Origin of the sequence: Lachnoclostridium sp. An169 (genome assembly GCF_002160525.1) — a bacterium.
In the GTDB taxonomy this organism is placed as follows: Bacteria; Bacillota; Clostridia; order Lachnospirales; family Lachnospiraceae; genus Mediterraneibacter; species Mediterraneibacter cottocaccae.
This window is the reverse complement of record NZ_NFKT01000025.1, coordinates 1-57,671: the sequence shown is the minus strand read 5'-3', so window position 1 is coordinate 57,671 and position 57,671 is coordinate 1. Positions and strand designations below refer to the sequence as shown.

The 57,671-nt window shown below is 49.6% G+C and carries 51 protein-coding genes and 3 pseudogenes (1 of these 54 running past the window's edge); 2 read left to right on the top strand and 52 right to left on the bottom strand.

Translation table 11 applies throughout. The features are described from left to right. From B5F07_RS15900 to B5F07_RS15840, 13 genes and pseudogenes are all read right to left on the bottom strand, one after another. A pseudogene (locus tag B5F07_RS15900) lies at positions 1–593 on the bottom strand (AAA family ATPase) (its annotated part extends 413 nt beyond the left edge of the window); the annotation flags it as partial. A 72-nt stretch (positions 594–665) separates the two neighbouring features. Further along, the gene (locus B5F07_RS15895) at positions 666–2,633 is read right to left on the bottom strand and encodes a glycoside hydrolase family 3 N-terminal domain-containing protein (RefSeq protein WP_242972559.1); all 1,968 of its coding nucleotides are present in this window, start codon (positions 2,631–2,633) and stop codon (positions 666–668) included. Between the two features lie 294 nt (positions 2,634–2,927). Beyond that, on the bottom strand, positions 2,928–5,405 hold the full coding sequence (locus tag B5F07_RS15890; RefSeq protein WP_162613153.1) for a glycoside hydrolase family 2 protein: 2,478 nt from the start codon (positions 5,403–5,405) through the stop codon (positions 2,928–2,930). Positions 5,406–5,537: 132 nt separating this feature from the next. Continuing rightward, positions 5,538–6,752: a helix-turn-helix domain-containing protein gene (locus B5F07_RS15885; protein ID WP_087162239.1), complete on the bottom strand. Its 1,215-nt coding sequence runs from the start codon at positions 6,750–6,752 to the stop codon at positions 5,538–5,540. Positions 6,753–6,765: 13 nt separating this feature from the next. Then, positions 6,766–7,401: a hypothetical protein gene (locus B5F07_RS15880; RefSeq protein ID WP_087162238.1), complete on the bottom strand. Its 636-nt coding sequence runs from the start codon at positions 7,399–7,401 to the stop codon at positions 6,766–6,768. Between the two features lie 137 nt (positions 7,402–7,538). Next, positions 7,539–7,946, bottom strand: coding sequence for a DUF6198 family protein (locus B5F07_RS15875; protein ID WP_242972558.1), 408 nt, complete (start codon positions 7,944–7,946; stop codon positions 7,539–7,541). A 91-nt stretch (positions 7,947–8,037) separates the two neighbouring features. Beyond that, positions 8,038–9,174, bottom strand: coding sequence for a hypothetical protein (locus tag B5F07_RS15870; RefSeq protein ID WP_087162237.1), 1,137 nt, complete (start codon positions 9,172–9,174; stop codon positions 8,038–8,040). Between the two features lie 127 nt (positions 9,175–9,301). Beyond that, a complete protein-coding gene (locus B5F07_RS15865; protein WP_087162236.1) occupies positions 9,302–10,840 on the bottom strand; it encodes an ABC transporter substrate-binding protein in 1,539 nt (512 codons plus the stop codon). Beyond that, complete coding sequence (locus B5F07_RS15860) at positions 10,837–11,613, bottom strand: response regulator transcription factor (RefSeq protein ID WP_087162235.1); 777 nt, start codon at positions 11,611–11,613, stop codon at positions 10,837–10,839. The genes B5F07_RS15865 and B5F07_RS15860 overlap by 4 nt, the downstream gene beginning before the upstream one ends. Beyond that, on the bottom strand, positions 11,610–13,313 hold the full coding sequence (locus B5F07_RS15855; RefSeq protein WP_087162234.1) for a sensor histidine kinase: 1,704 nt from the start codon (positions 13,311–13,313) through the stop codon (positions 11,610–11,612). The genes B5F07_RS15860 and B5F07_RS15855 overlap by 4 nt, the downstream gene beginning before the upstream one ends. A gap of 163 nt (positions 13,314–13,476) precedes the next feature. Further along, positions 13,477–14,409: a carbohydrate ABC transporter permease gene (locus B5F07_RS15850; protein ID WP_087162233.1), complete on the bottom strand. Its 933-nt coding sequence runs from the start codon at positions 14,407–14,409 to the stop codon at positions 13,477–13,479. 13 nt (positions 14,410–14,422) lie between these two features. Then, positions 14,423–15,373, bottom strand: a complete 951-nt coding sequence (locus tag B5F07_RS15845) for an ABC transporter permease (protein WP_087162232.1) — start codon at positions 15,371–15,373, stop codon at positions 14,423–14,425. A 75-nt stretch (positions 15,374–15,448) separates the two neighbouring features. Then, the gene (locus B5F07_RS15840; protein ID WP_162613152.1) at positions 15,449–17,233 is read right to left on the bottom strand and encodes an extracellular solute-binding protein; all 1,785 of its coding nucleotides are present in this window, start codon (positions 17,231–17,233) and stop codon (positions 15,449–15,451) included. A gap of 290 nt (positions 17,234–17,523) precedes the next feature. Between B5F07_RS15840 and B5F07_RS15835 the strand changes: the two genes are divergently transcribed. Then, entirely contained in the window at positions 17,524–20,304 is a 2,781-nt protein-coding gene (locus B5F07_RS15835) for an alpha-L-rhamnosidase (protein ID WP_087162230.1), read from the top strand. A gap of 152 nt (positions 20,305–20,456) precedes the next feature. Here the strand turns inward: B5F07_RS15835 and B5F07_RS15830 are convergent, their stop codons facing one another. From B5F07_RS15830 to B5F07_RS15700, 30 genes and pseudogenes are all read right to left on the bottom strand, one after another. Continuing rightward, positions 20,457–21,092, bottom strand: a complete 636-nt coding sequence (locus tag B5F07_RS15830) for a YesL family protein (RefSeq protein WP_087162229.1) — start codon at positions 21,090–21,092, stop codon at positions 20,457–20,459. Between the two features lie 116 nt (positions 21,093–21,208). After that, positions 21,209–23,254, bottom strand: coding sequence for a beta-galactosidase (locus B5F07_RS15825; protein ID WP_087162228.1), 2,046 nt, complete (start codon positions 23,252–23,254; stop codon positions 21,209–21,211). 33 nt (positions 23,255–23,287) lie between these two features. Then, positions 23,288–26,080 carry a glycoside hydrolase family 3 protein gene (locus B5F07_RS15820; RefSeq protein ID WP_087162227.1) on the bottom strand — a complete coding sequence of 931 codons (2,793 nt, stop codon included), beginning with the start codon at positions 26,078–26,080 and terminating at the stop codon, positions 23,288–23,290. Between the two features lie 467 nt (positions 26,081–26,547). Then, positions 26,548–27,720: an iron-containing alcohol dehydrogenase gene (locus B5F07_RS15815; RefSeq protein WP_087162226.1), complete on the bottom strand. Its 1,173-nt coding sequence runs from the start codon at positions 27,718–27,720 to the stop codon at positions 26,548–26,550. Positions 27,721–27,856: 136 nt separating this feature from the next. After that, entirely contained in the window at positions 27,857–28,006 is a 150-nt protein-coding gene (locus B5F07_RS22655; RefSeq protein WP_162613151.1) for a hypothetical protein, read from the bottom strand. A gap of 271 nt (positions 28,007–28,277) precedes the next feature. Further along, entirely contained in the window at positions 28,278–29,057 is a 780-nt protein-coding gene (locus B5F07_RS15810) for a protein-ADP-ribose hydrolase (RefSeq protein ID WP_087162225.1), read from the bottom strand. After that, positions 29,047–29,967 carry an SIR2 family NAD-dependent protein deacylase gene (locus tag B5F07_RS15805; RefSeq protein WP_087162258.1) on the bottom strand — a complete coding sequence of 307 codons (921 nt, stop codon included), beginning with the start codon at positions 29,965–29,967 and terminating at the stop codon, positions 29,047–29,049. The genes B5F07_RS15810 and B5F07_RS15805 overlap by 11 nt, the downstream gene beginning before the upstream one ends. A gap of 275 nt (positions 29,968–30,242) precedes the next feature. Beyond that, a pseudogene (locus B5F07_RS23160) lies at positions 30,243–30,362 on the bottom strand (arsenate reductase ArsC); the annotation flags it as partial. 2 nt (positions 30,363–30,364) lie between these two features. Then, positions 30,365–31,444, bottom strand: coding sequence for an FAD:protein FMN transferase (locus B5F07_RS15795; protein ID WP_242972557.1), 1,080 nt, complete (start codon positions 31,442–31,444; stop codon positions 30,365–30,367). Further along, positions 31,422–32,423: a DUF362 domain-containing protein gene (locus B5F07_RS15790; RefSeq protein ID WP_087162224.1), complete on the bottom strand. Its 1,002-nt coding sequence runs from the start codon at positions 32,421–32,423 to the stop codon at positions 31,422–31,424. The genes B5F07_RS15795 and B5F07_RS15790 overlap by 23 nt, the downstream gene beginning before the upstream one ends. Positions 32,424–32,559: 136 nt before the next feature. Next, positions 32,560–33,108: an SDR family NAD(P)-dependent oxidoreductase gene (locus B5F07_RS15785; protein WP_087162223.1), complete on the bottom strand. Its 549-nt coding sequence runs from the start codon at positions 33,106–33,108 to the stop codon at positions 32,560–32,562. 36 nt (positions 33,109–33,144) lie between these two features. Beyond that, positions 33,145–34,173 carry an NAD-dependent epimerase/dehydratase family protein gene (locus B5F07_RS15780; RefSeq protein WP_087162222.1) on the bottom strand — a complete coding sequence of 343 codons (1,029 nt, stop codon included), beginning with the start codon at positions 34,171–34,173 and terminating at the stop codon, positions 33,145–33,147. Positions 34,174–34,324: 151 nt separating this feature from the next. After that, a complete protein-coding gene (locus B5F07_RS15775; protein ID WP_087162221.1) occupies positions 34,325–34,972 on the bottom strand; it encodes a flavin reductase family protein in 648 nt (215 codons plus the stop codon). A 39-nt stretch (positions 34,973–35,011) separates the two neighbouring features. Beyond that, complete coding sequence (locus tag B5F07_RS23715) at positions 35,012–35,134, bottom strand: GNAT family N-acetyltransferase (protein WP_442911416.1); 123 nt, start codon at positions 35,132–35,134, stop codon at positions 35,012–35,014. Between the two features lie 85 nt (positions 35,135–35,219). Continuing rightward, complete coding sequence (locus B5F07_RS15770) at positions 35,220–36,023, bottom strand: nucleotidyl transferase AbiEii/AbiGii toxin family protein (RefSeq protein ID WP_087162220.1); 804 nt, start codon at positions 36,021–36,023, stop codon at positions 35,220–35,222. Then, entirely contained in the window at positions 36,023–36,562 is a 540-nt protein-coding gene (locus B5F07_RS15765) for a type IV toxin-antitoxin system AbiEi family antitoxin domain-containing protein (RefSeq protein ID WP_087162219.1), read from the bottom strand. The genes B5F07_RS15770 and B5F07_RS15765 overlap by 1 nt, the downstream gene beginning before the upstream one ends. A 237-nt stretch (positions 36,563–36,799) precedes the next feature. Beyond that, positions 36,800–36,880, bottom strand: a pseudogene (locus tag B5F07_RS23580) (transglutaminase); the annotation flags it as partial. Between the two features lie 5 nt (positions 36,881–36,885). Beyond that, positions 36,886–37,509, bottom strand: a complete 624-nt coding sequence (locus B5F07_RS15760; RefSeq protein WP_087162218.1) for a DNA alkylation repair protein — start codon at positions 37,507–37,509, stop codon at positions 36,886–36,888. After that, a complete protein-coding gene (locus B5F07_RS15755; protein ID WP_242972556.1) occupies positions 37,496–38,317 on the bottom strand; it encodes a CPBP family intramembrane glutamic endopeptidase in 822 nt (273 codons plus the stop codon). The genes B5F07_RS15760 and B5F07_RS15755 overlap by 14 nt, the downstream gene beginning before the upstream one ends. Positions 38,318–38,412: 95 nt before the next feature. Continuing rightward, on the bottom strand, positions 38,413–38,784 hold the full coding sequence (locus tag B5F07_RS15750) for a hypothetical protein (RefSeq protein WP_087162216.1): 372 nt from the start codon (positions 38,782–38,784) through the stop codon (positions 38,413–38,415). A 42-nt stretch (positions 38,785–38,826) separates the two neighbouring features. Beyond that, positions 38,827–39,288 (bottom strand): zinc ribbon domain-containing protein, encoded by a 462-nt coding sequence (locus B5F07_RS15745; protein ID WP_087162215.1) that lies wholly within the window; start codon positions 39,286–39,288, stop codon positions 38,827–38,829. Position 39,289: 1 nt separating this feature from the next. After that, complete coding sequence (locus tag B5F07_RS15740) at positions 39,290–39,793, bottom strand: zinc-ribbon domain-containing protein (RefSeq protein WP_087162214.1); 504 nt, start codon at positions 39,791–39,793, stop codon at positions 39,290–39,292. Between the two features lie 275 nt (positions 39,794–40,068). Beyond that, positions 40,069–41,127, bottom strand: a complete 1,059-nt coding sequence (locus B5F07_RS15735) for a HAMP domain-containing sensor histidine kinase (RefSeq protein WP_242972555.1) — start codon at positions 41,125–41,127, stop codon at positions 40,069–40,071. Then, positions 41,124–41,795, bottom strand: coding sequence for a response regulator transcription factor (locus B5F07_RS15730; protein ID WP_087162213.1), 672 nt, complete (start codon positions 41,793–41,795; stop codon positions 41,124–41,126). Before B5F07_RS15730 ends, B5F07_RS15735 begins: the two co-directional genes overlap by 4 nt. A 60-nt stretch (positions 41,796–41,855) precedes the next feature. Further along, positions 41,856–42,512: a helix-turn-helix domain-containing protein gene (locus tag B5F07_RS15725; protein ID WP_087162212.1), complete on the bottom strand. Its 657-nt coding sequence runs from the start codon at positions 42,510–42,512 to the stop codon at positions 41,856–41,858. 218 nt (positions 42,513–42,730) lie between these two features. Continuing rightward, positions 42,731–43,351 carry a winged helix-turn-helix domain-containing protein gene (locus B5F07_RS15720; RefSeq protein ID WP_087162211.1) on the bottom strand — a complete coding sequence of 207 codons (621 nt, stop codon included), beginning with the start codon at positions 43,349–43,351 and terminating at the stop codon, positions 42,731–42,733. 155 nt (positions 43,352–43,506) lie between these two features. Beyond that, positions 43,507–44,877 carry a DUF4340 domain-containing protein gene (locus tag B5F07_RS15715; RefSeq protein ID WP_087162210.1) on the bottom strand — a complete coding sequence of 457 codons (1,371 nt, stop codon included), beginning with the start codon at positions 44,875–44,877 and terminating at the stop codon, positions 43,507–43,509. Continuing rightward, positions 44,874–46,334, bottom strand: coding sequence for a GldG family protein (locus B5F07_RS15710; protein ID WP_087162209.1), 1,461 nt, complete (start codon positions 46,332–46,334; stop codon positions 44,874–44,876). The genes B5F07_RS15715 and B5F07_RS15710 overlap by 4 nt, the downstream gene beginning before the upstream one ends. After that, the gene (locus tag B5F07_RS15705) at positions 46,334–47,197 is read right to left on the bottom strand and encodes an ABC transporter permease (protein WP_087162208.1); all 864 of its coding nucleotides are present in this window, start codon (positions 47,195–47,197) and stop codon (positions 46,334–46,336) included. The genes B5F07_RS15710 and B5F07_RS15705 overlap by 1 nt, the downstream gene beginning before the upstream one ends. Next, positions 47,194–48,174 carry an ABC transporter ATP-binding protein gene (locus B5F07_RS15700; RefSeq protein ID WP_087162207.1) on the bottom strand — a complete coding sequence of 327 codons (981 nt, stop codon included), beginning with the start codon at positions 48,172–48,174 and terminating at the stop codon, positions 47,194–47,196. Before B5F07_RS15700 ends, B5F07_RS15705 begins: the two co-directional genes overlap by 4 nt. Positions 48,175–48,416: 242 nt before the next feature. Here B5F07_RS15700 and B5F07_RS15695 point away from each other — a divergent pair, with 242 nt between their 5' ends. Beyond that, a complete protein-coding gene (locus B5F07_RS15695; RefSeq protein WP_087162206.1) occupies positions 48,417–49,142 on the top strand; it encodes a DUF554 domain-containing protein in 726 nt (241 codons plus the stop codon). Positions 49,143–49,172: 30 nt separating this feature from the next. On the opposite strand, the gene B5F07_RS15690 is transcribed toward B5F07_RS15695, so the two are convergent. The 9 genes from B5F07_RS15690 to B5F07_RS15655 form a co-directional block, all read right to left on the bottom strand. Continuing rightward, complete coding sequence (locus B5F07_RS15690) at positions 49,173–49,463, bottom strand: helix-turn-helix domain-containing protein (protein WP_087162205.1); 291 nt, start codon at positions 49,461–49,463, stop codon at positions 49,173–49,175. Further along, the gene (locus B5F07_RS23420; protein WP_330397853.1) at positions 49,456–49,545 is read right to left on the bottom strand and encodes a hypothetical protein; all 90 of its coding nucleotides are present in this window, start codon (positions 49,543–49,545) and stop codon (positions 49,456–49,458) included. The genes B5F07_RS15690 and B5F07_RS23420 overlap by 8 nt, the downstream gene beginning before the upstream one ends. An 11-nt stretch (positions 49,546–49,556) precedes the next feature. Then, a complete protein-coding gene (locus B5F07_RS23415; protein ID WP_330397849.1) occupies positions 49,557–49,766 on the bottom strand; it encodes a hypothetical protein in 210 nt (69 codons plus the stop codon). 139 nt (positions 49,767–49,905) lie between these two features. Beyond that, complete coding sequence (gene queA, locus B5F07_RS15680; RefSeq protein ID WP_087162204.1) at positions 49,906–50,931, bottom strand: tRNA preQ1(34) S-adenosylmethionine ribosyltransferase-isomerase QueA; 1,026 nt, start codon at positions 50,929–50,931, stop codon at positions 49,906–49,908. 9 nt (positions 50,932–50,940) lie between these two features. After that, the gene (gene pheT / locus B5F07_RS15675) at positions 50,941–53,385 is read right to left on the bottom strand and encodes a phenylalanine--tRNA ligase subunit beta (RefSeq protein WP_087162203.1); all 2,445 of its coding nucleotides are present in this window, start codon (positions 53,383–53,385) and stop codon (positions 50,941–50,943) included. Positions 53,386–53,396: 11 nt separating this feature from the next. After that, the gene (gene pheS / locus B5F07_RS15670; protein WP_087162202.1) at positions 53,397–54,434 is read right to left on the bottom strand and encodes a phenylalanine--tRNA ligase subunit alpha; all 1,038 of its coding nucleotides are present in this window, start codon (positions 54,432–54,434) and stop codon (positions 53,397–53,399) included. Positions 54,435–54,761: 327 nt separating this feature from the next. Continuing rightward, positions 54,762–55,646 carry an ABC transporter ATP-binding protein gene (locus B5F07_RS15665; protein ID WP_087162201.1) on the bottom strand — a complete coding sequence of 295 codons (885 nt, stop codon included), beginning with the start codon at positions 55,644–55,646 and terminating at the stop codon, positions 54,762–54,764. Between the two features lie 5 nt (positions 55,647–55,651). Beyond that, entirely contained in the window at positions 55,652–56,395 is a 744-nt protein-coding gene (locus B5F07_RS15660; protein WP_242972554.1) for a hypothetical protein, read from the bottom strand. Continuing rightward, positions 56,392–57,456, bottom strand: coding sequence for an ABC transporter permease (locus B5F07_RS15655; protein ID WP_087162200.1), 1,065 nt, complete (start codon positions 57,454–57,456; stop codon positions 56,392–56,394). Before B5F07_RS15655 ends, B5F07_RS15660 begins: the two co-directional genes overlap by 4 nt. Positions 57,457–57,671: the final 215 nt, after the last annotated feature.

Genomic DNA, 57,671 nt, shown 5'->3' with positions numbered 1-57,671 from the left:
TCCTTTCTTATCTCTTCCCCGGCCACGAGACGTTCAATCTCCCGCTTTGTTGTCCCGTTATCAGACTGTTCAATAAAGACTCTCACAGCATCATTGCTGCTGGTATTGATCCAGTAATTCTGCGGCAGTGCATTTGGATCACTGCGCAGGGTATCACAGTAATTCAGCACATCCCAGGGACAGTACACGTCTATATTTCCAAACCGGTATCCATCGTACCATTCTTTCACCACGTCATAGTGATCGGATAACCCGTAATAGCGCAGAAGACTCCGCACCTCTCCGTCAGTAAAACCGAAATATTCGTCAAACTCCACGTCTGAAACAGAACGGATTTTCGGATTGTTCAATCCGGTAAAAATACTTTCCTTTGAAATTCTCATGCATCCGGTAAGGACTGCAAACTTAAGGCTCCTGTTTGTTTTCAGTGCCTGTTCAAACAGGTTGCGAATCAGAAAGACCATCCGGTCATAGTAACCGTTTTCAAACGCCTTTGCAAGAGGAACGTCATATTCGTCAATGAGAAGAATGACGGATTTTTCATGATGTTTCTCCAGTAACCGGGTCAGGTCCCGGAGACTTCCATTACAATACGCATCATTTCAGTCTTGCAGATTTACACTGTAGCTTTTTCTATTATAAGCGAAAATACTTATAAAGTAAATTTATTTATCTGCCGGCTGTGAAGCATTTTTCTTCGCCGCATTGATCGCGCCGATCATCTGATACACCGCTTCCTCCGGGAATGCTCCGCCGCTCATGCCTGCGATCTTGATCATCGGCATGGTCATCGCCATTGCCGCTCCTTCTGCGGCTGCCGTTGCCCCTGCCGGAGACTGTGCCGGCTGTCCGTCCTCCGCTTTGCCCTCTCCGGCTTCCGCGCCCTGCGCTCCGCCGAATGCGCCTCCCATAGCCGCCCCCATGATCTGCACAGCTACCGGATCTGCCAGGATCTCTTCCAGAGAAGAATAGACGGTAAGCTCGTCATTTTTCTGTACGGTGGAGACGACCTGAATCTCTCCGCTCAGCCGGATATCCGTACTGGACGCACCCACAGAGATCTCATACGAGCCTGTCGGGGCATACCAGTCATGTATCTCTTCATCGTAATATGCAAAGCTTCTCTTATCCAGTGTGAATTCCACCGTCCTGGTTTCGCCCGGCTCCAGCGATATTTTCCGGAAACCTTTAAGTTCCTTCACCGGACGCGGAACCGGAGCATCTTTTTCTCCCACATAGAGCTGAATAATCTCTTTACCCGGCACTTTTCCGATGTTGGTCACATCTGCTCTCACCTTTACCGTCTCCGTATCCTTTACCGGGTCTTTCCCGATCTGAAGGTTTCCATAAGAGAATTCCGTATAGGAGAGACCGAAACCGAATGGGAATGCTACGGGCATCTGTTTCTTCTCATAGTAGCGATATCCTACGAACACACCTTCCTCATAGACCGCCTTTTTCTTCTGCGGATAGGTCAGGGAACAGGGTGTGTCGCTCATTTTAAGGGGCCATGTCTCGCTCAGTTTTCCACAGGGATTCACCGTTCCACAGAGTACATCCGTCAGCGCCTGTGCAACTGCCTGCCCTCCGGTATACGGAACAAGGAGGGCATCCACATATTCTGTCCATCCTGTCGTCACCGGCGCGCCGCAGAACAGAACTGCGATAACCGGCCTGCCTGTCCTGGAAAGTTCTTTCAGGAGATGGATCTGATTCGCCGGTATATCCATTTTCGTGCGGTCGTATCCCTCGCTCTCCCAGCCGTCCGGAAGACCGATGCAGACTACCGCCCTGTCAGCCTCCTTCACCGCAGCTACAGCATCCGCCTCCATTGCCGGATCCACATCTTCCGCAGTCAGGGAGAATCCTTCCCGGCGGTTCTCCACACATTTTTTCACCAATGTAAGGACTCTTTCCACCGCCTTGTCCAGATCTTCTTCTGCGAGCCTGCCCTCTTCCACCGCGCGGACGATCTCGTCGATTTTCGCCTCGCTTAAGTATGGCATACGCAGATCAAACCCTTCCGGGATTCCGCTGACATGGTCGTTTACCGCGCCCCAGTCAGACATCACAACGCCCTCATACCCCCACTCATCCCGGAGGATCTCGTGGAGCAGATGATGGTTCTCGCAGCAGAAAGATCCGTTCACCTTGTTGTAAGCGCCCATGATGGTCCACGGCTTCGCCTCTTTCACCGCCGTCTCGAAAGCTGCCAGATAGATCTCCCTCAGCGTTCTCTCATCGACTACGGCATCCACGCTCATGCGGTAATTCTCCTGATTATTCACGGCGAAATGCTTCAGGCTGGTACCCACACCCATACTCTGCACACCATTGATATGGCTTTTTGCCATATGCCCCGCCAGATAGGGATCCTCGGAGAAATACTCGAAGTTCCTGCCGCACAGAGGGCTTCTCTTGATGTTATTTCCGGGTCCGAGCAGAACGCCTACTTCCTCCGCCTGGCACTCCTCGCCCAATGCTTTTCCGATCCTGCCGATCAGTTCTTCATCCCAGCTGTTGCAGACGCAGGCTGCGGACGGAAAGCAGGTGGCAGGCACGCTGTCATTGATTCCAAGCATATCGCTCTCCCCGCTCTGCTTTCTCAGACCGTGGGGACCGTCCGTCACCATAACGGACGGTACGCCCTTGTCCGGGATTCCCTTTGTATGCCAGAAATCCTCTCCTGAAAGCAGGGATGCTTTTTCACGCAGTGTCAGTGTTTTTTAAATTTCTTCCACATTTTTCATAGACTCTGTCCTCTCTTTCTTCCGAATAATTTAATCCTAAACGGAAAGGACAGATTTGTATTATGCATTTGTACGTTTTTTTATATATTTGTTTTTTTATGTGGGACTCTTACCTTCCGCCGCCTCTTCAAAAAGCCGCTCCCGCTTCTCCCGGCTGATCTGCGGCACCATCCGCCGCTATTCTGACAGAAGAATAACCTCTGTGTCTTCCAGTCCGTCACAGGAAAAACGGATCCGGATCTCCCCTTTCTCTTCCGTGCTGCGCACCACTGCCATAAGCCGCCCCAGATATGTCGTGTGGGACGCCTGGTTATATTTTTCCGCATTTTTATGGCAAGCGCTGCCGAATCCCTGGATCACCCCGCAGCCCTCCGCCTGCACGGAAACCTTCCTCTCCGGCAGAAGTTTCCGGTTGCCTTCAGAGTCTGTAACTTCAACCTCGATAAAGCAGAAATCTTCCCCTCCTTCTTTCAGCACCGTCTTATCCGGCACCGCCCGCAGCACCGTTTCTTTCCCGGCCGTCTTTACTTCCGTCCGGTACAGTTCTTTTCCGTCCCCGTCATACCCGATACCGGTCAGGATTCCCGGCTCATAGACACAGGGGATTTTGGCAAAATAATCGGTCACTTTCTCTCTTCCCAGTGTCTTCCCGTTGATCTGCAGCTCCACACTGTCGGCGTCCGTATAGAAGTCCACCCAGGTTTTCTCCCCTTCACAGCCTTCATAAGTCCAGCCGTCCACTGTGTCCGTCCATTTGTAGCTGCCGAATTCCGGACGGATTCCCTTATGCACCGGCGGCTGTGACGCCAGATACAGACCGTGCTTCTCCGGATTCCAGGCAAACTCATACCGGTGGATGGCAGGAAGGATATGCCCGGAAAGATCGATCACGCCGCCGTAGTTGGAGATCCACGGGTACGCCTTCGTATCCTCATCCCCATAACGGATATTACAGCAGTTGACCTCGCCGAGATGGTCCTGGAGCGTCCAGATGAAATCGCCGATCAGAAACGGATGGTTCCGGGCATAGCGCATGGTATCCACGATCCTGTCTCCTCTCGTCTCCGTCCCCAGGAGAACCCGCTCCGGATGAAGCTCGTGCAGCTTTTCATAGCGGTCCTCGTAGTAGTTATAGCCCGCCACATCGAGGAATGGATAGAGATTCTTCGTGGCGTCCTCGTCCGCCTTCACAAAAGTCGGCGGATAGGGATCCCCTTTCTCACTGTCGGGAAGGTTCTCCGCTGCGCCCATAAAAATCCGGATGTAATGTTTCCCGTCCGCTTCCTTATTCTCCGGGCTCTTTGCCATCCACTCATCTTCATCTTCCGTCAGGTACGGAGTGCCGTCCAGATATTCCCTGAGCCAGTGTACACTCGGACAAAGCGTCGTCAGCCGGCTGGTATCGATCCGGCGTATCTCCTCAACAATCGCCTTCCCGACGCGGACGCCCTTGACTCCTCCCGCCTCCGGGATCTCATTTCCGATGGAATACAGAATCACGCAGGGATGGTTATATGCATCCTGCACCATCAGACGGGTGTCCTCCCGGAACGTCTCCAGGAAAGTCTCCCTGTGGGGATTGAGCACCTTCGGACGGTACCAGTAGTCGAAGGCCTCGTCCATCACATAAAGCCCCACCTCGTCGCATGCCTTCATCAGGCTTCTCGACATGGGATGATGGGCGGAACGGATAGTATTAAATCCTGACTCTTTGATCCGCTTCGCGCGGTGCAGCTCTGTGGCGTCGTTGTTAATTACGCCGATCACGCCGTTGTCGTTGTGGATGCAGCCTCCCCGCAGGAAAGTCGGGACGCCGTTGATCAGTAGCCCTCTCTCCGGGTCTTTGTCAATGGTGCGGATTCCGAATGTCTCCTCCGCAGTGTCCACTGCCTGCCCGTCCTTTTTCAGCGTCACTGACGCACAGTAGAGTTCCGGCGTCTCGGCGCTCCATAGCGCCGCATTCTCCAGGGTGAACTCCAGGGAAGCATGTCCGCCGGATACCGCAGCAGATGCGGCAGCAGCCGTTCCCGTACCTGCCGCCGCTGCATGTGCCGCCACATTTTCTGCGTCCGCCGCCACTGCTCCGTCTTCCTTCCCTTTTTTAGAGATCTCCACATATACCTCGCCTTCTCCTTCAACCTCCACATCCACGCGGATCTTCGCCGGATGAATGGAAAGCGTGGTAACTTTCACACCGTAAAGACGAATGTGATCTTTCTCTCCCACATACAGGTTCACCGGACGGTAGATGCCCCCTCCGGTATACCAACGGGCGTATCCCTCCTTCGGCACATCGGCGATGACCTCCACTGTGTTCTCTTCTCCGAAGCGGAGCCGCTCTGTAAGAGGAATCTGGAGCGGGGTATACCCATACGCCTTCTCAAAGATCTTCTCTCCGTTTAACAGCACCGTACTCATACAGTAAACCGTCTCAAACTCCAGAATCACAGTTTTATCCCGGTACTCCTCCGGCACGAAAAATGTTTTCGTATACCGGTATCTGCTTCCCTGAAACCCGGCAGTCAGGAAATAATTCCGCATCTGCGGATTCCGCTCTGTGTTGATCATGGCGTCATGGGGCAGAGTGACCTGTTCCTTCCGTCCGGAAGCCTCATCCTCAAAGAGCCATCCGGTATTAAAACTGTTTTTCTTCATTTTCCTCATTCTCCTTCTCACTGAATTCTGTAAGATCAGTATAATAGAAAATCCGGAAATCTTATAGAATATATCTCAGGAAAAACAGCACAATCCTCATCATTTTCTCCGGTTATGCGAATAATTGTCCGGTTATTCTGCTTTTTTCCTCTCAAACGCCTTTCTGTGTTCCCTCGGAGTCTCGCCTTTCACCTTTTTAAACAGCCGGGTAAAATAATTCTCATCGTATATCCCCACTCTTGCCGCCACCTCATGGACAGGAAGCTTTGTCGTCTCAAGCAGGTGCAGCGCCCGGTCAACTCTTCTTTCATTCAGCCATCCGATCACCGTTTTTCCCGTCTCTTTTTTAAACTGTGCGGACAGGTAGCCGCTGCTGACCGATAGAACCTCTGCCAGTGTTCCCACAGAAAGGGGCTCCCGGAAATGAAAATCCATGTAATTCACTGCCCGCTCAACCAGTTCGGAATATCCTTTCAGAGAGTATCTCCGCACAAGGCGGCAGTACTCTTCCGCCATCTCCATGGCCGTCGCCTCCAGGCACCCTGATGTCAGGCTGTTCTCGATCTGCTTTGCAAACCGGTTGGAAACCGCATCAATATGAAAAGGATGGACATGCGCCTTCTGCACAGCCTTCCGGTATAGCACGTTCAGCGTAAGAACCATATTTTTCTCGTTCCGGATATCATCTGCGCTCCGTCTGGGAATATGGTATTTTTTCAGTTCTCTCTGCAGAGAGATGACACGATCCAGATCCCCCTGCTCTACTGCGTCCAGCAGCTCATCTTCATAATGGTACCGCTCTTCTGTCATCCGCGCGCTCAGACCGTCGTCCTCATCCCCGATCTTCAGTTCCAGCGTCTCTTCCGTCTCCCGGAACTGAACTTCCAGAGGCCGGATCTCCATATCTTCCCCCTGGAAATAAGAAAAAAAAGGCCGGAGGACAGCCTCCATATTCTCCATTGCCGCAAGTCTTGCATAGTAGTCCTGCAGGACCGGGACGTGATACAGCTCCAGATGATTCTCCCGGATCACTTCGTCCGGATCTGCCTTCCACCGGCCGTCAAGATAAGGACCTGCCAGAATCAGTACTCTCTGTCCTTCCCACTTGACGCCTCCGAATATCACGTAGGACACTCCGAAAGAATCCCGAAAGGGATACAGCCCTTTCTCCCGGCATCTTACATCCATTTGCAGAAGGAGGTCCCTGTAACTGTAGTCCCGGTAAAGCTGCTCTCTTAATCCCTTGTCAAAGGCAAAATCATCCGTATACGGCTCATGGTACACCGTGACGTCGATTCCCAGCGAGCGCATCAGTGCCTTTAAAAATTCGTGTTCCCGTATCCGCATCTTCCGACTCCCTTTATGCTCTCGAACAGGTCTGAAAAACCTTCGACATTCTGTACAGATATATAAGCCTGAACACACTGATGACGAGCGCGGCAATCAGCGACACTGCCACTGCCGCGATAAGAATGAGCAGTCCGACAGCCGGGATCACCGCGCCAAGAAAAATCCCGCCGATCATCACCAGAAAGAACCTGACATACCATTTCCACAATCTTTGCCACTTATCGGAAAGATCCCAGTCTGCTTCCTGTAAAACTTCCGAATGACCCGCACATTCATAATATGTTCCCAACAGAGTTGCCGCCAAAACTCCTAAATTGATCATTCCGGCCAGCACTGCCATGGCGTTTTCCCCTGCGGAGAGAGGAATCTGTACTGCGCTGCCTGCCGCGTTGATAAACCAGCAGACTGCCGCAATACGGTAGCGAGGGCTTTCCGAGACCAGACGAAGCAGCAATATTCCATAGATGACAGAGACGACCGCCTCAAGGATCGCTCCGGAAACGTAAAACGGAGCCATTTCCGTTTTTCCTATCAGCGATATAAATAATTCCACTATATTCCACACGATCAGAACCCAGAACAATCTCCGGGTACATCCTGCAAGCAGCGCTGCATTTACACTTAAATTTTTCTGTGATTCAGCCATAATCTTTCCTCCTCCCAAAATCAATTTTCCGTACAATAATTATTTCGAGTTATCAAAATATCTCTCTTTCATTATACTTCTTTTGATTTTGTTTGAAAACAGATATATGCACGGTCGTGATAAATACACCGGCGTTTCTATTCCTCCACTCCGGCCATCTTCTTCATCCTGTCATATGTAAAGTGATTAAACACGGCAATCGCCCTGCCCACGCCGATTACAGCCAGAACAGTCCCGATGCCGACTCCGCGGAGCTCCCCGGCAAAGATCAGGCTGACCGCCACAGCAAAGGTAATATTGACAAGATCAAAGCAGTTCTTGGCAAATCCGGTACTCTTATGGATACAGTCAGCGATTGCCTGGACGATTCCGTCCCCGGGGTTCGGAATGATTCTCATATTCAGCGACATGGCAGCGCCGATCCCGGTGAGGATAATGGCGGTAAGGAGCAGAACCACTCTCAGCGTCATGGGGCTGTCGGGAAATAGATAGTTCCATAGAAGATAACGCGGTATAAAACTGTTTTTTTCATACTGTCCCTCCAAAAAAATATCGATCCCGGAACGGGGAGATCCTGTTCCGGAACCGATACTATTTTAGGACAATCTGTAACAAAAGTAAAGTCCGTGAAAGTTTTTACTCTGTCATTGCAAATGCCAGTGTTGCATTGATATCTCCGATCGGTGTTCCTGTATAGGAAACAACAATAGACGGAAGATTGTCGATTACCTCAGATGTCAGGTTGCCTGCTGTGTCAAGGTGAACAGTCGCTGTTCCCTCTGCGCTGACCTCATATGTTCCCTGATCCAGCGGCATGTCTACGCCGTAAGCGCTGATGATTACCTCACATGTTGAATCGCCATAGCAGTTCAGTTTGATATCCACATCTGCACCGGTGTTATTCTCTGCAGCCGGGATCACTGCTGCGAAGCAGTAGGAAACAGCTTTCTGTGTATCTACATTCAGCGTAACAGCCGTTCCGCCGTCCGGTGTGTATGTAGCTGTTGTTCCGTCATCGGAAAGTACCAGAGTTGCTGCTGTATCTCCCTCGTCATCCGGAGTCAGCGTGAATGTCTTGCCATCATCTGACATCGTCCAGGTTCCTTCAACAAGGACATCCATCAGATCCTCATACGTTCCATTGTGGTTCAGTTTCACAGTACATGTCTCATCATCCGGAGATACGGCTGAGAGATAAGCTACTCCAACCTCTCCCTTATATCCGGAATCCGCCTGTCCGTACTTGCCGTCCATTCCTTCCGGGTCTTTCTGGTACGCCACGTTTTCCGCGCCGGTTCCTGCCACGCCGGTTGTATCGTTGTAGATATACTCTCCGTCATATGCGCAGCTTCCGAGATCCGCACCGTCAAATCCTTTGAAAGTGATCGTATAGTCCGCGCTGCCATCTGTCAGCTTGCCACCTTCCTGATCCTCTCTTGTCATGTAAACACTGTAATCACAGGGTGTTTCCGTGATCTCATATGTACCTGCCACCGTAATCTGGTTGGACGCAAATCCGGCATAGAATACCTGTCCGATAGATGACTCCTCATAGAGATGGATGTAGTTTACCCATGTTCCCATCCCCTCTACTTCATAGCTGTACTGATAGTATCCTGCCGGATCGGACGGATCTGCCTCAGCCTCAGCTTTCTTGTCATCCTCCGCACCTGCTTTGTCATCTCCTCCGGTCTGCCCCTGTGAGCATCCTGCAAGCATGGATACTGCCAGTGCTCCGCAGAAGAACAGCGCTGCTACTTTCCTTTTTTTCATGTTACAACCTCCTCCTATCTTTCATTTGGTCTCTCCAATGAAGATAGGTTAATTGTCCCACGAAATGCGATTTTTTGATTTCAGAAATCCGATATATTTCTGCCGGAATCCGACACTTTTTCCACTTTCAGTTTTCCAGCCATTCATCGAGCTGCGCCTGTTTTTCTTCAATAATACTGTCAATCCCCGCTTCGCTCAGACTCTGAAGAAATTCCGGGTAAGCATCCGACAGATCCACGCTGCCGCTTTCCAGAACCGGCGCATAGTTTCTCACAACGTTCCGGACCGCTTCTGACTGCTGGCTGATCCGTGATGTTGTAAAGACAAATCCATCATAGCGGCTGTCCGCTTCCGCTGCCCCCGCATTGTACTCTGCGGCAGCCTGCAGGACATCTTCCGTGCCGAAGGGCTGAATTTCCCGAAGATCCCCGATCTGCGCCGCCGGGTTGTAAAAGCCGATCTCTTGGTCCCCCTCATCAGTCTGAATCCACATTCTCTCTCCCGAATCAGAAAGCTCATAGTGTTCGCCTTCGATTCCGTAATTCAGCAGGCTGATAATCTCCGGATCCGAGTACATAAGATTCAGGAATTCCATAGCCTCCTCCGGATAGTTTCCCGTGACGGGAACCGTCCAGTACCCGTTCTCCGAATAATCGGTTCTCTGAACGGTATCTGTCATTTTCAGGCAGACATAATCCGTCTCATGACCGAGCAGGCGATCCATTGTCCCCGGATAACTGGATGCCGGGTACATAAGAATTCTCCCCTCCTCCAGAAGCGGGAGTACAGACGCATCATAAGTAACTGCATCCGGGAATGCATATTCCGCCTCAAACCACCTTCTCATATAAGTAAGGAAATCCTCATACTCCTCTATCGCAAACAAGTTAATTACCGTATCATTTTCCCCCTGTACCACACCGGTAATCAGACTGCTCTCCAGACTGTCCCCGCAGGGAATAAAATATTTTGCGGTGGAACTGCGCTGCCTTGCAGTAATCTGTCCCAGAGGGTAACTGTCCGGATAAATCCGCTTCAGGCTGCCGAGAATCCGGTCAATTTCGCCGAAAGTATAGATATGATTTTCATCATAGGAAATTCCCGCTTCCTCGAGAACCGCTTCCGATATCCAGAGGCCATATCCCTCTGCCTCCTGTCCTGTCAGGTTGGCGATACCATATGTCCGCCCCTGCTGCCGGGCTCCCTTTGTCAGCATGCCTCCCAGTTCTTCTTCCGCTGAGACGATATCCTCCCCGTTCCATTTCAGATAAGAATTCAGGGGCTGAAGGAATCCTCTGTCTATGTAAGACGAGATATCCTGGTCCCGGACCAGCATCAGATCAATGGTGTCCCCCCGCGCAAGCCAGAGCATATAGCTGTCCTGTGCCTCTGTCATATCCACGGGAATCAACTCTACCACCGCACCGATCTTCTCTGCTGCAATCTCATTGACGGCATCCGCAATTCTGTCCAGGTCACCAATCTGCGACAGATTACTGTCCACAGGATATGTCATGCGGAGAACACAGACACTGCCGTTTCCCCCTGTCCGTAAACTTTCCTCTCCGCCGTCTCCCGGATCGCCGGAGGATACCGCTTCAAGGCACAGGATTCCGGCAAAGGCAAGCAGGCATCCGCCCTGTATCAGACGTTTCCAAACTCTCACTTTTTCTCCCGCTCCTCTCTCTGGAATTTCCTGGGCGTCATGCCATAGATTTTCTTAAACTGTTCCGTAAAATGAGAGTAGCTGCTGAACCCGATCCGTCCTGCCACCATGGTGATCGTCAGATCCGAACTGCGCAGCAGTTCCCGGGCAAGGTCCATTCTCTTTTCCAGAATATAATCGGATACGGTCTTCCCATACTCCTTTTTAAACATTCTGGTCAGATGATCTGCACTTAAAAACACCATCCCTGCCAGAGCCTTGACCGACAGGTCTTCATCCAGATGGGTATCAATATAGTGGGCCACTTTTTCCACCGCATTGCCCGTACTTTCTGCTCCGCCCTCTCCCATCCGGTCAATATAGCGTTGGCCGTACTCCGTCATCAGCGTCTGCTGACGCTTCTCATTGATGGTTCGGACAGCACGTTCCAGAACTTCCGAGAGGATCTCATAACGCACCGGCTTAAGGACATATTCCAGACAATGCAGGCGGATCGCCTGCTGTGCATAGGCAAATTCGTCATGACAGCTCAACACGATTGTCTCCGTATCCGGAGAATTCTCTGTAATCCACCCCATCAGCTCGATCCCGCTCTGATCCGGCATCTCGATGTCACAGACTGCAAGATCAATCTTTTCTTTCGAAAGGACGTCCACCGCCTCTGTGTAACTTCCCGCAGTAAACACCTCCTGGAACCCCAGTTTTTTCAGATCAATGCCCCTCTGAATGCCTGCGATGGCGATCGGTTCATCGTCTACAATCAACAGCTTCATACCTGCTCCTCCTCTTTTTCTATGTAAGGCACTTCAATCCATATCTGAGTACCTGCCCCCGGACTGCTTGTAATGCGGATATTACCTTTTCCCCGGTACCGGTAATCAATCCATTTCCTGCAGTTCTGGATTCCGATATGCTCATTCCCCATGGCATCCACGTAATTCTGTCCGCTTAAGATACATTTCATCACCGCCGGGTCGATCCCCCGTCCGGTATCCGTAACCGAGATGTACAGCCACTGTTCCTGTCTGCGGATATTGATGAGAATCTCTGTTACTTTTCCCGGAATCAGAGCATATTTCACAGCATTTTCCACAAAGTTCTCAATCAGCAGAGGGGGAATCAATCCGTATTCCGCTTCCGGCTCCATAGTATACACACAGTTAAACCGGTTCGGGAAACGGATCTTCTGGATTCCCAGATAACTCTTTACAAAGTTCATCTCTTCCTTTACCGTGACCATATCACGGGTCTCCTTGAGCACATAGCGGAAATAGTCCGTCATGCAAAGGGAAAACTCCTGAATGCTGTGATAATCCTCAATCTGCGCCATGCTGTAGATCAGGTTCAGGGAATTCATCAGCATATGCGGATTCATTCGAAGCTTCAGATTGTCCAGTGTCATATCATAGAGCTGGCGTTCCCGCTTCTTTCCATTTTCAATCTCTTCCGCCATGCGGTTAAAATTCCAGTACATTTTCCGGAATTCTATGGCAGTTCCTTCCGGTGCCCCGGCTATCCTGTATTTTTCATCCGAATCGTGCCCCAGTGCCGTCATTGCCTGATTCATCACACGGATCGGATCTGTCACCCACTTTTTCACCATTTTCCAGAACAGCCACACAAACATGAATTCCGCCAGAAGCGTAAGAAGCAGGAAACCAAGGAAACCGGCCATGTTGCGGAAAAAGGTAGTATCCGCCATCCGCAGAGCAATGCGGATTCCCAGCTTCCCGCTCTCCCAGAGCAGATACTGGTAATCCCCCGTGTGCGCTTCGATTTCTTCTGTGCTCAACCCACGGAGCTGTTCTGCAGCTCCGTCATCCAGATACATGATCTTTGAGTAGTCTCCGACATACCATTCCCGGCTGTTGATCTCCGGATCCAGGTCCGCCGCATCCAGATACCGGTTCATATCCACATAGAATCCGAGATAATATCCGGCATAGGAATATCCGTGAACCAGATAACACGTCTGTCCATAGAGATACAGGCTCCATCCGTCTGTTGTCCCCTGAGGGAATCCCCGGCTTAAAAGCTTTGCCCGGAAACTCTCCATATCCTCGTAGAGATAATTCCGGTAATTGTAGTCCAGATAGAGAGTTCCGCTGTTCCGGTCAAAAAGATAGGCAGCCCCCTCATTCTGGCGGCCGTCCTGGATCGCTCCCAGTTCCTGTATCATTTCATAATTTCTCATCTCTTCATGTCCGGTCTCCCGCGTCAGCTCCGCCAGATATTCCAGCACAAACAGGTCCAGATCCGTCTCCATCTCCTGCAGGCTCTCCTCCAGAGGAGACAGTACGCTGTCCAGGGATCTTTCGTAAGACTCATAGGTCTGTCCCACAGTCATCCACACAATGATACATGCCGCCAGAAATGTCAGGATTCCCATAGGAATGAATGTCATGCCCAGCACGCGGACAAAACGTATCGTCAGAGTATTTTTTCTGTCTTTATTTCCTGCAGTACCGCGCATCTTGCTCCTCCTTCAGTCCTTCATATTTCCGTTCATCCACTCAATCACGGATTCACTAAAATTATGGATATTATTATAACATCTCTTTCTTTTCTCCACAACACGACTTCAGGCCGGGCCCGAAAACGGACCCAGCCCTGTAACTTTTCTGTATGAAATTAATCTATCCTTTGACTCCTCCGGCGATCACGCCCTTCTCCAGTTTGTTCTGGAAGAACGGGAACGCCAGAAGGATAGGCAGCGTTGCCGCCACAATGACCGCGTATTCAATCAGATACCGGTTGTAGTCCGGATTCGAACTTCGCAGGAAGTTCTCGCTGTCCGCCGTGATCTGGCGGATCCACAGCTGCAGCGGCCAGAGGTCTTTCTTGTTCGTCACATAGATGGAAGCCGGCAGCCAGGAGTTCCACTGACCAACCACGCTGTTCAGAATAATAACGAAACCGAGGTTCATTGCCTGGGGAAGCATGACCTGCCACATGGTTCTCAGATGCCCTGCCCCGTCAATTCTCGCCGCCTCGTACATCTCCTTCGGCACGGAATTAAATGCATTCATCATCATGATCATGAACATGGCATTGGTACATCCCGGGATCAGAAGAGCCCAACGGGTTCCGACCCAACCGAGTGCCTTGATGACCATATAGGTCGGTACCATACCGCCGGAAAACAGCATAGTCGCCATCAGGATCAGGGATACAGGAGTTTTCAGCTTCGTTTCTCTGCTCAGCGCATAACCGGTAACCGCTGAGAGAATGAAGCCAATTGCCGTAGCCCCTATTGTATAAATCAGTGTATTGGCATAGCCGCTTATGATACTGGAATCCTGGAAAATCAGTTCATAACCTCCCAGATTGAAATTTCCGATCCATTTCCACGCCAGTCCTTCATAAGCCATGGCCGCACGCCCGTCCGAAAGGGAAATCATCAGCACATGCCACATGGGGATAACACAGACAAAGGCGATCAGTGCCACAATCACATAAATGATCACGTCTGCTATGTGGTCAACAACACTTTTATGTTCCACCATGTTCAGAGAAGTCTCTTCCTCTGCCGGTGTTCTTACTTTTTTCTTTCTGCTTATCACGCTCATCCTGCACCTCCTGTTAGAATAAGGACGATTCTGTCGTCTTTCTGCTTATCCAGTTGGATCCGATCAGCAGCACGGTTCCCACAACGGACTGGAACAGACCGGATGCCGCGGAAAGGCTGTAGTTCGTCGCCGCACCGAACGCAGTACGGTATGTATAGGTGTATACGGTATCCGCCACATTGTACGTGGAAGGCATATACAGAAGAATGATACTGTCATAGCCGGTGGAGAAGCTTAATCCCACGCCAAGCACAAACATCATCATGATCGTCGGCATGATGCACGGAAGAGTGATCTTCGTCAGTCGCTGCCAGCGGTTTGCACCATCGATCGCCGCTGCCTCATGGAGATCACCGCTGACTGTTGAGATTGCCGCCACATACATGATGGATCCCCAGCCGATTCCCTGCCAGACTCCCATCAGAATGTAGATGATCCAGAAGATCGGAATATGGTTGTTGGCAAGCCAGTTCTGGTTCTCCAGACCAAACACATTGGTCAGAAGCATGGTCAGCGGGCCATCCTGATCCAGAAATTCCTGAACAAGAGAAGCCACGACCACTGCTGCCACAAAGTTCGGCAGATAGGACATAGTCTGGCAGATCCGCTTAAACCTCTTGTTCTCAATCATACTTAAAAGAAGCGCAAAAATAATCGGGGGGATAAACCCCAGTGTATTCTTCAGCAATGCGATACAGATTGTATTGCGCAGTGCAATGGGGAACTGATCCCCGGTAAACAGATCCACAAAGTTCTTCAGTCCTACAAACTCACTTCCAAAATACCCTTTTGAAATACTGAAGTTCTGAAACGCCATCACAATACCGAACATGGGAATAAAGTGCAGTACAATCATGAACACGACCGCAGGAATAAACATGCAGTATACCGGCCAGTTGCGCCGGAAATCCTGTTTCCATGTCACTTTCGGCGCCTTTAAAACCGCCGCTTTATTTTTCGCCATAAAGAGCCTCCTCTCTTTCCTTAACGTCCCCGGCGGAGATATGCATCTCCGCCGGAAAGTAAATGTTCTGTAATTTTATTCTACTGTCGGGTTGATCTCATATTTGTCTGCGTACGGCTGGATCTCTTCGATTGCTCCCTGGTAATCATATTTTGCAAGTGCCTTGCACCATGTCTCCCAGTCAGCATCGCTGTTGATATCCTTGTTGCCTTTGATGAAATCAACTGCATTCATATCTGTGTACTCCATCAGTCGGCTCTGCGCATTGGACATTGTATCGGAAACATCCTGTTCCATATTTGTCGTAACCGGAGTTCCGTTGATCTGGGCTGTATTATGATATTTCACCCACAGTTCCATGGAGTGCTCATAAGTGTCCGCATATCCGTAATCTACATTTGCCACCATCTGCAGGTGCGGGAATTTTTCCAGGGATGCTGCTGACCAGAGTCCGCCGCTGTCGTTGCGGACCGCATCTGCCAGCAGATAGGTGCCGTCATCCTGAACTGTATATGCTCCGTCCGGAATCCCATTGTCACTGTAGAACGTTGTACCAGTCTCTTCCATCTGCTCCGGATTCAGACCCAGGGTCGCCATGAGCGCTCCCTCCTCAGAATACAGGTAATCAATCATGGTAAGAAGAGTCGGGATGTCTTTATCTTCCGCTGCAGATGTAAGTGCATATCCGGTTCCGTTCAGTCCCTGACCTGTCATAATACAGTTGGGCTCCACATTCTTGCAGGCGTCTGTTCCATAGATATCATTGATTGGAAGTTCACAGCCCGCCACATAGATACCGCTCGTATATTCATCTCCTGCATCCATACGTCCGCCAAGTTCTGACTGCATGCCGCACCACATGCCAACCTTGCCCTGACGGACAGAGGTATCATCGATTGCATAGAACATATCAGAAGTACGCTCATTGAAGCTTGGATCCAGCCAACCGTTCTCATACCATGTATTCATACACTCCAGATAAGCTCTCGCACTGTCTGTCACAGCGCCGTACTGGATCTGACCGTCGGCATCCTCATAAAACGCAAAGTTACCGCCGCCGAAGCAGGAAACAAGATCGCCGGTCCAGGTATATCCCGGATAGTAAACACTGATACAGTAGGAATCATCGATTCCCAGATCATCATATGCTTTTTCGAAAATCTCGAACATCCACTCCCAGTCACTGATGTAGACCGGATCCGTTCCGCCGCTCGGGAACACAACATCATCCTCCCAGCTGTCCGGATCATTCTCGTCCGTATATCCGCCGGTAAACGGCTCTCCTGTCTGCGGGTTTGTCCCGTATTTTACAATCCAGTCTCTTCTGTACTGGTAGCCGCAGTATGTAAACGGATAATCGTCATTGACGGTGATAATACTGAGATACTTTTCCTCTCCGTCAATATCCGTCGTCGCGTACACCGCTACTTCCGGATGTGCTTCCAGATAAGCCATGTAGTTCGGCATATACTCCTGGACATAGTCTGTCAGATCGAGGATAATGCCCTGTTCATACATCAGCTTCTCTCCATCGCTGATAGACATATCCAGGATATCCGGGTAATCTCCGGATCCCATCATGGTCGAATAGCTGTCAGAAGCGGTTCCTGAAGCCGGAACCCAGAAGTTGATATCGATCGTCTTCTCCTCTTCTCCCCAGGTCTTGGATGCCAGATACTGGTAAACCGGGTTGTCCGAATACTCTGTGTAATACTGGGAATCCGCTCCCTGATAGATCCACATCGTATAAGATGTATCCGATGAACTTCCTCCGCCTGCGCCGCACCCCGCAAGCAGGCCTGTAGCAAGCGCGCCGCACATTGCAGCGCTTACGATTTTCTTCGTCGTTTTCAGCTTCATGTGTACATTGCCTCCCTTTTTTGTTTCCTTCTTCCCTTTCGGGTGTTGTTCCTTTTTCTGATACTTATTGTGCCACAATTCTCCGGGAAAATCTCTGCGAAATCCGATTCGCTTTTGCCCGATTCCGACATCTTTAACGGAAAACCGATCCATGCCGATATGCAAAAAAACGAATCCGAATACAGTAAAACCAAAATAAGACCTGTCCTGATTATGAGAAATAAATTATACTTTATTACAGCTTTATTATTTTAACATGGAACGCCCGGCGTTCCGGAAAGAGGTGCAGCATGAAACTCTATGATCTGAAAGTCAATCATCTTAAGAATCCCCTCGGATTCCGTATGGAGCGAACGGTATTTACATGGAAAACCGCAGAAGCGGAAGGACGGGAACAGGTTTCAGCCAGAATCAGGGTGGCTCTGGACAGCGCCATGGAAAACATACTGGCAGATACCGGATTTGATGACCGTGCGGACAGCCTCGGAACCAGTGTCCATATTCCTCTGTATCCCCGCACCCGCTACTGGTGGACTGTCACAGTGCGCACAGACGCAGGCGAGGAGGCAGAAAGCCCGGTTCAGTGGTTTGAAACAGGCAAAAGAGACGAGGCCTGGGACGCGAAATGGATCACCTGTGATAATACCGAACCGCGTCATCCCTTTTTTGAGAAGGAAATCAGCCCTGAGAAAACCGTTGCCCGGGCAAGATTCTACATATGCGGTCTGGGACTCTATGAAGCCTTCTATAATGGAAAGCGGATCGGCAATGAATATCTGACTCCCTACTGCAGCGACTACAACGAATGGGTACAGTACCAGACGTATGATGTAACAAAGGAACTGAAAAGCTCCGGAAAACTCAGCATACTTCTCGGGAACGGCTGGTACAAGGGAAGATTCGGGTTTGACGCCGCAGGAAAAGGAGGATTTTACGGAAATGAATGGAAGCTCATCGCAGAACTCCGCATTCTTTATGAAGACGGAACAGAGCAGGTAATCGGGACTGATGAAAGCTGGGCGGTACGGCGGAGCACGATCACTTTCTCCAACATTTATGACGGCGAGCACCGGGATGACACGATTCCGGAACTTCCGCCGGAGAGCGCTCTTCTCTGCGACGCACCAAAAGGGACGCTGACCGACCGGATGAGCCTTCCGGTTACCGTACACGAACACATGGAGCCGAAAGAGCTGGTCCACACACCGGCAGGAGAAACCGTCCTCGATATGGGACAGGAATTTACCGGAATCTTCACCCTGAATGTCCATGAGCCGGAAGGTACGCTCATCCATATCCAGACAGGAGAGATCCTGCAGGGCGGAAATTTCTACAACGAAAATCTCCGGTCAGCAAAATCGGAATATTATTTTGTCACAGACGGCAGGGATACTGTCCTGAAACCGCATTTTACATTCTACGGATACCGTTATGTAAAGATCGAAGGAATCACGGATCTGAGAAAAGAAGACTTCACCGGACTTGCCCTGTACAGCGATGTGGAAATGAAGGGGAACGTGACAACCGGCCACGACCTGGTAAACCGTCTGATCTCCAATGTCCGCTGGGGAATGAAGGGGAACTTTGTAGATGTGCCGACAGACTGTCCGCAGAGAGACGAGCGCATGGGCTGGACAGCAGATACACAGGTGTTTGTTCCCACGGCCACCTATCTGGCAGACACTTATGCCTTCTATGCAAAATACCTGTATGATATGAAGCTGGAACAGGCCGTGCGCGGCGGCAGGGTGCCTGATGTTGTGCCGAGCTTTTCCGTGGAGACAACAGCTTCCGTGTGGGGAGATGCGGCGTGTATCATTCCATGGACTCTCTATGAGTTCTATGGAGATGTCTCCATCCTTAAAGATCAGTATGAAAGCATGAAATCCTGGGTTGACTTTATCGGCACCGTGGACGGCGAAAACCACGGATGGCGGAACGTTTTCCATTACGGCGACTGGCTTGCGTTGGATAACCCGAACGGGAAGGAAGATTCCGTCCTTGGCGGCACGGATGAAGGATTCATCGCCAATATCTACTATGCAGCCAGTGCAGGGCTTGTCGCAAACGCCGCTGCCGTTCTTGGGAAAACAGAAGATGAGAAAACATACAGGAAGCTTTCCGCTGAGCAGTTCGATGCCGTAAAGCAGGAATATTACAGTCCCCTGGGCAGATGCTGCGTCAATACCCAGACCGCGCATCTTCTTACACTGAAATACCACCTGTCAAACGATGAAGAAAAGATCCGCAAAAATCTGCGGAAACTCTTCCTTGACTCCGGAGATAAGCTGAAAACCGGATTTGTTGGAACTCCTCTTCTCGGAAACATCCTGACCGAAAACGGGTTTTCCGATCTGGCATACAAACTGCTCCTGAATGAAGAGACACCCGGATGGCTCCACGAGATTCTTCTTGGCGCCACTACAGTATGGGAGCGTTGGAACAGCGTCCTGGACGACGGTTCCATCTCGAGCACCGGAATGAACAGCCTGAACCATTACGCATATGGTTCCGTTCTGGAGTGGGTATTCCGCCATGCCGCCGGACTGGATTTCGATCCGGATGTGCCGGGCTGCCGCAGAGCCCTTCTGGCTCCGCTTCCGGAATGGCATCTCCGTGAAGCTTCCGCAGAGTACAACTCCCCGGCGGGAAAATACACGGTATCCTGGAAAATCCCGGATAAAAATCATGTGGAGATCGGAGCTGAGATCCCATTTGGATGCGAGGGATATCTGACCCTTCCGCATGCGCCGGAAAGCCTCTTTACAGAAGGCGGGAACCCCGTATTCGACAATGTAAAAGATCATATATGTATTCTGGGACCTGGAAAATATACAGTTTCCTATGAAACGGACCGTCCGCTGAAGAAAATCTACCATGCGGATATGTCTGTTCAGGAACTGCTGTCCGATCCGGAATCAAGAGAAGTATTAGAGCGTATCATTCCCGGCGCAGAGTCCCTGCCAAAACAGTTTATTTCTTACACGCTCCGTCAGATCAATGAGAAACTTGACACGCACATCAGCGAAGAAAGCATCCGGGAACTGGACCGCGCACTGCGGGAGCTGTAACAAGGCAGCTCCCCCGCCTGCCCCGATTCAGAAAACGGATTGGGAAAACGGATCAGTAAAAGGAGAAGGCTTCAATCCTTACTATACTGTAGGGATAAAAGCCTTCTCCTTTTTTCTGTTATCTTTTTTTTGTTATCTTTCACGATATTACACTACTGTACCGCGGCGTTTCTCTCCTGCTCCGCAGCCAGATCTTCTTTGGACATATATTTCCGGAAAGTCTTCTCCAACAGATATGTGGAGAGCAGCATATACGCTGCCGGAGCCACCAGAATGACGGGCACAAAGCGGTAAATACAATATACAAACATTGCGATCAGCAGAAGCTGAAGCACAGCTTTCGGCAGATTAAGGAGCATGATGAACAGCGAATTCTTCATCGTGCGTCCTACCCGGTCATCAAACCGCGCAATATACGGAAATGTAAACAGCGCCATCATAACATTAATCGCCTCAAGCAGGGCAAACAAAAGCCACAGCCATCCGACCGGATCTCCATCCGCCCACATCTGATAGCAGATATAGCATTCATCCGCAAACAGGAATCCCAACGCCAGATGAATCAGCCAGCACAGCGTGGAAACTTTAAAATTCGATTTGAACGCGCTCCAGTACTCGCCCGCCGCATATCCACGGTCATTTTTGATTACTTTCTGCATCGTATAATATAATGCTGTAGTGGCCGCGCCGATCGTGAATACCGGAATACAGCACACCAGCCAGTATATGGTCAGGAACACCAGATCCATTATCTTATTAACGACCGCACTCAGTTTTATGCTCTGCATTATCTCCTCATCTCCTGTTTTACCTGTTCCAACAAGTTATCCTGAATTAATACTGCCACATTCCGCCGACCTTGTATTTCGGAAATCCGTTCTCTTTTATCCTGAAAACGACATTTTTATATTTTTTTCAGGATCAGGCACTGGTATCCTTTCATCACGCACTCACCGCTTACTTCTTCTCCTGTTTCAATATCCCGGTATGTATCCTCAAATACAACCGCCGTCTCGCCCGCATTGAAATTCTGGACAAACCAGAGGGAGTCATTTTCCTCTTCTCCCCGGCGCTCATTCACTGTCACTCCTTTCGGCAGCTCCCCGGACACTTTCAGTGTGCATCCCGTCCCTGTCTCTTCTGCCACCATCTTCAGGAAATCCCGGTAAAACGGCTCCTCATTTGCCGAGGCGATGAAATAGGCCTTCCCCTCTCCGTAACGGTTCACGGTCACTGCCGGGTATCCGGCATAGAAATCTTTCTCATAGGTGCCGAGAACCTCTGCCGCCTCCGCATGCACCAGAGCGCACAGATCCTGAATGTCGTAAGCTTTGTCCCCGCAGATCACCCGGTTGTGTACGTAATCCGGCATAACGTCGATTTCCTCGGTGCGGATTCCCAGCACATCGGAAAGAGGATGTTTTCCCGTAAAGCAGAGACTGCTCTCATCCACCTCGCCGCTCCAGCAGGTCGTCACATAAGTGCCGCCCCCCGCGGTGAACTTTCTCACACGGTCTGCATAATCTCCCCGGTACATGTAGTTATAAGGCGCAACGATCAGCGAGTAACCTTCCAGCGGATCGTCCATATTGATGATATCCACATCCATTCCCAGATCCCAGAATGCCCGGTAGTATCTCTGCCACCTGTGCGTATAGTCAAACGGATTCGTAACCGCCGCCGTTCCGTCCACAGCCCACCTGTTCTCCCAGTCAAATACGATGGCTGCTCTCGGGCGGTTGCATGTTCTGAGCACTCTTGAGGCAATGTCCTCCAAACGTTCTCCCAGATCCGCCACATCCCGGAACACTCTCGTATTTCCGCCGTTTTTGTGATCCACTACAGCGCCGTGGTACTTCTCGCTGCCGCCTCTGCCCTTGCGCCACTGGAAATACTGGACGCTGTCGGAGCCGCAGGCAATCGCCTGGAGAGAGGAAAGGGCATGCATGCCCGGACGCTTCAGCGTGTTTTTCGGTCCCCACTGTACGGCGGACGGCACGCTCTCCATCAGAAGGTACGGCTGTTTCTTCAGGCTTCTCATCAGCGTATGTGCAAAGGACGATGCGGATGCCATGAGCGACTCGTCCTCCATGTAATGCCAGAACGGATAATTGTCCAGCGAGACGATATCCAGTTCCTTTGCCCATTTGAAATAGTCCAGCGGATAGAATGCCCCCATCAGGTTTGTCACCACCGGGCGGTCGGAAAATTCCCGCACCACATCTCTTTCTTCTTTACAGAAGTCCAGAATCTGGTCGCTGACGAACCGTCTCCAGTCCAGTTTCAGCCCGTCCAGAGTGGATTCCCCGATTGTGGACGGCGCATGAATCTGCTCCCAGTCGGTAATGTCATTACTCCAGAAGGAGTTCCACCATGCATGATTTAAGTTGTCAAGCGTATGGTAGCGCTCTTTGAGCCATTTCCGGAAATTCGCCTGGCAAAGCGGACAGTAGCACGCTCCGTCCCCGTTATCTCCCGCGCCGCCCGCATACTCATTGGAGAGATGCCATGCAATCACGCCCGGATGTTTCCCGAACTTTTTGGACAGCGCACGGTCGATTCCCTGCATCTTCTTTCTCATCACCGGAGAAGAAGGGCAGAAATTATGCCGTCCGCCCGGAAGTTTTCTGATCCCGTTAGAGAGCACCTGGCGCACTTCCTCGTAATTTTCCTGCAGCCAGTGAGGCATCGCCCCGGTGGGGGTTGCCAGGATCGTGCTGATCCCGTTGTCATAGAGCCGGTCGATGATCCCGCCCAGCCAGTCCAGTTCATATCTGCCCTCCTCAGGCTCCAGTTTTCCCCAGGCAAAGATGCCCAGGCTTACGCAATTAACATGTGCTTCTTTCATCAGCCGGATGTCCTCCTCAAGGACCTCCGGGCAGTCCAACCACTGATCCGGATTGTAGTCGCCGCCGTGGAGCAGCTTCTCCGGTAATTTTCTGATCTTCATATATATTTCCTCCTCATTTCTGTAATGTGCATTTTAAGCCTGCAGCCCCTTCATCTCTTCCCACCAGATCTTCAGCGATTCGATCTCCATGCCGCTCTGGGCAAAATAAAGGCGGATGTAATTGTTGGGAAATACCACCACGCCCAGATCCATTTCTGTCTCAATCCATTCTCCGTTGGTTCCGTTGATGGTCACTGTGCCGGCAAGGTTTCCTCCCAGGAATACCGATACCGGGATCTGAGCCAGTTCTCCGGCGTCGGCTTTCACACGCATGGACAGATGATATTTTCCCCTGCGGAGAAGTCTTACACCGATTACCGCGGAAGAGCCTTTGTCCGTGCAGATCTCCCCGCCAGGCAGAACCAGCTCTCCGTCCACATCGTGGTAAACCAGATCAAAGTCCACCTGATCCTCGCTTTCCAGCTTCTCAAAAGCCTCCTTCTCTTCCTCACTGATACGGCCCAGGAAACGTTCCATCACCGGAGAACGCATCAGCATGTTCAGTACATTAGCTGCACATCTCTGCAGAGAAGCCCGCTTTAGCAAACCGTTTTTCAGGCTTTCTTCCAGATTGCAGGGATAATTCTCCGTATCCGGAACCACCATGAACACATCATTCTGCGCACGCACCATGGCGGCAAGATTCTGTATGGAAGGAACCTCTCCCTCGTCGTTCATCTCCGCCCACCAGTCGGTCATGACCATACCGTCAAAGCCCCATTCTTTCCGGAGAATGGTCGTAACCAGATCGTAGTTTGACGCCGTCCACACGCCGTTCACCGCGCCGTATGTGGTCATCACGGAATACGCGCCGCCTTCTTTTACCGCGATTTCAAAGCCTTTCAGGTAGATCTCCCGCAGTGCGCGCTCCGACATAATGGAATTATATTTTCTGCGGTTATGTTCCTGATTATTGCCGGCAAAATGCTTCACTGTTCCTGTCACTCCGTAGCGGTTCATCCCACGGAGCTGTGCTGCGGCCATCTTTCCGGTGAGCAGGGGATCCTCGGAGAAGTATTCGAAGTTTCTGCCATTCAGCGGATTCCTGTGGATGTTCATCCCCGGTCCCAGGAGGGTATCGATCCGGTTCTTCCTGAGTTCTGCGCCTTCCATCTCATAGAGTTCTTCCAGAAGTTCCTCATTAAAGGTAGAGGCAAGGCAGACGCCGTTCGGCATGCTGAATGCCTTTGTCCCGCAGTCCATACGGATGCCGGAAGGTCCGTCCGCACAGCAGCCGCAGGGAACACCGAAATTCTTCAGACTCTCTGTCAGCCCGCCGAACGCCGCTGCCGTTCCCGGTGTAACCTTGGGCGAACACATGCCCTCCCCTTTCACCAGCGCACACAGGTCGCTGTCCGAGAGCTGCCCCAGGAATGTATCCATATCTGTCTTTCCGTCGTACACATCTGCCAGCTTCCACCTCCGGTTGCCGGTATATGGAATTTCCGAAATATTCTCCTGTGCCATATGGTCTTTCATGGAAGCCGTCTTTGCCGGAGCCAGTGTATTGCCGCATCCTTCCGGAGCCATACGCTTAAAGGAATGTTCCGGCGCTGCCGCCTCGCTGCACTGCTTTGCCACCACTGTTTCCTCCTGTGTAAAGCCGCCCGCCGGAGACGCGCTTCTCACATCTGTTCCCACATAGAACTCATAGTCTCCCGCCTCCAGGACATAACAGGCGCGGTGTCCGGTCAGTCCCGCATCGTCATAGGAGGCAAGAGAGCGGTCCGCCACGGTCAGAAGCAGCTCTTCCGTCTCCCCGGACTTAAGCTCTCCTGTCTTGGCAAATGCGGCAAGAGTACGGGCAGGTTTCCCGAGCACGCCCTGTGGAGCGCCTGCATAGACCTGAACCACTTCTTTTCCCGGAACCGCACCCGTATTCGTCACTTTCACAGTAAGGACAGTTTCCGCCTTTTCGCTTCCCGTGTTCTTACGCTCCGCTTTCACGCACTCCACCGAGAAATCCGTATAGGAAAGCCCGTATCCGAAGGGGTATGCCGTCTTTTCCTTTGCAAACGTCTCAAAATACCGGTATCCCACATAGATATCTTCCGCATAGATATTGGAATCCTCCCCACCGAAATTCGCAGTGGACGGATAATCGCTGATGTCGCGCGCAATCGTATCCGGCAGTTTTCCACAGGGATTTACCCGTCCCATAAGTACGTCCGCAGCGCCGTGTCCGCCTTCCATACCGCCCTGCCAGACATAGAGGACAGCGGATGGCCTGTACTGTTCCACCCAGTTCATATCGATAATACTGCCCACATTGAGCAGCACGATGGTCCGGTCAAATGCCCCGCATACCTTTGCGAGCATCTCTTCCTCCTGATCTGTCAGAAGATAGCTCCCCTTCTCAGCCGCCGCGTCGCGGTCCTCCCCGGCAGTCCTGCCGATAACGATCACGGCGGCATCAGACCTTTCCGCCGCATTTCTCACAAGTTCATCCGGAAGAGGCGCCTCCTCCTGACTCCAGGGCTCCTGCGCCCAGCCGGTTCCCTGATCAAAAGGATGAGATGCAAGCCATTCCGTGTAATACGCTTCCACCTCACTGTCAATGACCAGATTCTCTTCCTTCAGGGCGTCCAGGATCCCCACTACATATTTCGTATTCACCAGACCGCCCGATCCTGTACCGCTCTTGTAATAGTCGAACTGGATTCTTCCGAACACGGCGATGTGCTCTTCTGCATGCAGCGGAAGCGCCCGTTTCCCGTTTCCCTTCCCGCCCGTGTATTCATTGCGCAGAAGCACGGCTCCCTCTGCAGCCGCCTGACGGGCGAGGGACGCGTATTTCTTCCAGTCAATCTCATAACGGTTTCCCATGATGTTCTCCTCCCAGTAACTGTATTCTCTGTCATCTGCTTTTTTCGCAGCATAAATGGCATGGCTCTATTATATAAGAGAAAGGCACCGGCTGTCATGCAAAAATTTGCTTTTGCGGGTATTTTTTTGATAAAAGAGACTTTTTGAATTTTCTTGCTTATTTTCTATTCTGAACTCCGCTTGCCCTCCCGCGGATTACCGGTTATACTATACACAGGTTATTTCTTAAGAGAGGGATCAGCATGAAGAAAACAATGCCCATAGGATATGAAGCCGCTCTGAGGGCAGAAGGATACAGGAATATCCGGAAATACGGGATCTGTTTTTACAAAAAAGAATGTCTTGTACAGACAGAATGAATACTTTTTCGCGGATGTTTTTGTGTAAAATTACGGAGTGCTTATGTGAAATCGCATCACATAAGCACTCCTGTTTTCTTAATTGACATACAAAGTTGAAACGATCCGTCAACGGTAAGACTTCTCATAGATCGCCGCGCACTCCTCATCCGTCATCTGCACCGGATCAGAGGCAAAGAGCCCGCCCATGGTAGCCCGTGCATTTTTTGCCAGAGTCATACACTCATCTTTCTGAATTCCGTAATCTGACATCTTCAGATCAGCAACCCCGCACGCCTCCTGAAGTTCCACAAGCGCCGTCACGAAATCCATGGGATCTTTCGCATCTGTTTTTCCAAGTGCCTGCGCCATGCGGACAAAACGCTCATCGCAGCAGTGCTTGTTGACAAAATGAGTATAGTACTCTTTTGAGATCATGATCAGTCCGGCTCCGTGGGGCAGTTCCTGATGATAAGCGCTCATGGCATGCTCCATGGCGTGCTCGCTTGTACATGCCCCCACAACCATGGAATAGCCTGACATGGTGTTGGCAAACGCCACATGCTCCCTTGCCTCCATGTCGCTGCCGTCCTTTACTGCCCGTGCCAGATATTTTCCGATATTCTCGATGGCTGCGAGCTGAACCATATCTCCCATCAGGCTGGTGACGCCGGAGATGTATCCTTCCGTGGAGTGGAACAGCGCGTCAAATCCCTGGTAAGCGGTAAATTTCGGAGGAACGGTCGCCATCAGTTCCGGGTCTACAACTGCGATTACAGGGAACAGGCTGTCCTGCCCGCCACAGCCGATCTTCTCGTTGGTCTCCGGGTTCGTGACAACGCCCCACTGATCTACTTCAGATCCTGTTCCCGCTGTGGTCGTGATCGCAATCACCGGAAGTGTCGGGTTCGCGAGGGGCTGCATCTTTCCTGTCGCCCCTGCCACATAATCCCACAGATCTCCCGGCTGAAGAGCGTACATTGCCATGATCTTCGCCGCATCCATGACAGAGCCTCCGCCCAGTGCCACTACGAAATCGCATCCATTGTCCCGGGCGAATCTTCCGCCTTCCTCCACCACACTTTTCAGCGGATTGGCGCCAACCTTGTCAAAAAGGACGGTTTCCACGCCCGCTTTGTGAAGTTCATCCAGAGTCCGGTCCAGGGAACCGTTTTCTCTCGTTGATTTTCCGTTGGAAATGACAACCATGGCCTTTTTGCCCGGCATGGTCTGCTCATGAAGATGGTTTAACTGGCCTGCACCGAAAAGAACCCGTGTAGGATCAAAAAAATTGTAACTCATCGCAAATACCTCCTGAAAAATAAGTCTTATCTTTATCATCTATAATAAACCGTGCATAAAGCACGGGAGATATCATTATGCATTGATGCTGTCCGATTCCCCGGAAAGCAACCGATCCGGTCGCCCGGGAAACAGCTTATCCGATCACCCGGAAGCTTTTCCACTTTCCCCGCCGGAACCTGCCCCAGAAGAATGCCGCCCGGATCATCCAGTCCAGACACATGGCAAAAGCGACTCCGATTACGCCCAGGTTCATCCCGATCCCGAAAAGAACAGAGAACACCACTCGGCACCGCCTGCTGTCAGTGCGGAAAACAGATAAATAAACACCGTGTTGAACATATTGACGAGCGAAACGCCTGATCCAGCCGCCTCACCCGCATAACTCACCATGAAAGTATAATTGTTCTCTCCCGATATATCCAATACTTATTTTTCATGCAATTTTATGCCTGAAAGGCATTTCCACTGTCAGTTGCATGGCCTGCGGAAATCTGGAAAAAAATCTGCGGGAAGAATCCGCAGGAAGACGATTGCAAAAAAAGAACCGCTGTACATTATTCCAGCAGTTCTCTGTAAATTTCGTAATCCGTTTCTTTGAATACATTAAACACAACCCGCTCAATTCGATCATCTTTATCCAGAAATTCCCTGACTGTGCGCACCGCGATCTTTGCCGCTTTTTTCTGCGGAAAATGAAACTCTCCCGTGGAAATACAGCAGAATGCAATGCTTTTCAGACCACTTTCTGCTGCCAGTTCCAGACAGGAGCGGTAGCAGTCCGCGAGCAGTCTGCAGTGCTGCTCCGTCAGGATTCCCGATACGATCGGTCCTACCGTGTGGAGTACATACCTGCAGGGCAGGTTATATGCAGGCGTGATCTTTGCTTTCCCCGTGGGCTCGTCGTGCCCCTGCTCATTCATAAGCCGATCGCATGCCAGACGGAGCTGTATGCCGCTTACGCTGTGAATGATGTTGTCCACGCAGGAATGGCAGGGCACAAAACATCCCCTCAAAGCACTGTTGGCTGCGTTTACGATCGCATCGATCTTCAGCGTTGTAATATCCCCGCGCCATAATACCAGACGGCTGTCAAGGGATGACGGAGGCAGCGATGCACTGTCTGTAATTCCTTTTTCTGCGACCTCTTCCCTCAAGTATTCATCCTGAATTTTAAGAAATTCATCACTGATCGGGCGGAGAACGCGGATATTCATCAGGCTTCTCAGGAGCCTCTTCTGCTCTTCCTCATTGTCCGGAACTTTCATCTCACTGTACTGAGGAAGTTCCGCCAGCAATTCCCGGATCAGCCAGATTCTCTGTTCTTCATGCGTCATTTTCTGCACGCTCCTCTCCGGTCCCCGCACATAGCTTCCGTATATCTTCAATACTTCCGGCAAGATCGGCATTGATCCCTACCGCCCGCTCTCCGAGGCTTTCCGGCACTACCGCCTCGTTCAGATTCAGACGCACCAGAGACCAGCCCGCCTCCTGGCGCACCATCTTTTCAAAGGGGAAACGGATGATGGTCGGTGTATTGAAGCCGACGCCAAGCTCCAGAAGCACGACTTTTTTCCCGCTGTACTCACTTAAGAAATCTCCGTAACGCGCCGCGGCCTCATGCCAGTGCTCATCTTCCAAAAAATACTGGTCGCACCGCAGATGCATGGTCATATTGCCGCCGCACACCGGACATTTCGGCACCAGCTCCGAGGGGATCTGACAGCCTGTTCTCGCCTCATTCATTCTGCTGAAAAGCTCCACAGCATCATATACTTTCGGATGACAGCCTTTTTCACACTGGATCTCTCCGTAATCCCCCTGGGTGGCGAAGATCTCCTCATCGGAAAATCCCACTTTCCAGAACTGATGGTCCACATTTGTAGTCAGCACAAAGTGTGGTTTCTCTTTCACCAGATCATAAACGGAACGGTAAAGGGGGAGCGCATCCGGCTCGATCCGGTTCAGGTAAGCGTGTTTGGACCAGTAGCCCCATTTTTCCTCCTGGGTGGGGAACGGGTAGAATCCCGCACTGTACATATCTGTCATATATGCCGGTCCGTACCGGTCGATAAACTCCTGAAAATTATCCGTAAAACGCCGTCCCCCGTAATTCATTCCTGCCGCTGTGGACAAACCGGCGCCCGCGCCGATAATCACCGCGTCCGCATCCTCCAGAAGCTCTGCCACCTGCCGGATCTGTTCCTCATAAGGAATATTCTGAAAAATATAGTCTCTGGCAGGCATCCCGCTCAAAAACCGGGAAAAATCTATTTTCTCTATCTTATGGGTGCTCTCTGCCTGGTTTTTCCTGTGTAAAATCTGGATCGCCATTTGCCCTCTGCCTCCTTTTTAATTCCGTCACTGCTATCTTTTGAATTCTATTATTTTTTCATTTTGCTTTCCTTCTTTGTTGTAATCGTTTTTATTACATCTCGCGTTATTAAAGTAGCACGTCTTTATTGTAATGTCAACAGTTACATTTAAGTTTTTTATTTTTCCATCAAAAAAGGGAGCTTATACAGCCCCCAGTCCTCTCTGTAACTGCATGGCAGATACGGGCAGTTCACGTTGCACCCCATTGTAATCACAATGTCTGCCGGAGGAATCTCTGACAAAAGTTTGCTCTCATTGAACTCCTCCTTTATCTGGAGATCACACTGACCTCCATATTTGAAAAGGAACTTCCCAGAGTGAACTGATCCGACACGCCTTCGGTAATAAGGACTTTTCCCTCCTCCGTGATGATAATCAGCTCAAATCCGCTGTTATCCCTCCAGTAATTTTCCGCTTCTTCCGCGCCCATCACAAACAGCGCTGTGGAAAGAGCGTCTCCTCTCCTTCCCTCCTCTGTGATTACTGTGACGGAAGCCAGACCGTTATCCACCGGATATCCGGTCTTCGGATCGATAATGTGGCAGTACCGTTTTCCATCTTCTCCAATAAAATAGCGCTCATAATTGCCTGAAGTCACCACCGCGCAGTCAGACACTGTGAGCAGCCCGATCTGCCCGTCCCCGAATGGATTCTGAATTCCCAGCCGCCAGTCCCCTCCGCCGGGGCGGGAGCCGACTGCCTGAATATTGCCGCCGATATCCAGGAGCGCGCTGGTGATCCCCTTTTCTCTTATAATCTCCGCCGCAAGATCCCCGGCATATCCTTTTCCCACTGCACCCAGGTCTATCTCCATCCCTTCCGGAAGGGAGATCTGATTTCCTGACATTTCTACTTTTTCATATCCCACATGTTCAAGAAGGCTGTCGATCTCCTCCTGGGAGGGAATCCGGTTTTCATCCGTGGTAAATCCCCACGCCGTCAGCACCGGGTAGATTGTAGGATCCAGAGCCCCTCCGGTCTCCTCTGCCATCTCCAGGGCAAAGCTTACGATTCCCGCCGTATCCGCTCCAAGTTCCACCGGTGCGCCGCCGCTGTGGTTGACCCTGTAGATCTCACTGCCTTCATCTGTGACAGACCATTCTCCTTCCAGTTCCTTTATCCGTTCTTCTACGTCTGCAAGCGCCTGCTCTGCCCCGTCCCCGTATGCAGTAAACGTCATATAAGTGTCCATGGCAAAGAGATCGGACTGCACCGGCTCCTCATTTACCGCCCCCAGAGAAGAACATCCCGTGAACAACAGCGCAGCAAGAAGCGGCAGGGTCAGAAATCCCCGCCGCATAAGAGAATTTTCTGCCGCGCGTTCCCTATCCTTCGAATGGAACAACATCTTTCACAGCCTCCGCCAGTGTAATCTCTCTGTCCTCATTGTCGATATCGAACAGATGGTATCTGTCATTTCCCATATGAAGCTCCTTCATATAGGTGAGCTGCCTTAATCCGTGCCGGGACTCCATCCGCTCGGTCAGAGCATGCCGGTCCTCTTCCTTCAGCGCATAAACCAGATCAACGGACGCCTGATCTGCCGCAAGGATATCCGTGGAAGCGACAATCCCGATGTTCGGCGTCACAACCGGCGCTGCCGCCACTCCCTCACAGTCGCAGGAAACTGACATGTTGCGCAGAACATTTACAAAACAGATATGTTTTCCGAAATGATCCACCACAGCTTTTGCGGACTCCATCATCCGCTCCATAAATTCTTCTTTCGCAATATCCCACATATCATCGGATCCCGGCGTCGTGTGGATCATCGCCTTTCCGATCCTTCCATCCGCACATCCGATGCCGATATTCTTGCCGGAACCGCCGAAGCCGCCCTGGGTATGCCCCTTGAAATGAGTCAGGACAAAGAGGGAATCATAGTTCTGAAGATTTTTCCCCATGTACATCTCGTGGAACCACTTGCCGCCTTCCACCGGAAACGGAACCGCACCGTCCTCATCCAGGATGTCTACCGGACAGAACGTCCATCCGTTTACTTTCAGCGTCTCCCTGTGGGCTTCCGTCGTATAACGTCCACCGTCATAATACGTGTTCGTCTCCACGATATTAGCCTCCGGCAGCTCATTTCTGATCAGCGCCTCCACCCATGGACGGGGGATAATGTTGGGGCCATGCGGCTCCCCGGTGTGAAGCTTGATTCCCACCTTGCCCGTAAGCTCACCGCTCACTCTTTTGAATATTTTCCGAAGTCCCTCCGCGGACAGGTCTCTTGTAAAATAAACCGTGGATTCCCCGCCGGTCCGCTCTTCATATGGAATATAGCGGTTTCCTCCGGTGCCCGGTACTGGTTTCTGATCTGACATTGCAAACTCCTCCTTTTTACTGCGAATCCTGATTGAGTCACTTTTTGCACCATTTATATCATACTCCCTGAGCCCCTCACTGTGCAACGGAAAAAATAAGAGATCATCTCGCCAGAAATTATCAACTTGGAAATCTTCACCGGCTAAACGCAGATACCCCGGATGCCACACCCGGCCGCACAGACTTCGGGAAAATCCTCAGGCTCCTGTTGATCTTCTCCCGGAACAGTTCCACATCTTCCAGAGCATATTTGTAGAGTTTTCGCGGCATCACAAGTGACGGAGTGAGATAGGCTGACATGGAAGAGACATCCAGGATGCATCCCCCTTCGCCCATCACTCTGGCAAACTCCGTATTCATATAGACCGTGCCCAGTGCATTAGTCTGCATGATATCCTCCGCATCTCCCATATGCGGACTCATCCCGGCCGCATGGATCACCGCCTGCACCTCGCCAAGCTTTCGGGCGTGTTCCGCAAGCTTCCGCACAGAAGTATAGTCTCCCACATCACAGGGAAATGCCTCGCACTCCACACCTTCCCTCTTCAGATTTTCAATGGCGTCTTTCAGTTTGCCGACAGTACGTCCGCAGATGATCACATAGTGGGTCCTGCCCATGAGCTTTGCGCTCTCCAGTCCCATGCCGCTTCCGCCTCCGGTGATAACACAGATTTTCTTCTCCATGATTGTTCTCCCTCCATTTTCTCCTGTTTTTATGCGTTATGCCGTCTCAAGATATCCTTCTGCCATCAGCCATCTGGCTTCGTCCCGGAGGGTTTCCTCATACGGTCTGGTATGATATCCCAGCTCCCGCTCCGCCTTGGAGTAATCAAACTTATTATTTCTCGCCAGATTATATACGGCGAAATTCGTCATCATCGGTTTTTCTCCCGTCTTTTCCGCTTTTTTCTCCATCTGTTCCGCAAGTTTATATGCCATGCTGATCGGGACATAGAAATACGGCGTCTTACACCCGCTTGCCTCATGGAGCATCCTGCACATCTCCTTTAAGGTCACTTCTTTATTCCCCAGGATGTAGCACTCTCCGATCCTGCCCCTGTCTGCCGCGCCCACGCATCCGTGCGCCAGATCGCGCACATCGCAGAGATTAAAAGAACCGCCCATTCCCACAGGCATCTTTCCGTTCATGATCTTGATGACCGTGCCTGTCGTCTCACTGACTGCGTAGTCTTTTGGTCCCAGGATCCCGCTCGGATGCACCACGCAGGCTTTCAGACCTCTCTCTTTACATGCATCCAACACTGCCTGGGTCGCCAGAGCTTTGGACTGGCTGTAACATCCCACCTGACGTTTCTCATCGATAGGGGTGAAATGGTCTGTCTCACGGATCACCGTGCCTTTTGGCTGCTCCGGGATTGCGCCTGTGGAACTGACGTAGACCATCTTCTTACATTCCGGATGCTTCAGGCACATATCGATCATATTTTTCGTTCCGCCCACATTGACGTCCATCAGCTTCTGGCTGAACTCTGCATTCGTCGTCACCATGCTCGCACAGTGGATGACTACAGACTCCTCTCCTTCGGAGATCGTAAAAAACCGTTCCAGTGAATCCACGTCGCAGAGGTCACCCTCAACAATGTCCACTTCCTCCGGAACGTATTTTACGGATTTATCACCAGGGAGTACAAGAGCCCTCACATGATCTCCCCGCTCCAGAAGTTCATCACATACATGGCTTCCAAGAAAACCTGCTGCCCCTGTTACCAAATAAACTGTTTTACCCATTGAAAAAGACCTCTCTTTCTTAAACATATTATTATGTTCATCTGACAGGTCTTATCTTAACGGGTTTCTGTTATTCTTTTGTTTTCAAATCGCTTCTGTTTTATTAATTATAGAGCTGTTTGTAATACATCTCTTTTCATCACCAACACGGTCAGTCATATTTTTCGATATTCACAGTAGCGATCGCGGACTGATTCGGCTCTCCGGAGACAAGATCCTGAGGCGCCGGCACCAGCATCATGAATCCCTCTTTTCCGTACCGTTTCTGATATCCTCTTGCATACTCTTCCTCAACAGAGATGTGCTGCACCTGCCCGATAACCATGGCGGTGACCCCTGCCCCGCTGAGATCCTGCACCTCTTTTAACGTGCACTCCATACTGATAAATGCCTCCTGTATCATCGGCGCATGAATGGTGCCGGCATTGGAAAGGGTAAAATTTCCTGATGCAAATTCATCATCTTCGTACTCATTATGGCGAATCGTCTCCACAAGGTTTTCGTAATGGCTGATCGGCAGAAAATTAATGCAGAAACATTTCTCTCTCAGGATATTTGCATAAGTATGCGTGTGCTGGTACAGATTTCCCATAACAGCAAAAAACGCCGTTTTATCTCCGTGGAAACAGCTCCAGGAATGAAAACATATATTCGGCTGTCCGTTTTCTTTCCATGTAGTGACGGCAAATAAAACCGTCGGTATCCCTGCCGTCACCTCAAAATGTGAGAACAGGTCAAACTCTTCCGGATATAACGGTTTAAAATACTCGGGAAATTCTTTTCCTATCTCAATCTTCATACAGGTACCTCCTGCGCTTCTTTCCATTTATCTAAGAACTTATAAAGTCTTTTTCCGATAAGCCTGTTTCACAAAGACCCGTTTCACTTCGGCACATTCCTCATCATAGCGCTTAAAGCTGGCGCATCCAACCGGAATATTTCCATCATAAGCAACAATCACATCATAAGCTGAATATCCTGTGAAAAGATATCCATTATTTTATTGAGCGCTTACGATACTTCTTAAATAGTATTCTTAGTTTGCCTTATAACGAGTCCAAAAAATCCTTTATCTTTTCAAGCGCATCGGAAGTTTTTATCCCGATCCAGTTTGCCCTTCCTGCCCTCTCTATATTTCTTCTGTAGAGGCGGTCAGAAAATGTCCGGTTCACTCGGTTCATCACAGCTTTCATGTTCGTTTCACGCATGCCAGGGTCTTTAAAGATATAAGTGTCCATGCATTGACGGAGTTTTGTGTTATCCAGGTAGTCAGAAAGGTAGCAAAGATCAAAAATATCTTTGTATCTTGTGGATAATGGACCAAATCTAAGTAGAGACCTTAATTTCTCTGTGAAAATCTGCTCTTTCGAATTTATCAAAAGGCTTGCTCCTACATCATCCAGGCACACATCAAAGCAGTATTCATCCTGTTCAATTTGAACCTGTTTATGTACCCCAAGGTCGATCTTACTTAAAAATGAATGACCTGTATCATCAGACAGTGTCACATATACCCGTTTTCCCCTGTATTCCTGTTGGGATAATTCTTCAATATCTCCTGTAATTGTGATCGTGATTCCTTCCAGACAGTTCAGTTTCTCAACGAAATCCCTGATGGCTGTTTCAGAAAGTGAGTACCTGAGAAAATCCAGATCCATATCCTGAGTGGCACGTCTGACATCACCTGTTATGCTCCGCATCACCACGCCGCCTTTCACCGTCACATTTCGGCTAAGACTGCTTTGTGATATTGCCTTCAACACAATGTCCTGACATACCTTCGCTTCAGCATTTACTTCTGAATGGCCTTCGTTTTTTACCTGCGTAGCCAGTTCCTCCAAATTTGCCATCACATAACCTCCATCTGTAGTGTCTCCATTATCTTACTGCTCTTGGGTGCATCCATAGCATAATCCTGAATTTCCTGGATATTTAGCTTTGGTAGGATCTTCCTGTAATTAAGAAGGACTTCTTTATAAAAATCAAAAGGCAGCTTTGACTTATATCGGAGCAGTTCTATCAGCATCCGTTCTTTATTGTACACTCTTATGGGATATCCTTTGTATATCGTTGTCTCAATACCCTGATCCACAAAATGAGAAGGAATGAAGTATTGTTTCACTCTTCTGTCCCTGATCTTTGCAGCATTCCGGTCTGTTGCCAGATCATATCTTTCCGGGATAACATCGGTCAGACCATGAAAATAAAAAGCGCTGTGCATGGTCAGGACAGCCTGCGGGTATTTATATGCCAGCACTGCCACTTCCGGCACGCTCTTTTCATCCGAGTAAAGCGCCTTTCCAACACGAAACAGTTCGCCTGATTTAACTTTTTGCTGAATCAGATAATCAGAACCGTATTCTTTTAAACACTCAGCCCGACTTTTCATACTGGCATCTCCTTTCATTTCGAATTCCATCCGCCTTTTTTATTATTTTGCGGACATTTTTAAAATTATAACTGATAGCAGCATGAAAGTCAAGCCAGTTATTTTAATTTTCATCCGCAATTTTAAGATTTTTACGGATGTTTTTCCAAAACGCATCAAAGTCGTGTTGAGATGCGAACTGTATGCGGTGTTGGCAGTTCTTTTGGGAACCACGTTGGAGCTAGTCGGTTATTCCCTATTGCACTGTCCATATCCATCATCTAAAACCTTTGATGCCGGAATACTGTCATCCACATTATAGCCAAACAGGATCTCATCATTACTTATCGTGATTCCAAAAATTTAGATGCCAGTTTGTATACCTGCTTTACTTCTTTTGATGATAAATCCCACGAATCAAGTTCGCTAAAAATCATTTCCGGATATTTCTTGCTTATATCTCTCAGCGCATTTCCTGCCGACTTGCGCACATACTCGCTCTCATCATCTTTACAGGCGGATAATAACTTTATTGCGATCTGAGGATTATCCCTGAAAAAAGGACGGCTTGTCCATATTCGCAATCCTTCCGTCACAGCCCGTCTCACATTAGCCTGCCCGCTGCCCAGCCATTCTTCAATCACCGGCAATGCTGTTTCATAACCAATGATTTTACAATAATTATCAAATGCCATTGCCAGGATTTCCTGTACCTTCCAACTGTCATGCTGACTTACTGTTTCTTTCATAAAAGACAGAGCAGCATTATTTTCACAAGCCGCATATCCCAGTAGAAAAACTCCTACTTCCTGTATTTGAAAATTGTTCGACTGATATAATTCCAGTCCCATAGAAAAACATTCAGCAGGCGAGTGCTCTTTGTAATAATTTTCCGCTTCTTTTTTTACAATTCTTAAACTATCTTTTTCCGGAATTGTCTCTTCTAAATATGCTTTAAAATTTCCCATAAAATGTCTCCCTAAATCTCTTATCTACAATAACAATTATTATTGAAAAAACGATCATTGCAGTATTCGCCCCAACCGTTTCCGACCATGTCACAGGTCCAAACAGAGAGGACGCGGCGTTGAACATCGTATGAAAAAGCACATACGCAGACACGCGCCCTTTCCCCGCTATTCTACAGACTGCCCCTCTGAAAAAGCTTAACGACATCACCTGGACATTAAACATCCAGAAATCGATCATGCCTTCACAGTGATTGGTGCCGGGAATGAAAAAGAGGGGAATATGCCAGAAAATCCAAATGACTCCGACTGCAGCAGATGCAAGGATAAAGCCGTACTTTTTATCCAGCCTGGGCTGCAGTACATATGTCCAGCCCGCTTCCTCCAGACCGCCGATAATGAAATTTCCCGGCAGGGAAAGGAGGAACATGTAAAAAGGAAGCTGCATTTCCTCACGTCCCGCTGCTATCATGCGTATTCCAAAATACAGAACGATTCCTCCAACAATAAGCAAATAGACAGTAAGCTTATTTTTTATGAAAATAATCGGTTTCACCCATTCCCGAAAACCCGAAATCTTCTCATTCTTCTTCAGAACAATATAGGAAGCAATCGCAGGTGATAGAATATAGACAGCAAAGGGGATATTCATTGCAAAATGCTGCAGTGAATACACCATTCCGTAAAATCTATATCCGAATTGTCCCAGAATAATCAGCACACCTGATACACCATAGGCAATACAAAAGGTCAAAGCAGTAAACTGCAATACAATTTTCTTTTCGGATGATACCTCTGCTCTGTTCACGGGTGTTCTTCTCCTTTTATCCGGTCTCGTTGAGCTGCTTTCTGCATCTTCCTTTATCATACTCCCCCGGCCCACACCAGGCAACAGAAAAAATATTACAGTTTTATTCCGATAATTTTTACTTTAATTAGAGGAATCAGTACTTTAAATAAACGGCATACTTTTTGTGCCCAGAAGCAGTTTGTTCCCCACACTGCTGCCCAGATAAAGATCCAGCCGTAATAGACCATAAACGGTATGCTGTTTTGCATCTGGGATGCCACGATAATATTCATCATAGTGGACGTAAGGTAGACGGCAGTATAAATCAGCCGGAATATTTTTCGGGTCAGTTTCAAGGTCTGCATTCGCTGTTCCGGACAGCGTCGGTACAGAACCGACTGGGAAAGGAGAACCAGGGCATATCCAAGCGCTCCGGCGCAGACTACATACTGGATCGCCCCCTGAGCGCCGCGGTAATATAACATAATAAAGCTGTTCAGACCAAGAACGCCGAGGTTAAACCACTCTCAGACATTCTGTGCCGGTGAAGTTTTGTTTTTCTTCCCAGCACCCCCTGCAATACCGGTTCGCAGGCAGTAGATCATTGCAGCAGCGGCCATTCCCAGAAGCAGTGCGACTAAAAGCCCGGTAAGACCGCTCAGCAGGAGCGGCATCCCTCCAACCGACACAACAGGCAGTGTATCCACCAGGAACCAGGGAATCGTCACTGCCAGTCCTTTTGAAAAATTATAGATGAGGTAACAGGCCAGTGCGAAGGAAGCTGTTGCTGCAATCCCACATGCACCGGACAGACCGCCAAGCAGAACAGCAGCCATTGCCTTTGCCAGTCCGAGACTTCCTTCCGCCAGGAAACACGCAAATCCATCCCACATTTGGGCATTTTCAGAGTTGGTGTGCACTGATTTTCCACAGTGTGGGCAGTAAATCGAACCGCTGCGAATCTCTTTTCCACAGAATGGACAAAACATTTTATTCTCCCTCCTTCTTAACACGGATAATGGGTATTTTCTCAAAAAATAAAATCGGTCTGGCTGCTTCGTCCCGATGGATGTCCATAGCCCGGGTCACAGCGCTCCAAAGCAGGAAAAGCATCCCGAACAGGAAGAGGATAAACAGCAGCGAATATACGCCGCCGAACACCGCTCCCAACAGTCTGCCTGCCAGAAATTCATTGACAGCAGACAAAAGACGAATTCCTGTGCAGGCTGCTACAGACAGTATTAGCAGCCAGAGTCCCTGATTGGCGTGGTACCTGGCATCCTTCTCCCCGGGGCAGACGATCAGAGGCAGCCAAAACAGCGTCCCGGTATATGCCAGCTCACAGCACAGCTTGTTTTTGGGTTCCGCCGGAGCAGATTTCGGTAGCGAACAATGCGGGATCTGCCAGGTCTGTGCAGTTGTTTTTCTCCCGCATTTGCTGCAGTACACATCCCCATCTTCCAAAGCTGTTCCACAGAAAGTGCAGTATCTCATGCCGCATGCCTCCTTTTATTCCAGACATACCCGCCAACTGTGATTCCAACACCTGCCAGGATAATTCCAATAATTTTCTTCATCATTCATACCTCCTGCGAAATGAAATTTTGAATTCAGAATATTCTTGTTTTCTGAATCTGTGCTTAGAATAGTCCTCATTTATTTTGCAATCATCAACAGATTGTTAATGCTCGATTAAGAAGAAAAAGCCTGCCCGGAATCTTCCAGACAGGCTTTCGCCAAAAGTTCATTCAGAAATTATTACACTGCATTTATTGTATCGCAAATCCTACGGTAAATATTGACCCTTTCCCGGGTATGCTTTCCACAGAAATATCCCCTTCCAGCAATTCTACAATCCGCCTGACAAGAGCCAGCCCCAGACCGTTGCCCTGGGTAGCATGAGAAGTGTCTCCCTGATAAAATTTGTCAAAGATGTGCCGAAGGGTTTCTTCATCCATTCCACATCCGTTGTCGGTCACTGATACAACAGCAGAATTTTCCTTCTGCTCCAGTTTGACTTTAATACAGCCATGCTCCGGAGTGAACTTCACTGCATTGGACAGTAAATTGTTCCATACCATATCAAGCAGACCTTCATCGCTGTTCAGAACCAGATTCTGATCCATATCTGCTTCCAGTTCAATGTCTTTTTCCTCCAGCAGAGTATCGTAGTTCAGGATGCAGCGGCTCAGCGCTTCGCTGAGATTGAAGGGCTGGTATGCAGGCTTGATTTTCTGATTTTCCAACCGGTTCACCTGCAAAATATTAGTGATCAGTATTGACAGCCGCCCGGCAGCCTGACCAATGCGCTGAGAATACTCCTTTCGCTCCGTCTCGGTCAGTTCTCCGCTTTGAAGAATGGTTGCATAGTTCTGAATCACTGCCAGAGGAGTCTTGAGTTCGTGTGACACATTGGAAACGAAGTCATTTTTCAACATTTCTGTGCTCGCCAGTTCCTCGACCATGGTGTTGAAGTCCTCAAACAACACCTCAAACTCGTCCTTTTTCCCGTCGCATCGCATAGAAGACAACCGGACGGAAAAATCCCCTGCTGCAACCCTCTGGGCAGCCACACACACGCGGCGGATTGGACGCATAAGAAAGTGACGCCTGAAAAAAGCGAAAAGGAAACATGTCACAAGACTGATTACCACAATATATGTCAGCATGGACAGTACGATATAAACTGTTTCACTTGCCTGAATCTGTAAAAAATACAGTCCGGCATAGCTTCCGCAAAACAGAAGCATGGACAGGAATATATAAAAATAGTTGCGAAAAGTCATGCTCCTTGCATTGATACGGGAATCACCCTTTGCATCCTTCATAGAATCACCGCCTTATACCCCAGTCCCCGTACAGTAACAATCTGAAAGCCGGTACACTTTGCCAGTTTGGAGCGCAGATTCGTAATATGCACATCCACTGTCCGCAGGCCGCTTTCTCTCTCTATACCGGAAAACTCATCCAGAAGCTGGCTGCGGGTAAAGGTCCGCTTTGGATAGGACAGCAGCTTGAACAGAATCTGGAACTCCCGCAAAGTCAGTATAACCGGCTCTCCGTCTACCTCTGCGCTCATTTCATCTTCATTCATCACCAGATTTCCCACGGTAAGTTTTTTCTCCGCAGCGATATTGGCACGGCGAATCAGCGCCTCGACATGGAGCACAAGTTCATTGAGATCAATGGGTTTTACAAGATAATCATCAATGCCCAGATGATATCCCCGCTCCTTGGATGTAAAATCGTCACGGGCGGTCATAAACAGAATAGGAATATTCTTGTCCTGCTGCCGCACTGCCTTCGCAAAATCGAAACCATCCATTCCGGGCATCATGATATCAGAGATAATCAGGTCCACAGGATGCGCATAGAGCTGATCAAATGCCTCCGCAGCATTTAATGCACTGACAGCATTGTATTTTCGGGTAATTAAGTGGCGGCATACTGTCTGATTCAGATCTCTGTCATCTTCCACAACAAGTATATTTATCATTGGGGACACCTCAATTCTATTGATTTTTGACTATTATACCCACTGACTGTTAATGGATTGTTAAGAACATTTTTTTCTTTTAATATTCACGTAACGGACACCTGCACCGATTCCCATCCCAATCAGCGATATAACTGCCCCGACTGGGATCATAATAAATTCCGGTACATTGATCTTATGAAATGTTACCATATTGGCCGCGCTGAACGTCCCGTACTCTGCGAGCATATACATCAGCCCGAACCCGGCAGCAGCAAACCATTTCTTATGTCCCCAGTAATTATTTCTTCCGATTATCAGCGATACGATAAATGTCGTTACGGGAAGCAGTATCCACAGATACAAAATGCTGTACCCCAACGCATCCGAGCCGCTGCCGAAAAACCAGAATGCGATGAGCGAGGCAGCCCAGATTCCCAGATATACAGCAATCAGGATTATGATGGACAACCTGGTTCTGCTTTTTACAGTGTTCGTGCTTTCTTCCAGATAATTCAGATAGTCTGACTTTGACATAGGCTTTTCCTCCTTCAGCAGATGGTCAAGGCTGATGTCATATAAGTCGCTCATTTTTACAACACTCACGATGTCCGGATATGTCTTTCCGTTCTCCCAGTTGGAAATGGTCTGGCGGCTGACACTTAGGAATTCCGCCACCTGTTCCTGGGTGAGACCGGCATTTATCCTTGCGTTTTTGATCTTGCCTCCTATATCCACCAGTCTTTCCCTCCCTCTTTTTTCTTTGTCTGTATCTTAAATAAAAGAAAAACCAATGTCTATCAAACCGCTTTTACATGCGGGATTTTCCCCGTCAAAATGCTTTTACATCCCTATTTTTCGGCTTCTCTCCCTGAGTTTGATCTGCTTCTATCATAGCCTGCGGAAATATATCCGTCAATGTCTGAATTACTTTCTCCCGCTGCTGCCTGCCGCCTTCATCTAATTTCTCCCGTCATCTCCCGGTAAAAGTTCTCCCGCTCAATCCGGTATCCCACCGACCGCACGCTCTTGATCACATCCTCCATATGAAGGAGCTTCCTGATATTCTTGATATGCGTATCGATATTGCGCCCGCTCTCCCGCTTCCGCTCCGGAAGAAGATAATTCAGCTCCTTCCGGGTCATGGCCTTTCCGGGATGATTCAGCAGAAAGAGAAGAATTTCAAACTCAAACGGTCCCATCTTCACCTCTTCCCCAGCCAGTATGATCCTGTGCTGGCTCCGGTCTACAAGAAGCTGACCGAAACACAGCCGCCGTTCTTCCAGTTCCCGGTTTTTCACATACTGACTGACCGTGTTCTGGAAATCTTCAAATGAATACGGATCAGAGAGCAGGATAATGGGATAGTCCAGATTTTTCAACTGCTGAAGCGTATCCCGATATTTTTCCATGCCTCTCTGATCCACAAATACCATAACTGTCCTGTACCGGATTTTCTTTTTTTCCGTATGCAGCTTTAATTCATATGAAAGAAAGCCTTCCAGGAAAGCATACTGTTCCACCTTCTCCTTCAACGTTTTTTCAATTACTGCATTTATAACTGCCAGTACTTCCATCGGCTCTGTCCTCCCTGTGTCAGAATCATGGGTATACTTTAGCCGATGAAGCTAAACTGAATTTAAACTAAGGCACTCCTGAATGTGAAAAACAGGTGAATTTATTCTATTTGCTTTTTATCCCGAAAATTTCTTCCACACTCCTCAATTTTCAATCACTGATCCAGCACTATCGTATTCACTGCCTCTTTAAGTGACACCACATCCTCTCTGCTCACATAATTTTTCTCTTCTCCGTTCAGTACAGAGATACAGTATGTTCCGTTATACTGGTAGAAATCAAGTTCCACCGTATCATATTCCTCCGTATTTCTGTGGAAGGTCAGGGCCATTTCCAGAGTATTATCCCCGGCTTCCGGATCTCCAAGCCCTGCTTCCTCCAGCTCTTCATCATCCGCCCGTGTCACGGTCAGCAGATCATCCAGAACATCGCCGAATTCGATTTTTTCATCATTTAATGTATATGTGTCATCTTCATCCTCGCCGCCATGAGTGATCTCGACCGTATAAACATTTCCATCGATCTCAACATCAATACTGTCCACAGTCTCCCAGTCGAGGAGAATGATCTCATCCGGTTTCAGCTCGTCATAGGAAGCATTAACCGCAGCGTCATACACATCCTGACTGATGCCGCATACCACCGCAGAGTCCTTCACTCTTCCGTAAAAACTGCCGTCAGCAGACGCCACCTCGTAGATAAACTGCTGCGCCGTTCCTTCCTCATCCTCATAGGAAACCGTAACCACTGCATCCGGGTCGTCCAGTCCATAGGTGGCAAGCTCCGAATCTTCCGCATAATAATCCACACATTCCTCCCAGGAGAAGCCGGACAGAGTGGAGAAAAGCGTTTCCGTATTTTCATTGTCCAGATTCTGGTATTCTTCTCCGTTTTTCAGATAATAGGTATAAGCATCACTGTAGCCGTACCCGCTGTTCTCCTGATAAACAATATCCGCCGGATCTTCTTTGTCAATGGCAACCTCTGTGACTGTTTCCATCTCCGGGATCTCGTCCGTCTGGACAAGATCGTACAGCGAGTAGGAAATCTCATCGATCAGAGACGAATCCGTCAGATAGACATAGCCGTCGCCTGTGGAGATATAGACCTCACCGTCTGTAAAACTCTCATTTCCAATGGAGATCTCCACCGTCTCATCCGCCGTTCCCACCGACAGGGAATATGCCGGGTCATCCAGTCCGTAGACACTTAACGCCTGAGGCTCTTCCACCATTTTGTCTGATGTAATATCGGAAAGATTTTCCGCGATCTCCCCGAGCAGTTCCTGGTTCACGGGCATATTTTCGTCTTCTGTATATTTCCACTGGTCATCTTCACAGGTAAATGACACCGCTTCCTCATAGTTCCAGGAAAGGGAAGTGATCTCCGAGCTCTCCACATCCACGATTGCCGTCTCGGTGCCTACCATCTTCTCCTCGAAATTAATATTGGAAATGACTGCCGCCGCACCGATGCAGATCACCAGTATTCCCAGAAGCACCATCAATCTTCTCTGCCGTTTCATCTGCGTTTCCTCCTTACTACTACCACAATGCCGACGATCAGATAAGCCGCCGGGATCAGCACCATTGTCAGAACCTGGATGTAGGTTGCATCACTTGTGCTGATCGTCAGATATTCATAGGAAAGGCTCTTGGAACGCACGGAAATGCTGTTGTCCTTCTCGCTCATCATCTCCAGTGCATTTAATACAAAATCTTCATTTGCATCTGAAGAATATGAGTTATACACATCGCTCAGCATCTCGGACGAAGCAATCCACACAAGCTGCATCTGTCTGTCGTCATCCAGATCCTTTGTGACCAGCGCTGCAAGCGTCAGCGGACCTTCCGTATCTCCGGCTTCTTTTTCATAGGTCGTAATCCCATAGCCTTCCTCTTTGATAAATGAATCTTCCGAGGATTCCAGAAGTGAGGTCACATCAACATCATCTGCCGCACCGGAAACGTCCAGAGCCTTGGCAACCGGGACAATCACATGGTAGTTATCCTCGATCAGCGGGTTCGTGATATCGCTGGAATTCATTTCCGGCATCAGAAGAACCGGGCTTCCGAAAACATAGTTTTCCATATTTTCCTCGATTACAACACCTTCCTTAACCGAGATTCCGTAATACTCCATCACACTGTTCAGATTGGTCAGTTCATCCCCCTCGGCTGTTCCGCTGATGATCAGAACCCTTCCTCCATTGTCCAGAAACGCGGTCAGCATATCCCGCTCCGTCTCTGAAATGTCCGTGGATGGTGCGTTAATCAGAATACACTCCACCTCCTCGGGAACGGATTCATAGCTTAAAAGCGACAGGGTCTCCGTCTCAATGTTGTCCCGCTCCAGCGCCTCCTCAAAAGATGAGGTCATCGCCGCCTCGCCGTGTCCCTCCAGGATGTGAATCACCGGAAGCTCCTCTGTTGTACAGTAGGAAATCGCCGATGTGATCAGGCTCTCCCCGGCAAATTTACTGTCGTTTGTATAACTGGAATAATAGGAATAGCCGCTCGTCTCATAGACGTCCTCATAGCTGATGTAGCGGTAACGGTCTCCGCACTCCACGATCAGGGAGTTGTTGTAGATTGTTTCTGACGTATAGGAATTTGTAAAATCCGGATTCAGATCCGGGTCAACCTGCTCCACCGTCACATGGCTGCTGTAATCCTCGTAATTGTGCAGAAGCCGTTCCAGATATTCATCCTCATTTCCGGTTGTGACGATCCAGTAGATCGTAATGTCATCCTCCAGCGTTCCGAGAAGCACCTTTGACTGACTGGAGAGTGAATAGAGCTGATTCGCCGTCAGATCCTTCTGCGTATAACTGTCCGGGAAAAAACTTAAGGCGAAATTCACCGTGACAAGAATTGCCAGTACAATGACCGTCACAAAAAAGCTGTAGCTGCCCGCTCTGGTGGAACGGGTGGCAAACTGTTCTTTTAATTTCTGTAAAGAATCTTTTATCGAAACCTTCATCAGTTATATCTCCTTTTCTCAAGTGACTGGACGGTTAAAAACAGGAAAAAAGCAATCACGCTGATAAAATAAACTACATGAGTGTAGTCAAAGATTCCGTCCACAAATTCGTAGAACCGTTCATAGACCGATATATTTTCCAGAATCTTCGGGAACAGCCCCACAAACCAGTCGCTGTTATAGATATAAGTCCCCGCCGTGGCGATCACCGCCACAATGGCAACCCCCTGGGAAAGAACAGAATTGCGCGTCATATGCTGAATCAGCAGTGCGATAATCACTTCAATCACAATAAGCGCTATCAGGGAACCGTAGGCAGAAGATGTGGCATATTCCGCCAGTGTCACCATATAGTAGTTGAGCAGCATTGCCGCAAAACAGATTCCCGCGGCCATGGGCTGGGACTCCGTGACAGAGGAGATGAAAATTCCCATCGCCATCAGCGCCGCCGCTGTCATCACATAGCCGAACATGGCGCCAAACGCTGTCGGCAGATACAGGTTTCCGTAGTTTGCCAGAATCAGGGGATAAAACACCACAAAACACATGGGGATAATCGATGTGACAAACACCGCCAGAAATTTCCCCATCACGATCTGCGTGGTGGAAATCGGAAGAGAATACAGAAGCTGATCTGTTTTCTGCTTTTTCTCCTCCGCGATGATCCGCATGGTCAGGATCGGAATCGTGATGATAAACGCAAAAGAAGCCCCTGCCAGGGCAAACTCAAAATTGGCATAAGCGGCGCTCAGATTGTAATACATCATGTAGACCGCCACAAAAAACAGGGAAAACGCGCCGTACACATACCCTGTCAGGCCGGAAAACAATAATCGGATCTCATGTCGAAAAACCGCTGTCATTGTACTTTCTCCTCCTCGTTTTCTTGATTTTCCGGAGTCTCTTCCGGACTTGTCAGTTCGATAAAGATTTCTTCCAGATTTGCCTTCACCACATCCATTTTCAGCACCGCCCTGTCCACTGCGGCGAACCTGCGGGAAAGCACCTTTCTCACTGCGAATTCATTCTCCGGGGCAGTATCGATCAGGATCTTTAAAAGCCCCTGCTCCCCTTCCGAGAATTCCAGCTTCTCAATACCTTCAACGGATGAGAGCACCGCCTTGCTCTCCTCTTCATCCGCATCCGTCAGGACTTCGATGGATGTCCGCGGCTGCATCATTTTCTCCAGATTCTCCGCCGTGTCATAGGCGATCAGTTTACCCTTCGAGATAATTAGAATCTCGTCGCACATGTTCTGGACCTCTGAGAGAATGTGGCTGCTCAGGATTACCGTGTGCTTTTCTCCCAGAGATTTGATCAGGTCGCGGATCTCAACTACCTGAATGGGGTCCAGCCCCACAGTAGGCTCGTCGAGGATAATCACTTTCGGATTCCCCAACAGAGTCTGGGCGATCCCCACTCTCTGCTTATATCCTTTTGACAGGTTCTTGATCAGCCGGTCCGCCACGGCGGTGAGCTGTGTCTCCTCCATGATCCGGTCGATCTCCTCTCTGATCTTCTCCCGGGGGATCTTTTTTGCCTCAGCCACAAAACGCAGGTATTCTCTGGGCGTCTCCTCAAAATACAGAGGCGGCTGTTCCGGCAGATAGCCGATACATTTTTTCGCTTCTATGGGATTCTCAAATATGTCATAACCACCGATGGTAATGGTGCCCTCAGTCGCGGAGAGACACCCGGTCATGATATTCATGGTCGTTGACTTTCCCGCTCCGTTGGGTCCCAGGAAACCACAGACCGTACCGTCCCTGACGGTAAAAGAAATGTCATCCACCGCCTTGTGATCTCCATAGAATTTCGTCAGATGTTTCACTTCGATCATTTTACAACCCTCTCTTATCTACTTACTTCGACTCCGTCGATTGTTCTATTCTAAGAGGGGTCTGTGATTGAACATTGGCTGCAGTGTGTTAATTTTATAAAATAAATATAAACAGAGCAGCTGATACCCCTGGCGCAGGTTCCTGTTTTTTCATTGCGTAAAACAAAAGAAAAAGCTATAATAATACTCATGTGTGACAGCAGAAAAAAGCGCTGTCAGAAAGACAGCACAGGAGGATAACCATGCCAGGTTTCGGTACATTAATTAACGTAATTGGAATTATCGCCGGCGGAGCTGCCGGTTTCTTTTTTGGAAAATTTCTCACAGAAAGGATACAGGACACGGTAAATAAAGCATGCGGAATCAGCGTTCTTTTCATCGGAACCGCCGGAGCAATGGAGTGCATGCTCTCTGTCGACGGGGCGGCTTTGAGCAGCGGACATTCCATGCTCATTGTACTCTCCCTTGTGGTGGGTGCCCTGATCGGTGAGATCATCAATATTGAAGGTCTGTTTGAGCGCTTTGGGGAATGGCTGAAGATCAGATCCGGCAATGCAAAAGACAGCCGTTTTCTCGATGCTTTCGTCACCTCTTCCCTGACTGTATGCATCGGAGCCATGGCAATCGTGGGCGCCATCCAGGACGGTCTGTACGGCGATTATTCGATCCTTGCCACCAAAATGGTGCTTGACCTGATCATCATCATGGTGATGACCTGCTCTATGGGCATCGGCTGCATCTTCTCCGCAATCCCTGTGGCTGTATTTGAGGGCGTACTCACCCTTCTTGCAGGCTTTTTGAAGCCCATTATGACGGACGCCGCTCTCTTCAACCTCTCACTGGTGGGCTCCATCCTCATTTTCTGCGTGGGAGTCAATCTGCTCTGGGAAAAGAAGATCCGGGTGGCAAATTTTCTCCCGGCAGTGGTGATCGCGGTGATATTTGCCTTTTTGCCGGTAGAACTGTGAGACGCCGGTAGAGCTGTGATGCGAATGGGATTATTTCTTTTCCGGCTCCGGAATGAATTCCAGTTTTAATCTCATTCCCATCCCCTTTGCCAGACGTTTAATCATATTCAGACTCGGGTTGCGCGTTCCATTTTCAATCCGGCTGATATCTGCCTGGGTGATTCCTGTCCTCTCAGATAACTCTTTCTGAGTCAGGTTCTGCTCTTTTCTCGCTTTGATCATCGCATGGATGATATCGAATTCCGGCTGAAGGTTTTCGTATTCTGCTTTTACTTCCGGATTATTTAACAGTTGTTCTCTTACATCTTCATATTTAGTCATGATTTGTTCTCCTTTCATAATCATCACGATATTTTTTTGCAAGTTTAATTTCTGATTTCGGTGTTTTCTGTGACTTCTTTATAAAACCATTCGTCAGTATAATTCTGTTTCCAAAATAGCAAGAATTCCCGATAATTTCGCCCGCATCTTTATATCCAGACTCAGGAGAAAATCTTTTGCCGGTTTTTCGCCATTGTCTTTTGTGTAAAATTCAATCTTAAACTGATCCATTGTCCTTCCCCTTTGTCCTTTTCTTTTATTATATGTCGTATCCAACATATTTGTCAATATCATCTCTGACATATGTTTCTGCAGAATTATCCCCACCAGGCAAAGCTCCGGAACTCTTCCGTCCGTAATCAGAATATCTATGATCAAAAAAATTCCGGAAGCTTCATCGACTTCCGGAATTCTATTTCCTCACAAATGTTCAAAAACGGTGTTAAATGATAAGCATCGCATCCCCGAAACTAAAGAACCGGTACCTCTCCCGCACCGCTTCCTCATACGCTGCCAGCACATGTTCTCTGCCTGCCAGCGCCGATACAAGCATGATCAGGGTGGACTCCGGCAGATGGAAATTGGTGATCAGGGCGTCCAGTATCTTGAACTGATAGCCCGGATAGATGAAGATCTCCGTCCATCCGCTGCATGGTTTCAGCCTGCCGTTCTCATCCGCCGCCGACTCGATAGTCCGGCAGCTCGTGGTTCCCACGCAGATCACTTTTCCCCCGCTTTCTTTGGCGCGGTTGATCTTTTCCGCAGCCTCTTCATCGATCATGTAAAATTCCGAGTGCATGTGGTGGTTTTCCACATCATCCACCTTTACCGGACGGAACGTCCCCAGTCCCACATGGAGAGTCACGTGGGCGATATCAATTCCTTTTTCTTCAATCGCCTTTAAAAGTTCCGGCGTAAAGTGAAGTCCCGCTGTAGGCGCCGCCGCAGAACCGGGGTGCGCCGCATAGACAGTATTGTAGCGGTCCTTGTCCTTGAGCTGGTGGGTAATATAGGGTGGAAGGGGCATCTGACCAAGCTGATCGAGAATCTCCTCGAAGATTCCCTCATATTCAAAGTGGATCAGACGGTTTCCCTCGTCCACCACATCCACAACTTCGCCGACAAGAAGCCCGTCGCCGAAGCTGATACGTGTTCCCGGCTTTGCCTTCCGTCCCGGTTTCACCAGCGTCTCCCAGACGTCATCCGCCCCTCTTTTGAGGAGGAGCACTTCGATCTTCGCCCCGGTTCCCTCTTTTGCACCGATCAGCCGGGCGGGGATTACCTTTGTGTCATTGATAACCAGGCAGTCCCCCGGGTTCAGGTAATTGATGACCTCACGGAATACATGATGTTCTGTTTTTCCCGTCTCTTTGTCCAGTACAAGGAGCCGGGAGGATGACCGGTCCTCCAGAGGATCCTGAGCGATCAGTTCCTCCGGAAGATCATAATAAAAATCACTTGTCTTCATATCTTTCGCTTACTGTGTCCGAAGCTCCGCTCCCATCTTCTTTCCGAGTTTCTTCATTACCTGGTTTGCCGCACTCTCGATCTCCTGGGAAGTCAGCGTCTTTTCATCTGATCCGATTGTCAGCCTGATCGTCACGGACTTTTTCCCCTGTGGGATCTGTTTTCCTCTGTACTCATCCACGAAGGATGCTTCCTTCAGAAGCGCGCTTGCCTTCTTCTGCCCCATGACTGCGTCATAGATATCGTTCCATTCCACATTGGAATCAAACAGCATGGAAATATCGTAATCTGTCTCCGGATACTCGGCAAGGTGGGTAAATTTGTTTGTTCTGGACTTCAGCGGCTGCAGTTTCGCAGCATCCAGTTCGAACAGCATCACAGAAAGATTCTTGATGCCGCAGTCCATGGAGACCTTCTTTGCCACAAGTCCCATGTCGCCGATCCTCTTGTCGCCGAGATAAATATTCAGCCAGACAACATTGTCCGCCCATACCGGTTTTTCTTCTTTTCTGAACTCAAACGCCTCCATATGCGTGTAGCGCGGCATGTACTCAAGAACACCCTTTACCTCTCTGAAAAGTGTATTGATATCTTTTACATCACTTGCAAATGCCGCTCCGATATGTCTCCGCTGCTCCGGAAGAGACTCTGTCGGATCATATACGGATGTATAGTTTCTGTCAAAGAATACCTGAGCCTCTTCAAAGATAGCAAAATCATTGAAATAGCGTTCATTTTTTGCAACTGCCTCACAGAGATTCGGAAGCAGGGAGGAACGGATGCAGGACAGGTCCGGTGCAGGCGGGGTCGAAAGTCTTAAGATCCCGTCCGTGCTCTGCAGAACTGCGTTCACAAACACATCATTCATCCACGGGTAGGTATATACCTCCTGCATCCCGCAGCGGATCGCAAGGTATTCCTTGATATTTCTGATCAGGCTCTTGTCTTTCTGGTTGATGGCTCCTGTAAATGTAGTGGTAAACTCCGTCGCATCAAAATTATCATATCCGTACATCCTGGCAACTTCTTCCATCACATCGTCCTTGATGGAAATATCCCCTGTAGAACGCCATGTAGGCGCAGTCACATGCATGTTGTCGCCGTCGATCTGTACATCAAATCCCAGTTTCTCCAGTTTTCCCCGGATCACATCATTTGTCAGATGTTTCCCCAGTCTCTTTTCCAGCCAGGACAGGCTGACGTCGATCTGCGCTCTATTAAGTTTCTTCACATAGTTATCGCAGAATCCCGTCACTTTCAGCTCCGGATAAAGCTCTTTGAAATACTGCATGGAAAGGGCAACCGCCTGCTCGCACCTCTCCGGGTCGATTGCTTTCTCATACCGGGCAGAAGCCTCAGTACGGTTGTCGTAGCGGAGCGCAGTCCTCCTGATGCCCGCAGCGTCAAAGTTTGCCACTTCAAGGATCACTCGCTCGGTTTTGGGAAGGATAGAATCTTTCGCACCGCCCATAACGCCTGCAAGCCCTACAGGGCCTTCTCCATCAGCGATCACCAGGTCATCCGTACACAGATCCAGTACCTTGTCATTGAGCAGCATCAGCTTTTCATCTTCTTTAGCGTGTCTCACTACAATGTGATCCACAATATTATCCGCATCATAGGCATGAGACGGACTTCCGGTGGCCAGCATCACATAGTTGGTGATATCCACCAGCGCATTGATCGGACGCATTCCTGCCTTCCAAAGCCGGTTCTGCATCTTGTAAGGCGACGGCTTTACATATACGCCGGACATCTCCACTCCCATAAATCTGGTACATCTGTCCGGATCCTCAATCTCAACCCGAAAATCAGACTGAACGTCAGTCTCGAAAGGTCTGATCTCTGCCAGCTGCAGATCATAAAGAGCCGCGATCTCACGGGCGATCCCATAGTGGCCCCACAGGTCCGGTCTGTTTGTCATTGATTTATTGTCGATCTCAAGGATCACATCGTTCATATCCAGCGCGTCTGCCAGAGAAGTACCTGCCGGTACGTCAAAAGCAGAAAGATCCAGGATCTCCGCCTCCTGCTTTGCAGGGAACAGGTCTCCCAGTCCGATCTCATCGGACGCACAGATCATGCCGTATGACTCAACCCCGCGGAGCTTGGAATTTTTGATCACGACAGGTTCCCCTTCCCCGTGCCAGCGCACGACAGCGCCCGGGCAGGATACAGCGACGCGCATTCCTTCTTCCAGGTTGCTGCCGCCGCAGACGATATCCCTGATCTCTCCACCGCCGATATCGACTTTGCACACTCTCAGCCGGTCTGCGTTCGGATGGGCCTCGATCTTCTCGATGACGCCTACGATCATGTTGTCAAAACGGCGGGCAAGGTATTCCACATCTTCCACCTCTACGGTAGACATGGTCAGATCATATGCCAGTTTTTTCAGATCCATATCTTCCGGGATATTTACAAAATCCTTTATCCATGATAATGATAACTTCATTTTCTCTCTCCTTATTTAAACTGTTTCAGGAATCTTAAGTCAGCGCTGTGGAACAGTCTGACGTCATCTACACCGTAACGCATCATAACAAGACGGTCCAGGCCGATATTTACATAGAATCCGGTATATACATCCGGATCCAGGCCTGCTGCCCTCAGTACATTGGGATGAGGCGAACCGCCCGGCATAACCTCGATCCATCCTACATGTTTGCATACGCTGCACCCTTTTCCTCCACATACCTGGCACTGCATGTCGATCTCAAATCCAGGTTCCACAAAGGGGAAGAAACCGGAGCGCATCCTCACCGGAACATGTCTTCCGAACACTTTGCTCAGGATGCTCTGGATCATAACCTTTCCGGATGTAAATGTGATGTCCTTGTCCACGATCAGCGCTTCATACTGGAAGAACGCTCTCTCATGGTGGGCGTCTGTCGTCTCATTTCTGTATACACGTCCGGGATAAACGAAACGGTAAGGAGGCTTATGAGTCTGCATATAACGGACGCTTCCGCCTGTCAGATGAGGACGCAGGCAGAGCTTCTCGTTCGTGCTGCCGCTGTCATGTCCCTCCAGCCAGTATGTGTCCATGCTCTCGCGGGCCGGATGATTCGGCGGGAAATTCAGCTTGTCGAAGGCGTACAGCTCGCTTGTGATCTCATCCTCCTCAAAGATTTCAAATCCCATGGAACGGAAGGTATCGTTCAGGTCGTAGCACATCTGTGTGATCGGATGAAGTCCTCCGCCGGACGGCATAATTCCCGGAACCGAACAGTCAAAATCCGGAGATACCTCCGACGCCTTCAGCTTCAGCTCCGTTCTCTTGGCATCGATCAGCTCTGTAACCTGATTCTTTGCCTGGTTCAGCAGTTTCCCCATTTCCGGACGAAGAGCAGCATCCAGTTTCGGAAGCTCCTTCATCAAAAGTGTCAGAGAGCCCTGTTTTCCAACATACGCGCTTTTCACGCTCTGCAGCCCGCTCTCACTGGCCGCCTCAGCAATCTTTGTTTTTGCTTCTGATAAAACACTGTTGATTTTATCTTTCATTGCGATTCTCCTTTCTGATCGTTTGGGAGACGAAAAAAACACCGTCCCCTGTCATTCATGCAAGGGACGATGTTAATCGCGGTACCACCCTATTTCAGAGTATCTTCTCTTTATACTCTGCACTCATTTTGTGTAATATCCTGCTACACGAACATCCGGCTTAACGCAGATTACATATGCTTTTCGCCGGAAGGCTCCCATACTGAAACTTCCAGAAGGTTCGCGAGGAATGCTTTCAGCCGGTGGCACTCCGTCTCTGGACCACTACATCTCCTGTACTCACGTATGTTCACAGCCTAAAATCGAAAATATTATTACATAGATTTCTCATTTTGTCAATGAAGATCTGCGATCGATATAGATATATGCATCCTCAAGAGTAGGCTGTGCCGGCGCGCACTGGATCTCCGGTCTTTCCCGGCTGATCAGCCGGATTTCCATTCCGTTTTCCGAAAACTGTTTCGACGAGACATGATACTTTCTCTCCAGTTCTCTTGCCTGTCTCTCATCCGCCATATGGCAGGTCCACACATGTCCGGCCGTCTCTCGTAACAGCTCTTTCATACTGCCGGAGTAGAGGAACTTTCCCTTCTTCATCACTGCAAGCTGGCTGCAGACCGCCGTCAGGTCCTCCACCACATGGGTGGAAAAAAGGACGGTTCGGTTCTCGGAGAAATCCACCAACAGATTGCGGATGCGGATTCTCTCCTCCGGGTCCAGGCCTGTAGTGGGCTCGTCAACGATCAGGAACTCCGGCTCGCTTAACAGCGCCTGGATCAGCCCTGCCCGCCGTTTCATTCCGCCGGAGAGCTGGCGCATCTTTTTTCTGCGGTGCTGCGTCAGGTTGGTTTTCTCCAGGTAATAGCGGATCCGCTCCCTGCATTTGTCTTTCGGTATCCCGGAGAGCGCTCCCATATATTCCAGGCACTCCTGCAGCGTCAGATTCGGATACAGGTCAATCTCCTGGGGAAGATACCCGATCTTCTTCTGGATCTTCGGGTAATTTCCTTCACAGTAAATGATTCCGTCCAGGCTTACTGCGCCGCCCGCCGGACGCAGCACGGTAGTCAGCACGCGCATCAGCGTGGTTTTTCCCGCGCCGTTTTCTCCCAGAAGCCCATAGATGCCGCCGGGGATCTCCAGATCTGCGTGGTCAATGGCGGTCACGTTATTTTTAAATGTCACAGTCAGATCTTTGATTTTTATACTCATAATTTTTAACCTCTTTTCCTCATGATCTGCGGCGCCAGAAGCGCCATGATTACACAGAGTCCTGCACACAGGGCTTTCCCCCACAGCCAGCTCAGATCCCCGCCGTTTTCGATGTCCCGGAATGTATAGGAGAAAAGATTCCAGTCTCCCAGGACTGCCTTTCCAAACGTGGAATTCGTCACTAGCCACAGGACAAGTCCGCAGCCGATCCCTGCCCACTGGCTGCGGAGCAGGCAGGACAGCACAGCGGAGAACATTCCCCAGAACCATAAAGTCACGAACATGGCCAGAAGGAATCCCAGAAACATGCTCCACTCATTTTCCGTACTCTCGCCTGCCGTGTAGAGGGAGAGCGGTCTCTGGATGAGGATGAACATTCCGTAGCCCGCCGCGGAAAGCAGAAACAGCATTCCCTCCTGGATTCCCATCCGCAGCGCCATGGAGGCAAGTTTGTTCTTCATGGGATACAGTCGCCACACCTCCGAGCGCCTGCCTGTGATCTCCTGCACATAAGTGTCCGCGCAGAATACCAGGGCAAGCAGTGCCATCGGAGCCTCCATGGATATGCCGATCTCATAAGTGAGGATCACGCCCCGGATCATACTTAAGATCACAGTAAAGCACAGGGAATATGCGATCTTATATAAGGGCAGGCTGATCTTCATTTCCAGCCTGACATTGTTCAGTCCCAGCCCGGCGTTCTTCCGTTCCGATCCGACGGTCTTACGTTCCGATTTCCCGGTTCTCATATCTTCCGCCTCCTCCAGAGCTGCATACAGATCAGGATCACACCGATGGAGGCAATGATCAGGAAACACTGGTTAAACAAAGCCATCGGCGGAGGTGCCGTATCAAAAAACATCCCCGGAAACCGCACTATAATCGCCAGAGGTCTCCCATAGTATCCGAACACTCCGTCCGCATTCCTGCTGCCCATATTGGAATACAGGATGTAGAGCACGAGCATGGGCACCGCGGGCAGAGGATTCCTAAAGAGCAGCGAGATCAGCGCATACACGCACACGATCATCAGCATGTTCGGCAGGAGATATATGCATGTCGCCCCGATAAAATCCATTAGCCGCACCTCGAACCCGGCGTCCGCCGTATAGATCCGGCATGCAGTGTAGAACACAAGATTCATAATAACAAGAACCAGCAGACACACCAGAAATCCTCCCGCCGTCTTTCCAAGTACATACTGCCCGGCACTGACAGGTTTCGTGTGCAGAAGCTCATAGGTATTCTTCCGCATATCCTGCATAAAGAGGAACGCCAGCAGCACCGTTGCCAGAAACGCCATGAACAGACCGGTAAAATCTGCAAATTTCCGGGAGAAATAATAGGAAAAAGGATGTTCCCCAAGCCTGCTCTCAATATAGGCATTGATCTCCTCTTTCGTCCCTTTCCGATAGGCAGAATTCTCCCAGGCATTAATGGCGCCGTAGTATCCGTACTCATCCCGCAGATACCGGCAGGCTGCTTCCACTGTCATATCACTCAAACTTTCGATGACTGTTTCCGCCTCCTGACTGCTCATCCCGAACTCTGCGGTCAGTGTCTCGCGGATTTCCTCCTCCCAGCCCGCTCTTCTCTCCGCCTCACTGGCCGGGATATACCCTTCGTAGACATCCGCTTCCGGGACAACATCCGGGTAGTCATTTTCTATTTCTTTCTCCGAGGTAATGTAATGAATGTTCAGATAAGGCTCCAACTGCTGAAACACGCCGAAGATTACGATCACAATCCCCAGCCAGAACAGCGGCCTTTTCAGATAATTCCGGATCTCCCGTTTTATGATCGCTGTCATAGATGTCACTTCCTTTCCTTTGATGAGTACAGTGTAAAATGGAAATGACAACAAAAAGACAACGGCTGAAAAAAAGCGAAAAAATATCGCGCCATTTTCCTGACGCGAAATAGGGTAGAGGGAGAATAAAATCTCGCCCCTCCCATTGAACCGTACGTACGGGTCTCGTATACGGCTCTACAACTTATATTCCAACTTTTACTAAGTAATAGGAT

Bases quoted from the DNA above. Each gene is read 5' to 3' on its own strand.
- B5F07_RS15760 (WP_087162218.1), bottom strand. From the start codon at position 37,509: ATGGGAAATTTTAAAGCATATTTAGAAGAGACAATTCCGGAAAAAGAT.
- B5F07_RS15765 (WP_087162219.1), bottom strand. From the start codon at position 36,562: ATGAAAAGTCGGGCTGAGTGTTTAAAAGAATACGGTTCTGATTATCTG.
- B5F07_RS15840 (WP_162613152.1), bottom strand. From the start codon at position 17,233: ATGAAGCTGAAAACGACGAAGAAAATCGTAAGCGCTGCAATGTGCGGC.
- B5F07_RS15655 (WP_087162200.1), bottom strand. From the start codon at position 57,456: ATGACAGCGATCATAAAACGGGAGATCCGGAATTATCTGAAAAGGCCG.
- B5F07_RS15895 (WP_242972559.1), bottom strand. From the start codon at position 2,633: ATGGTGACGGACGGTCCCCACGGTCTGAGAAAGCAGAGCGGGGAGAGC.
- B5F07_RS15780 (WP_087162222.1), bottom strand. From the start codon at position 34,173: ATGGGTAAAACAGTTTATTTGGTAACAGGGGCAGCAGGTTTTCTTGGA.
- queA (WP_087162204.1), bottom strand. From the start codon at position 50,931: ATGAAGACAAGTGATTTTTATTATGATCTTCCGGAGGAACTGATCGCT.
- B5F07_RS15815 (WP_087162226.1), bottom strand. From the start codon at position 27,720: ATGAGTTACAATTTTTTTGATCCTACACGGGTTCTTTTCGGTGCAGGC.
- B5F07_RS15795 (WP_242972557.1), bottom strand. From the start codon at position 31,444: ATGTTGTTCCATTCGAAGGATAGGGAACGCGCGGCAGAAAATTCTCTT.
- B5F07_RS15855 (WP_087162234.1), bottom strand. From the start codon at position 13,313: ATGCGCGGTACTGCAGGAAATAAAGACAGAAAAAATACTCTGACGATA.
- B5F07_RS15820 (WP_087162227.1), bottom strand. From the start codon at position 26,080: ATGGGAAACCGTTATGAGATTGACTGGAAGAAATACGCGTCCCTCGCC.
- B5F07_RS15720 (WP_087162211.1), bottom strand. From the start codon at position 43,351: ATGGAAGTACTGGCAGTTATAAATGCAGTAATTGAAAAAACGTTGAAG.
- B5F07_RS15805 (WP_087162258.1), bottom strand. From the start codon at position 29,967: ATGCCTGCCAGAGACTATATTTTTCAGAATATTCCTTATGAGGAACAG.
- B5F07_RS15700 (WP_087162207.1), bottom strand. From the start codon at position 48,174: ATGATCGAAGTGAAACATCTGACGAAATTCTATGGAGATCACAAGGCG.
- B5F07_RS15880 (WP_087162238.1), bottom strand. From the start codon at position 7,401: ATGGCTGAATCACAGAAAAATTTAAGTGTAAATGCAGCGCTGCTTGCA.
- B5F07_RS15770 (WP_087162220.1), bottom strand. From the start codon at position 36,023: ATGGCAAATTTGGAGGAACTGGCTACGCAGGTAAAAAACGAAGGCCAT.
- B5F07_RS15740 (WP_087162214.1), bottom strand. From the start codon at position 39,793: ATGAGATACTGCACTTTCTGTGGAACAGCTTTGGAAGATGGGGATGTG.
- B5F07_RS15870 (WP_087162237.1), bottom strand. From the start codon at position 9,174: ATGAAAAAAAGGAAAGTAGCAGCGCTGTTCTTCTGCGGAGCACTGGCA.
- B5F07_RS15775 (WP_087162221.1), bottom strand. From the start codon at position 34,972: ATGAAGATTGAGATAGGAAAAGAATTTCCCGAGTATTTTAAACCGTTA.
- B5F07_RS15660 (WP_242972554.1), bottom strand. From the start codon at position 56,395: ATGAGAACCGGGAAATCGGAACGTAAGACCGTCGGATCGGAACGGAAG.
- B5F07_RS15845 (WP_087162232.1), bottom strand. From the start codon at position 15,373: ATGGCGAAAAATAAAGCGGCGGTTTTAAAGGCGCCGAAAGTGACATGG.
- B5F07_RS15735 (WP_242972555.1), bottom strand. From the start codon at position 41,127: ATGAAGGATGCAAAGGGTGATTCCCGTATCAATGCAAGGAGCATGACT.
- B5F07_RS15790 (WP_087162224.1), bottom strand. From the start codon at position 32,423: ATGTCAGATCAGAAACCAGTACCGGGCACCGGAGGAAACCGCTATATT.
- B5F07_RS15835 (WP_087162230.1), top strand. From the start codon at position 17,524: ATGAAACTCTATGATCTGAAAGTCAATCATCTTAAGAATCCCCTCGGA.
- B5F07_RS15785 (WP_087162223.1), bottom strand. From the start codon at position 33,108: ATGGAGAAGAAAATCTGTGTTATCACCGGAGGCGGAAGCGGCATGGGA.
- B5F07_RS23415 (WP_330397849.1), bottom strand. From the start codon at position 49,766: ATGTCAGAGATGATATTGACAAATATGTTGGATACGACATATAATAAA.
- B5F07_RS15830 (WP_087162229.1), bottom strand. From the start codon at position 21,092: ATGCAGAGCATAAAACTGAGTGCGGTCGTTAATAAGATAATGGATCTG.
- B5F07_RS15860 (WP_087162235.1), bottom strand. From the start codon at position 11,613: ATGAAGCTGTTGATTGTAGACGATGAACCGATCGCCATCGCAGGCATT.
- B5F07_RS15695 (WP_087162206.1), top strand. From the start codon at position 48,417: ATGCCAGGTTTCGGTACATTAATTAACGTAATTGGAATTATCGCCGGC.
- B5F07_RS15750 (WP_087162216.1), bottom strand. From the start codon at position 38,784: ATGTTATATTACCGCGGCGCTCAGGGGGCGATCCAGTATGTAGTCTGC.
- B5F07_RS15745 (WP_087162215.1), bottom strand. From the start codon at position 39,288: ATGTTTTGTCCATTCTGTGGAAAAGAGATTCGCAGCGGTTCGATTTAC.
- B5F07_RS15890 (WP_162613153.1), bottom strand. From the start codon at position 5,405: ATGAAGAAAAACAGTTTTAATACCGGATGGCTCTTTGAGGATGAGGCT.
- B5F07_RS15665 (WP_087162201.1), bottom strand. From the start codon at position 55,646: ATGAGTATAAAAATCAAAGATCTGACTGTGACATTTAAAAATAACGTG.
- B5F07_RS15715 (WP_087162210.1), bottom strand. From the start codon at position 44,877: ATGAAACGGCAGAGAAGATTGATGGTGCTTCTGGGAATACTGGTGATC.
- pheS (WP_087162202.1), bottom strand. From the start codon at position 54,434: ATGAAAGATAAAATCAACAGTGTTTTATCAGAAGCAAAAACAAAGATT.
- B5F07_RS15850 (WP_087162233.1), bottom strand. From the start codon at position 14,409: ATGAGCGTGATAAGCAGAAAGAAAAAAGTAAGAACACCGGCAGAGGAA.
- B5F07_RS15885 (WP_087162239.1), bottom strand. From the start codon at position 6,752: ATGCGGATACGGGAACACGAATTTTTAAAGGCACTGATGCGCTCGCTG.
- B5F07_RS15690 (WP_087162205.1), bottom strand. From the start codon at position 49,463: ATGACTAAATATGAAGATGTAAGAGAACAACTGTTAAATAATCCGGAA.
- B5F07_RS15810 (WP_087162225.1), bottom strand. From the start codon at position 29,057: ATGACGCATGAAGAACAGAGAATCTGGCTGATCCGGGAATTGCTGGCG.
- pheT (WP_087162203.1), bottom strand. From the start codon at position 53,385: ATGAAGTTATCATTATCATGGATAAAGGATTTTGTAAATATCCCGGAA.
- B5F07_RS15705 (WP_087162208.1), bottom strand. From the start codon at position 47,197: ATGACAGCGGTTTTTCGACATGAGATCCGATTATTGTTTTCCGGCCTG.
- B5F07_RS15825 (WP_087162228.1), bottom strand. From the start codon at position 23,254: ATGAAGATCAGAAAATTACCGGAGAAGCTGCTCCACGGCGGCGACTAC.
- B5F07_RS15730 (WP_087162213.1), bottom strand. From the start codon at position 41,795: ATGATAAATATACTTGTTGTGGAAGATGACAGAGATCTGAATCAGACA.
- B5F07_RS15710 (WP_087162209.1), bottom strand. From the start codon at position 46,334: ATGAAGGTTTCGATAAAAGATTCTTTACAGAAATTAAAAGAACAGTTT.